The organism is Aestuariirhabdus haliotis (assembly GCF_023509475.1).
GTDB lineage: Bacteria > Pseudomonadota > Gammaproteobacteria > Pseudomonadales > Aestuariirhabdaceae > Aestuariirhabdus > Aestuariirhabdus haliotis.
Genome location: NZ_JAKSDZ010000025.1, coordinates 1 through 49,992 on the forward strand (window position 1 = coordinate 1; position 49,992 = coordinate 49,992).

The window sequence follows — 49,992 nt, forward strand, 5'->3', positions numbered from 1 at the left end:
TCAACACCGAGAGAAACCATTTTAGGACCGCCCTACGGGGCTTTCAGGCGAACCCAGACTCTTTGTTACGCCTTTTTGAAAGGTCTAGACCTTACGGCAAAGACGTGCCGCGATTCTGGATTCGCCTGAAAGCCAGAGTTCATCTGAATTAATCAGAGGTGCCTTAAGCAGGCTTACGCCAATCTGAAAACCGCTTTGGATGCGGTCAACGCCAAACCCGAGCAGGTGACAAAGATCACGACCTATGTAGTCGATTACCACCCGGATCGACTAACGACTATGACTGAGCACCTGAGATCATTATTCGGAGATACCCTACCCGCTCAAACTCTGGTGCCGGTACCCAGATTAGCGTTGGATGGCATGTTGTTTGAAGTCGATGCCGTGGCGGTGCTGGACTAGACAACCCTGAATATCACAACGGCGCATCGATCGCCGCTGTGATATTACATGTCGACTACCAATACAGGTTAGCCGCGATACCAACCAACCTGGGAGCACCCACCTCATAAGCTCGAGTGTTGTTGGGCAGCTGAGTCGTAAACTCATTCAACTTGTAGTCACGGTCCAATAGATTGTCCGCAAACACATAGGCGCTCCAGTCAGCGGCTTCATAGCCCAGTTTAACGTTCACCAGACTGTAGGAATCACGCTCGATTTCGTTATCCGCCTGAACGTAGGCATCGCCAACATAACTGATGTTACCGGTGGCAAAAATGCCCATATAATTGCGATAGGTGGCGCCGAAATTGGCGGTAAGATCCGGAGCACCGGCAAACTCATTACCTTCATTCTCCGGGGTAGATTCAAAGTCATCGAATTCAGTTTCGACATAACCCAGAGAGGCCGTAAAAGAAATTTCCGGGGTGGCTTGCAGGGTACTTTCAATTTCGCCGCCCCAAAGATGGGCCTCTCCCGCATTTTGAATTTCAGTATCGTAAGGGTTACCCGCAGACAATTGGACATCAACCTGCATGTCTTTCCAGTCAACATAAAAAAGGTTGGCGTTCACAATTAAACGATCATCCCACCAGGCCGAACGCAATGAGAGTTCGTAGTTATCGGTGGTTTCTTCGTCATAGGAGGTGGCCGCTCCGGTCGCCAGATTGGTCGACACACCGCCCGAACGATAGCCCGTCTGAAAAGTGGCAGCAACACTCATATCCGCTGTGATGTCGTACTTTAACCCCACTTTGGGCAAGAAGACCAAAAAGTCATCTTCGTCTTTTCCGCTGCCATTTAGAAAGGCTAAAGCATCACCCCAGGTTGGAAACGGAGGGCCAGGTAATACCCCGCCGTAACCCGTACCATATTCAGAATGAACGACATTATTGGTGTTATCACTGCTGCGCTCTTCATAATCGACGCGTAATCCTGTCAACAGGGTCCAATCAGAGGCAAATTGGTAATCAGCATTGAAATAAGCGGCGTAATTTTCGAATTTTTCATCTGATGTACCCGAAGTTGTCAATAATGCTGATCCGGCAGGCAGTGGCCCCAAAATACTTTCAAAAGCAGAAGTGAAGTCAATACCGTCACTAGTGACATCACCATCGCTCTCCCCTTTGGCCACATAGATGCCGACCACCGCACTCAGATCGTCGCCTTCAAAGTTAACACGCAGATCCTGGGACAAAATGTACTCGTCCAGATCCTGTCCGATGGTACCGTCACCGGTTAGGGTCTGGAAACTATCGCCATCAGAATCGCGGAAAAAATTGGAGTTGCTGTAGCTGGTTACCGAGGTCAAACTGAAATCTGAATTCAGAGGAATGGTGCCTTCAAGAATATAGTTTCTGACATCGGTATCGCGCTTGCTGTCGTAGTTGTCGTAGGCTTTTCGCTTATAGGCATCAAATAAAATGTTATCGTCACCGTCTTCTTCGTAGTTAATATCGGTAACCGTAAACAACCATTCAGAGCCATTGTCTGCCTGATAGAGTAATTTACCCCGGAAGGTATCGGTCTTGACCGAACTCCATTCGTTATCGTCCAGCACCTGGTTGTCGATAAACCCGTCGCTCGCCTGACGATCCAACGCAATCCTGAAGGCCAAATTGTCGGTGATAGCGCCAGTCTGGGCCACTGCCAACTGATAAGTGCCGTATTCACCATAGGTCACTTTTGACTGACCACTGCTTTCGAATTCCGGATCTTTGGACTTGAGAATAACAGTACCCGCCAGTGCGTTTCGCCCCTGGTTGGTCGATTGTGGGCCACGCAAGACTTCCACCTGCTCCATATCCCAGGTAGAGATAACCCGAGCCTGTGCAGCGCGATTGGTCAATGTCGCCCCATCGGTTACCACGCTGATGGTTCTGCTGGCGGTTGAACCGCCGGCAGGCCCCAAACTGGACACCCCACGAATCGAATAGGAAAAGCTGCCATTACGAGTAAAGTTGGCGGTTTTATTGGTCAGGTCAAAAAAGTCCGTTAAATTTCCGTCCTCAAGATTTTCGCCGCTGTATACCGAAACCGATTCGACCGTGTCTTGTAAGGAACGCTCAATTTTCTGCCCCTTGATGACAATGGTTTCCTTATCTGTTGCGGCCTGTTCAGTCGATTTCTCCTGCGCCATCACCAGCCCTGTAGCCAAGGGCCCCGATAACAAAATGGCGGCATACAACTTATTCAACTTGAACATTTCCCCTCCCCCGAGGTTAGTATTTGAATGCGCGTACACTAACACAAAGGAGAATGAGAACAAGTCTTATTATTATTTAATATATATAGAATTGAGAAGAAGGCAGTGATATGAATACTCACTCTAAACCCAAGGAAATAGGTTTAGGATTCGATACATGAGGGTGCTAATAATTAGAGGTCAACCCTCTGAGACAACCCTTCGATCATGGCTTGCCAACGCTGGGTAAAACTGCCTTTGCGCAATTTGCCGAAATCATCGACATGCCAGATCAAAACGGATTTATCCAACCCCCGCAGCTGCTTATGCCCGGGTCTTTTACTGGTAAGACAGAGTCTGGGCACGCCTTCAACCGTAGCCTGATAGTTATCGACAATGGGCAGCAGTGTTGCCGCAGCCAGCCCATACAACTCCCCTTTGTCAGCAACCACCTGCATAACCTGAAAGTTCATCAATTTTTGACCCAGCGTTAACTGCATGCTGCGTAGCTGAGCGCCTATTTGCTGATAATTATTCTTCAAAATTTGAATCTGAGCAGCCTTACGCTCAGGGTTGAAATGACCCTGGCTTACAACCGACTCAAGATCACGCTGAATAATACCCAGCATCACCAGCGCATTGGCCGGGTTTAACCAAAAATATTCCAGATCGTCGGTACTCTGTCCCGAGGTAATTGCTACACGTTCACCACCCGGCACCAGCGCCTGGGCGGCATCAATATAGATCACACCGATATTGCGCAAGCGCAGTGCCGGATAGGGGTCAACATCAGGCCAGACGGAGGTCATACCGACAACAACATCTGCACGCGGATAATCATCGGGGCTTGTTCGATTTAACCAGCCCGGAATACGCTTTATCGAATAGTTATCAGGCGGTAGATAGCTGACATCAATCGCCGTATCACGGGTCAGCTCCTCCACCATGCTAAAAATAACAGGCACGGCCGTCACCAACAGCAAGTTGTCATCAACCGAACCGTTGGCACCACGAGCATAGCCTGATGCGCCAATCATTAAACTGACAATCATTGTTCGTACAAGGGTCGGCGTGGCAAAGCTCAAATATCGCGCAGATGGCATAACTCAGGCCTCAACCAGAACGGTAGAAAAAAACTGCCTATAGACAAGGCAGATAAGAAACCAACCGCATGCAAACAGAATAATGGCAGGGCCAGCGGATACCGGCCACTGACCATACATCGGAACCAACACACCCAGAACCGCTGCGGTTGTGGAGAAAAATACGGAAAGAATGATTAGCTGCTTAAGGTCAGAGGCCACCAGTCGCGCACTCGCGGCGGGAATTAATAACAAAGCTCCAACCAAAATAGCGCCAATAATTTTGACGGAGGCAACCGTAATCAAAGCGATCATGGTGACAAAGGCGTAGTCATGAGCACGGGTATTCACGCCCTGGCTATGAGCCACTTCCGGCGATACCGCAACCAGAAAGGCAAAATTCCCATAGCGATAACAGAGTAACGCAACCAGAGTGCAGATAACCGCCAGCATGATCAGGTCTGTCACCGAAGCCACCAGAATTGAGCCAAACATCACCTGCTCGATCAGGTGCGCATTGATATGCTTGGCCACGTACAATAACAGGGCTGCACCCATCGCCAGAGCAAAGGAAAGGAAAACACCGATCAGCGCATCATAGTGAATGGTGGTTCTTCCCTTGATCCACTGCAGTAACAGTGCAAACAGCATCGAAAAACTGAACAAGCTGATAAGCGGCGCCTCAACCGGCTCACCCAACAGAATGCCAATACTGACGCCCGTCAACACACTGTGCCCCACCGCTTCGGATAAAAAAGCCAAACGCTTGACCACCACCAGGGTTCCCAATAAACCAAGCAAGGGGCCGATCATCAGGCTAGCCAACAAGGCATTGATTAAAAATTCATAAGCAAACATCGGCGGCAGAAAACCCTGTCCAACCCAGCTGGCAAATTGTAGATAAATAGATTCCATATTAGTTCTGTACTAAAACCGGTGAAGAAAGAGATCCATCGGCTACCTTCCCGGGTTCGCCTGATGCAGTGGAATACTCGGCCAAACACCCTTGATGCCCTGTTTGCTTCAACCCCTTGTCGATCAGAAACACCTGATCACAGTGCGTATCAACCAATTGCCAATCGTGTTCGACCATCACAATGGTTCCACCCGATTCCCTGTATTGCATCAGGATCGCAACGACCTCATCTTGCCCCTGCCTGTCGAGGCCAGTCATCGGCTCATCCAGTATGAGCAGATACGGCTGATGTAATAAAGCACAACAGAGCATCAATCGCTGCCGTTCGCCACCGGACAGATCGCCCAGTTTTCTTTCGAGTTTATTGTGCAAACCTACTTGATCCAGAGCCTGGATCACTAGGGGCGGCAAACGTCGCGAGAAAAACAGGGGCTTGTGTGATAGAGACATCAACACATAATCCCGAACAGAAACCGGCAGGCTGACATCAAAAGGCATCAGTTGGGGAACATAACCGATTCGACTTCTTTTGCGGCTACTCTTGGTAAACTTGCCCTTAATGCCCGCGCCTTTCGCCGACGCACTCTCACAGGCCAAAGACGGCCAGTGAATCCGAATGGAACCCGTATGGGGTTTTAACCCCAGCATCGTTTTTAATAAGGAACTTTTACCGCCACCATTTGGGCCAACAACACCATGCCATTGCCCGGCATTGAACTCACAGCTGATATCTTTGAGTAGAATATTCTGCCCCTGTTTCAAACTGACCCCTGCAAACACAATGCGCGGTCCGTATAAGAGGTCAGCAATCATGGGGAAACTTGCTCTGCTGCGAAATGTAAAGCTGTCACCAGCGTTTCCAGGTTGTGTTGCATATCCACTTCAACCAGATCTTCGCGATAATCACCATAGGTCATATGGGAAAAATGGAACAGCCGGGATCGGGTTTCTTTTTCGATCACATCAAGGTATCGGTTGGGCATATTCAACTCGGTAAACAGAATATGTACGTTAGCCGCCCGAATCTTGTTAATTGTTTCTTGCAGCTGGGAAGCATTGGGCGAAACACCATGAGCGGGCTCAACGACTGCCGACACCGTCATACCAAATTCTTGCAGTAGATAGCCATACGCATTATGGGTACTGGCAATACGAATTTGGCTCAAATTGATGCGACTGATATCAGCCATAGCGGCTTGTTTAATGACCCGCAACTTCTTGGCATAGGCAAAAGCATTGCGCAGGAAAAACTGAGCATTTTCCGGATCCAGCTTTCCCAGTTCACGCGCAATAGTGTAAACCTGTCGAATCGCGGCATCGATCGCGACAAAGGTATGGGGATTGTGTTTTTTACCATTGGCCTTACTGATCAACGGAACAGCCTGATTCGCATAAAGCAATGTCAGATTTGGCAGCTTCAGCTTTTTAACCGCTTCCATGGCAAATTCATCGTGCCCTATGCCGTTAACCACAAGCACATCCATCGAATTCAACCGGCTCAAGTCGGCTGGCGATAGCTGGTAGGCATGGGGATTAAAGCCTGCTTCGATCAAGGGGGTCACTACCGCTTTATCTTGCACGATGTTTTTGACATAGCTGTAATACGGATGCAACGTGATACCGATCGTCAATTCTGCTCGCGCAGCACCAGTTACCAACAACAGCAGTAAGGGAGTCAATCGCAGCCAGCGCATGACATCAAGACACTTCATGATGATCCTTTTGATGGTGATTGCTGTTTGGCAGCTGGTGCCATTCTCCAGCAGAGCAGGCACTTTGTTGCTCGGTGCTGTGTTCAGTGCCGGGCTCAATGCTTGGGCTGTCGCGCCAGTTCAGTTGATAGGCTGGCTCCGCGCCGGCCTTGGCGATCAGCAAACGAATTTGATAGAAGCTGTCACCAGCCTGCAAGGTCGCCAGATAACAGGGTCCGTTTTGCTGCCAGCTTATTTCTTGCGAACCAGCCATAGGGCGAGTAAAAAAAGGCTCAATCCCCCGCTGGGATAGCCCATCCAATAGTGGCAATTGTCCTTCTATTTCTCGCAGCAACAACAGCTCTTCCGCCGCATTCCCCAAGGCTGTGAGGGGCTGACGAAGCTCATCGGGCACAACCGAATAAACAGCCGACTGGGAGGGATATAACCATCGCAACAGCACAACGGCCAGGACGACAATGAGGGTCATCGAGAAAAAAACCAGCCGATCCTCGGTTTTTCCGTTCCAGGGAACCACGACTTCGATAACCGCATCGTTAACGTTCTTTTGCTTGGCACCCACAGGTTATATCTCAACAACTTCTTCGTTTGATATTTCCAAAACGTGGCCAGGCCCTGCATCCATAATAATAAAGAATCCACCTTCTGGACGCTCAAACCGAAACACAGATGCCTCATCGGTCTTTCCAGATAAAATGATTTCGTCATCTTCAGAAATCACTTCCATCAGCACATTCGGGGCTTTAGATCGATCAGAAAAACTCGCCTCACAGACAATCATTTCAATCGCATTCGAATGAGCTTCATAGCGGCAGTCAAGAATGGGGTAATGAGCATAAAGATTTGAACTCCCCATCACTAAAAGCAGTGCGGTTACCGCCTTTCTTACCAGAGAAATCATCACATTCTTCCTTTTTCAGATGATTCAGAAAGATCAGCATTGCTGGCCAAGCCATTCGTTAGCTCAGCGCTTTTTCGAAGATCCAGCGTTGCTTGCCCATCGGGCATCAGAGGCCATGAGGTACGATAAAAATTGCCATCCCAATCCTCGATGGTCAGCCACAATCGCGCTTCTTGTTTCAGGCTTTTTGGAACCGGCAGATTGGCATGCAAGAAACCTATTGATCCGTGAACTACACTGCCCGGCGCCCTATTGGTACGAGGTTTTCGGGTATTGAGGTACATAAATTTGATCGCCTCAGGATCACCAGACTTGATAAACGCAGATAAGGTAGTCGCTCGACCTGGCTGGATAGGGTCCAGATCCTTTTCCAACAAACCCAGTGTCGCATTCAGGGAAATTGTCCAGGCGCCAATGTCTTGCGAAATGTATTGGTAACCGGAACCCGAAGTACCTTCGCTCTGTATTTTGAAGCCAATATTGATGCCAATCGCGATCACAGCCAGAAAAGCCCAATTAAGGTACTTAAACCCTCCCATAGGACCACCCCAGGGTCGTAGTACAAACCAGGTTTTTTTCAGCTTTCGCTTGATGTCAGTATCAGGCAGGGTTTTCTGCACAGCATTGCGTGTACGCTGATAAAAAATAATCATGCCCGATATGGATAACCCGGCCATCGCCAGGCCAAAAACAAACCACACAATTTTGACCAGCAGATCACCAATCCCATCATAGCCCCAGGTGCCGTAATGCAGGGGGACCATGGCCCAGTCGACGCGCTGCAGTGCCGACAAATTTTCCGCCAGACGCTCACCAATGATCTCGCCGGTAAACGGGTTAACAAAGTAACTACTGGTCCACTTGGGGGTGAGCAGATCGTGCTTGGTACCCCGCACCGTGTAGGCCATGCCGTTGTGTTCAGGGGGCACCAGAAAATGAATTTTGAACTCCGGATCGTGGGCCTTGACGGCATCAACAATCGCCTGCGAACTCAATGGCTCAGGAACTCCCCGCCCCAGACGAGCCAAATCATCACGGGTTAATCCCGGATCAATCACCTTGGAGGGAATAAATTGTGGCGCCAGATCATATTTCACCAGAGGGTTCTGATAAAACCACCAACTGCCGCTAACACCGATAATCAGGACAAACCAAAGTGACCACAAACCAATAAATTTGTGCAGATCACCAAGAAATACGCGAGGTTTAGCGCGCCATCGCGGCAGCGTAAAAAAACCGCGCCAAAAACGCCGATACGAAATCAATCCGGTAATCAACCCAATCAGGCAGAGCACGCCGAAAACATTGACCATGGCCCTGCCAATCAACGGCATAAAGAGATTTCGGTGCAAAATCGAAAAGAACTCGCCGACGGTCAGAAACTCGGTAACCCCATTGACATCCCCCGTGTACGGGTCGGCCCAAACCTTTTTGAAGCCGCCTTCGGGCAAGGTCATCATGGCATGAGCGGCGGTGTATTTACGGTCTGCAGCGGTTGAATACCCGGTGAGGCCTACCCCCGGAAAGGCTGCTTGCATGCGATCAAATACTTCGCCTTCGTTGAGTTTGTCGCCGACCGCTGTAGCACGCATTTCTGAATAGATCAGCCAGTCCAGCTCTTCGGCAAACACCGCGATGGCACCTGTCACCAAAACCACACTGAACAGTAGCGACAGCTTGAGCCCGATAAAGCTGTGTACCAGATAAGATGCTCGGTGAGCCGTCAATCGCTTTTTGGCAGGTTTCACGGCCGTGTTCTTACCCATACCTTCGGTAGCCTTATCGCTCTTGCCATCCCGATCGGCAAAGCAGTCGGCTTCGAGGGAAGTCGTACTTCGATACCCCACTTTCGCACCTTAGATTCGAATGAATATGTAATTTTTTGACGGGAAAACTGACGCCAACCGCCGAAGATTAATCCTTGGCTGCTGATGATTTCTGGCGACCCACCCCAAGAATTTCGCCACTGTACAACAAAGATAGGAATGAATACAATAATCATTCTCATTGATGACCGAGACACAAACCGCTAATGTTCTGTACAGATCTCCACAAAACGCCATCATTATCTCGCTCGAAATCCAGCCCGGAAAGCTCAGCCTTGAGGCAGAAAAGCATGGCCAAGATTGGCGTTCTGCTTCTGGCAGGACTCGGTTGCAGTCTTTTTGGCCAAACAGCCCTGGCCGCCCCCAACAGCCTCGACAAAAGCCTGAGTGTTACCGCACAAAGCCACAGTGGAGCGGCAAAATCCCAAGTCAAAATTGACAAAATATCGACCAAAACAGAGCAAATGGTCGATCAGCACCTTGCCAACGTGCAACAAGCGGATTTAACCGAAGCCTATAACCGCCAGCTCAGCCGCCTTATCGATGCTCAACATCAGGAAGAAAAAGATCTGTTGGCTCAAATAGAGTCCATCGATAAGACAGAACAATTTATGCTGCCCATGCTCAAGACGATGACGGATCAGCTCAACGTGCTGGTCAACAATGACCTGCCCTTCCTCCAGGGCGAGCGTCAACAGCGCCTGGAAAAATTGGCGCGCTTGCTCGATCGAGCTGACGTCAGTGTCGCAGAAAAATACCGCCAGTTGCTCGAAGCCTATCTGGTTGAGATCGGTTATGGGCGCACCATAGAAGCTTATAGCGATTCTCTGGTTATCGACGGCCAGAAAAATCACGTCAACTTCTTTCGTATGGGGCGTACAGCACTCTATTACCAGTCATTGAATGGGCAAGCGGGGGGGCTCTGGATGCCCGAGGAAAACACCTGGCGAGCGCTCGATAGTGAGCAAAATCTGGCTCTGAGCAAAGCGATCCAGATTGCTCAGCAACGGCGAGTACCCGAACTGTTGTCACTCCCCCTCCCTCCCCTTGCCAGTCACGCTGAACAACCATAAGGCTACACTCATGTTCACTTTCAACGCATCGACGCTTCTTCGCCTTGGCGCCCCTGTGCTACTTAGCCTGGCAGCCATTAACAGTACCCAAGCCACTACTTTTAATGACGCTGGACTGTTGCGTACTGCTGAAACCATCAGTCAACAGGATGCGACGATAAACCAACAACGTGAGAAGCTTTTCGCGCTGGCTCAACAAGAGCAGGCACGCCTTCTCAACGCCAGTGAAAAACGGGTCAGCGAAGCCGAGGCTCTACAGGTTAAACTCAAGGCTCAATTTGAAGCGAACGAGCAACGGCTTGCGGAGCTGGAAACCCAGCTTAAGCAAAAGGCCGGTACCCTGGGTGAAGTCTTTGGTGTCACCAAAGAGCACACGCTGGAACTGATTCCCATGCTGCAAGACTCTTTGACCAGCGCGGATCATCCCGGGCGCGCGCAAACACTGTTGTTCGCCGAGTCGAAGCGCATTCCCACCATCAATGACTTTAAAACCCTGCAGGCACAGCTGGTTACCGAGATGAAGGCCACCGGGGAAAAAGCGCAATTTTCGACACCGGTAATTGGCGCCGACGGCTCCCAGCAACAACAAAACGTCATTCGCTTTGGGACTTTTTCCGCCATCGACGAAACGGGCAACTACCTGGCCTGGGACATTCAGCAACAGGCCTTGAAAGTACTACCGACCCAACCCCAAGGCAATTTCAGCACGACGCCGCAATCCCTAGCACGGCAACCCACCAATGTATTGCTGGACCCAACCCGTGGAGAGCTCTTTGCCCTGCTTGATCGCGTTCCCTCATTGCTGGAACGCATCAAACAGGGGGGAAGCATTGGCTGGTTAATTATTGCCATCGGCGTGCTGGGCTTACTGGTGGCGCTCTACCAGATCTGTCGTTTACTACTGACCGAAATTGCGGTTGAACGGCAACTCAACCGGCTTGCCACCCCCCTCGAAAACAATCCTCTGGGGCGCATCCTGATCGCCGCCGAAAACGCCCGACGAGAAAACAACCAGAATGCATTGGAAATGCAAATGGATGAATCTCTACTGCAAGAACTGCCCAGACTGGAACGCGGTCAAAGCTTCCTGAAACTGCTGGCCGCCGTTGCTCCCTTGCTGGGCTTACTGGGTACCGTGGTCGGTATGATTGCCACCTTTCAAAGCATCACCTTGTTTGGCACCAGCGACCCCAAGCTGATGGCCAACGGTATCTCTCAGGCGCTGATGACAACGGTTCTTGGGCTTGTGGTGGCCGTTCCCGTGCTGTTTAGCCACAGTCTGTTAGCCGCCCGTGGACGCCGCCTGATGCAGTTATTGCAGGGCAAAAGTCTTGCGGCCATGGCGTTGTATGCTCAGCCCGCATCCGTTCACAACAAGCAGAGTGATCTCCATGCTGCCTGACTGGAACCCCTGGTGGTTTGAACTGGAACAGTTCTTTCACACCGGAGGCTGGGTGCTCTATGGCATTCTTCTCGCGTGTTTTTTGATGCTGTTATTAATCCTCGAACGGGTACTGTTTCGCTTTAAGGATTATCAACCTTTGAAACTGCGATTAAATCAGCACCTTGAGAGTGATCTCGATTGGCGCCTGAAAATCAGCCAGATAGTCGACCTGAACATCGCCCTGAATACCTCCTTACCGCTGATTAAAACCTTGATCGCCCTGTGCCCATTGATCGGCCTCACCGGTACGGTAACCGGAATGATCCAGGTATTTGAGAGCCTTGCAATACACGGCACAGGCAACCCCAGATTGATGGCTGCCGGGGTGGCGAGTGCCACCTTCCCGACCATGGCAGGCATCGCTATCTCCGTTATGGGGCTGCTGTTCTACGGCCGTTTGAAGCGCTGGTCCGATAAAGAGCAACTAGCCCTGCTTAATATCAAGACCGGTTTGCAGCTTAACCACACTTAGAATTAATCGGAACCACAATGCGTCAAAGAATACTCCTGGGTGAACAGGCTGAAGAAGCCGAAGTCAATATGACCCCGATGCTGGACGTCGTATTCATTATGTTGATCTTCTTTATTGTTTCGACCTCATTTGTTGTTGAAGCCGGTGTCGATGTTCACCGTCCCACGGCAGAAACCAGCGAAGCACAAAAGAAAACCGCCGTGATCATCGCCCTGACGGCTGAGGAAGAGATCTGGCTCGACCGAAAGCCCATCGATATACGAATGGTGCGACCCGCACTCGAGCGTATGAAAGTCGAACAGGCGGACATTAGCGCGATGGTTCAAGCAGACGAAGAATCCAGCACCGGCAAACTGGTAGCTCTGATCGATCAACTGCGCCTGGCCGAAATCCCCTATTCTGTTTCTACGGTAAAACCCTAGTCACGATGCGTCCTTTACCCGCTTTACCCATCAGCCGACACGCCACCTTTGTACGCTGCTTGCTCGCCATACCGCTGGCCCTGCTGCTGTGCCTGTTGGTGTTTAAAATATTGGCATCACTGACCGATGTTCGTGATCATGCATTCGACAAGCAAAGTGGTTCTCCCGCACTCAACTTTTTGCTGGTTGCCAAAGAAAGCGCACCCGAGTATCGCAACCGGCAGATACCGGAACCCGAGGAGATCATCCAGCAACCCAGCGATTTTAATCCAGCTGACCCCACTACCACCAAGGCGGTCGATCTCGATATCCAGGCGCCCACATTGTCAGTGCCAACGATCGATTTTGCAGTCAATGTTCAGCTAAGCAGCAGCCTGGCCAACCAAGGGCCTCCTCAGATCGCCGACAACCTGAACCTGACACCCTTTCAGAATAACCCTGGCATCGTAAAACGCATCGATCCGCGCTATCCCTCCAAGGCCTTACGACGAAAAATTGAAGGCCGTGTAACCGCAGAGTTTATTGTTGGCACAAAGGGTTACGCCCAAGACGACAGCATTAAGATCATTGACGAAGAACCTGCAGCGCTCTTTTCTTCTTCGGTAATACGCTCCATCAAACGATCGAAGTTTGAAACCATGACGAAAAACGGTCAAACCGTCGCCTACCGCACCCAGAAAACCTACCTTTTTCAGCTCCCCAAAAAATGAATAAAATCAATATTATCTTCACCCTTGTCTTTGGTTTGAGTATTTCATTCAGCACGGCTGTAACTGCATCGCAACTCTCACCCGGGGCTTATCAACAGCTCACCAAAGTCGAAAAGTTAATCGCCGAATCCTCCTGGAAAGAGGCAAAAAAACTCTTGTCTGAGCTGGATAAAAACACCAAAAACTCGTACCTATTGGCATTAACAGCTCAATATCATGGGCAAATTTCCCTGCAACAAGACAACCATAAACACGCGCTACAACATTTTATTAGAGCTTATCAATCCGGCGAATTAAGCAAAGAGGCCAACAGCCAACTATTGCATGCAATTGGACAACTCCATTGCAGTGTTGAAGAGTGGCTGCCCTGCCGACAAAAGTTAATCACCTGGGCACATCAGCACCCAGAACGTGTCAGCAGTAACGACCGCATCATTATCGCGCAATCCTTTTCTGCCACCGAGAATTGGCTTGAAGCGATTGACTATTCGAGTCAGGCCATTGCAAGCCACTCGGCGCCGCCCCTCAACTGGCACCGTTTACGTGTTGCCGCCAGTGCCAACCTAAAGCGCTGGAAGCAGGCGATCACCTTTCAAAAACAGCTGTTACACAGTTTCCCTGACGATCCCAGTGACTGGCGTCGCCTGGGGGCATTTCAACTTATGGTCGGTGATGAAAAAGCGGCGTTAAGCAGTTTACGCATTCCCTTTGCCAAAGGCTGGCTGACAAAGACCAGGGACTACAAACAGATCACCCAGCTTTTCTATAATCAGGGCATCCCCTTTAAGGCCGCCGAGGTCTTGAGCCTGGGTATTAAGAAAGAGCATGTTCCTGGAAACAGTAAAAATTTAAAACTGCTTGCGAGTCTTTGGTTGCAGGCCAACGAACCTGAGCGTGCGATCAAAGCCTATCAAGCATTACTCAGGGTCGAGCCTAAGCCTGAATGGCAGTCACAGCTTGCACGCCTCTATTATCAAAATGGCCAATGGCGCTTGGCCGCAGCGAGCTTGCTTGAAGCCTCCCAAAAAAATTCAGACGCGCAGCTTCGGCTTATGAGAGCTATTAGCCTGACACATTTGAAAGAATTTACGGCAGCCAAAGCGATTTTCCGTTCCTTGAATAACAGTGAAGCTACCAAAGATCGAGCCAAAAACTGGCTTTCTTACATAGATCGTATTAGCGCAAACCAGTAACCGACAATAACCATCCTGCTGCATTCAATGCTGCCCATTTTCTTACCTCCCTTCCAGGTTTTGGAACCAAGTAGCCTTTTCGAACATAGGCCGCCCGTCCTGATAAAACACGGCCAACGCCTTTTCTAACAACCGTTGCAAACGCTGCCAACAGCCAGAAAATCTGGCTGCTGAGGCTTTTCAGTACAACTCCACTCGTTTCAAAATTTAGGACTATCATTACAGTGCATACAGGAGGAGGTAAATATGACAACCAAACTCATTGTTGGACTGGATGGAAGCGAGCCTGGAGAACGAGCCCTGGCACACGCAAAGAAGCTATCAACACTGATCGGTGACTGTGCCATTGAGGTGGTTTATATCATCGAATGGTCCCCCTACAGTTTTCAAACACCCGAAGAAAATGCCAAACGCCATAAGCGCAGAGAACAGGAGATCAAAACAGCAACAGAACGGGTTATATCGCCCGCATTATCGGCCCTCAAGTCAGAAGGCTATACTGCCACCGGAAGAGTCTTGCATGGTGATGCAGCGGAACTATTAGACTCAGAAGCCGTTAAAGAGAAAGCCGAACAGATCATTGTCGCTCGATCGACAGATACAAGACTGGCCGCAAAACTATTTGGCAGCGTAACCGCAAAACTGGTCATGAACGCCAGTGTCCCCGTCACTGTCGTAAATTGAGGATTACTTATGCAATCTACAAAAATAATATATTGCGCAATCATCTCCCTCCTGACCGTCGTTCAAAGTCCACTCGTCTTGGCTCAAGGTAGTATCGATCAGACGGTGAATGAAGGATTTTCATGGGCAACGGGGTGGTTTGTAAGCCTGATTTTTGCGCCACTCCCCGGTACCAGCTTCCCCTGGATCGTGCTCTGGCTGGTCACAGGGGCCACCATCTTCACACTCTATTTCGGGTTCATTCAATTCCGCGCTATCAAGCACTCGATATCCTTGGTTAAAGGCGATTACGCCGACCCGCAGGACGCGGGAGAAGTTTCCCACTTTCAGGCCCTGGCCACGGCACTGTCAGGCACTGTCGGTTTAGGTAATATTGCCGGTGTCGCGGTCGCTGTTGGCATTGGCGGTCCTGGAGCGACCTTCTGGATGATTCTTGCCGGTCTGATGGGAATGGCGTCGAAATTCACCGAATGTACCCTGGGTGTTAAATATCGGAATGAATACCCCGATGGGACGGTGTCTGGTGGTCCCATGTATTATATTTCCAAAGGTTTCAAGGAAAAAGGTATTCCCGGAGGTAAACCTCTAGCAGCCCTGTTTGCCGTCTTTTGTATCCTGGGTTCCTTTGGTGGTGGCAATATGTTCCAGGCGAACCAGGCCCACGCGCAAATCAGCAGCATTGTAGGCAGTTACCCCGGCTGGATCACCGGTGTTATTTTTGCGCTTATCGTTTTTGCGGTCATCGTTGGCGGTATCAAATCCATCGCCAGAGTCACTGAAAAAGTGGTTCCCTTTATGGGGGTTCTATACGTGACTGCAGCACTGATCATCATATTGATGAATATCGATAAAGTAGGTTGGGCTTTTGAACAGATTTTTGTCGGTGCCTTCACTGGGCTAGGGATTGCCGGCGGTCTGGTTGGCGCACTCATTCAGGGTTTTAAGCGTGCAGCTTTCTCAAACGAAGCCGGCGTAGGCTCTGCCGCCATTGCCCACTCAGCAGTACGAACCAAAGAACCCATTACCGAGGGTTTGGTGTCTCTGCTTGAGCCGTTTATTGATACTGTGGTGATTTGCACGATGACCGCTCTGGTGATTATTATCACCGGCCAGCTCACTTCAGATCCTGCTACCGGGCTCTATCTGGTTGGCGACAACGGACATATCATAACCGCCGACGGCTCTTCTGGGGTTGCACTCACCTCGGCTGCGTTTGCATCGGCACTGAGCTGGTTTCCCTATGTACTAGCGGTCGCTGTTGTACTGTTTGCCTTCTCCACCATGATCAGCTGGTCGTATTATGGATTAAAAGCCTGGACCTACCTGTTTGGGGAAGGTAAAAACACGGAGTTAGTGTTTAAGTTACTGTTCTGTGTTTTTGTGGTTATCGGCGCCGCAGCCAACCTTGGCCCAGTTATTGATTTCTCGGATGCCGCTATATTCGCTATGGCCGTAGTCAATATCATCGGTCTCTACTTTTTGATGTCGCTGGTTAAGGACGACTTACACTCGTACTTGTCCCGCTTAAAAAGCGGTGAAATCAAACGATTCAAGCACTGATCTAATCCCATACCATCGCAGAACTTGTGGCGGTATGGGCTTTATCATTCAAGTCCGCTTAAAAAGCGTCGAGAGCTAGATGATTTGTTAAATAGAGGTGCTGTTCGGGAGGGATTATTCGTCGCCAGCGCCTCACCCCTTCGGGGCCGCCGTCGTACCTCCGGCGTTATCTCGCTGCGCTCGGTTCGAACCGGTGGGTTCTTATCAACGCCCTCATCGCTGCCGTTGATCCATAAAAAAGCCCGCTAAAAAGCGTCGAGATATAGATGATTTGATAAGTACTGGTGCTGTTCGGTCGGGATTATTCGTCGCCAGCGCCTCACCCCTTCGGGGCCGCCGTAGAATCTCCGGCGTTGTCTCGCTGCGCTCGGTTCGAACCGGAGGGTTCTTATCAACGCCCTCATCGCTGCCGTTGATCCATAAAAAAGCCCGCTAAAAAGCGTCGAGAGGTAGATGATTTGATAAGTACTGGTGCTGTTCGGGAGGGATTATTCGTCGCCAGCGCCTCACCCCTTCGGGGCCGCCGTCGTACCTCCGGCGTTGCCTCGCTGCGCTCGGTTCGAACCGGAGGGTTCTTATCAACGCCCGCATCGCTGTCGTTGACCCATAAAAAAAGCCCGCTAAAAAGCGGGCTTTTTTTATGGGTTATGGCGGTGAGGGAGGGATTCGAACCCTCGATACCTTGCGGTATACACACTTTCCAGGCGTGCTCCTTCGGCCACTCGGACACCTCACCAACAGGCCGATGCTGGAACAATGATAGATGCTCCGACAACAGCGGGCGCTACTCTATAACAACTCCCATGCAAAGGCAAACCGACAGGAATACAAAGCTTGGAGCTGGGTATTTTTTAACCAAAGACACCTGCAAAGCTGTTACCAATGTATCAACATAATCCCTTGGTTAAGACAGCTGGGAAAAATACTCGGGCACCAAATCGCTGGCCAGGCCGTTACGTTGCTCGCTAAAGCCACTGGCCACCTTGGAGGGCTCCAGGTTCAGTTCTACCGTATGAGCACCATGGCGCTGAGCCTCGTCGAAGAAACCGGCGGCCGGATACACATGGCCCGAGGTGCCAATGGCAACGAACAGGTCACATTGCGCCAGTGCTTCGTAGATCCGATCCATATACAACGGAACTTCATTAAACCAGACGATATGAGGCCGCAGACTGCCCTGCTCTTCGCAGCAGTCACAACGATCCTCCATGGTCAGTGGCCCCAGTTGCTCACGTATTGTGCCAGAGCGCTGACAACGGGCTTTGAGCAGCTCACCGTGCATATGCAACAGGGACTGACTGCCTGCGCGCTCATGAAGGTTATCGACGTTTTGCGTCACCAGAAGGAAATCACCCTTAAAGCGGGCCTCAAATTCTGCCAGCGCCTGGTGGGCAGCGTTGGGATGAACATCACCTGACACCAGTTGCTCGCGACGATCGTTATAAAACTGCTGAACCAAACGGGGATTAGCGGCAAAACCTTCCGGAGTCGCAACGTCTTCGATACGGTGATTTTCCCAAAGCCCGTCGGATGCCCTAAAGGTTCGAATGCCCGACTCGGCGGAAATCCCCGCACCCGTCAGAACAACAACCGATTTAAACCGTGTGTTCATAGCTGTTCCCGTTGCGGGTATTCACCCAATTGTGGAAAAAACGGTGTCGAGCATTCGCTACTGCTGATAATTCACCGTGTAACGAAGCTCACTTTCACCGGGAGGCATCTTAAAACGTATCAGGTTTGCAGTAGGTTGCTCTGCATCTTTACCCACAATCAATGCCCGTAGATTATGATCCCGATGCTGCACGTGCAGCCAGACCGCATCGGCCTTGCTATTGAACAGCTTCAATCGCCATTCGACCTGCCCCAGATTACGGTCCAGACGCTGTTGTTGCACCATTTCACGCTCGATCAGAATATCCGAAGCTTCGGCGGCACGTAGCAGTACGCTCTGTTGTTCCCCCCTGGATTCCAGCTGGCCGGAAAGAATCCATTGTAACTGGCCCTTGGCATCTTTATCGAACATACGCAGCTCACCCGCGGGAAGATTTCTGTCGGCCGTAAACTGATACATTTTCCTCGGGTGTTCAGCACGACCCGGTGCGCGCATGCCCATCACATCCAGTTGATAATGATCGGTATATTTCAGATCGTTAAAACTGAGCAGGGTAAACTGCTGCTCCGAGTAGGCGGGCAAATCCAGAGGTTGCTCTACCGGATAAAACTTTAGCTCGCCAATGGCTTCCGGTGCTGCTGATCCGCCACCATCCGCCATGGCAGATTCAGCCATCATCATACGCTTTGGCATACGCGATTGACCTGCACCCGTATCGCCGCTGGCCAGCACCAGTTTTACTCCGGGATAGTCAGTATTCGTCTGGTTGGTCAAGACACTCACCGCCCGACCAGAAATGCGTTGGCGTTTATGATCGACATGCAACTGGTATTGCAGGTGGTAACCAATGCCACGACTGAAATAGCGCAAGCTCAGTCCGTCGCCGCTCTTTGCCTGGCGAAGACGAGCACTCAGCTGAGGAAGAAAACTGCGTTCAGCAAAGTGTTCATCCCGGGTCGCAACCCTCAAACCATTCGGGTCATGCAGATCGACCATGCGCTGAGAACCATTCTCCAGCGTGGCAATGCCGATGCTGCCTTGCCAATCACTCAATACGGCTTTATGCGCGGGTGCTTGCATATCGCCATTCTGGTAAAGCAGCACTGGCTGGCCCAGCAGGCCACGATAAAAATTTTCATTATTCAGGGGTTGGCGCTGCAACTGGATCTGGTCCGCCTGCCCATTCTCACTGCGAATTTGCAAGGTCTCAAACAGCAATTGATCGCTAACGGGTTTAATCGCAATCCGGTGATCACCTTTGGTTAAATCAACTCCGTAGGATTGCTCTATCCAGGCCTGTCCAGGATACAAGGTCATGCGAGTACTGTGCAGGTTTTGTTCGTTCAGGGTTTGGGGTTGTGGTGCCGCAGCAAATAAGGGAGCGGTAACCACGCTTCCCATCAACAACAACGCAGGCAATCCTGTTTTTTTCATACCAATGCATCCCGGGCAGCGCCCTTTTGTACTTGTTGCATATGACGGTGAGCTCGAAACTTCGCCGTCAAACTTTCGATCACGATTAACTGAGCAGGTATCACTAACAATATAAGGAAGGTACCAAAGGCTAATCCAAACACGATGGAGGTTGCCATAGGGATCAGGAACTGAGCCTGCAAAGAGGTTTCAAACAAAATGGGAGTAAGGCCTGCAATGGTGGTCAGGGAGGTTAACAGGACAGCACGTAATCGTTTACAGGCCGCCTCAACAATTGCCTCGGTAATGGTCCACCCCTTCTCTCGTAGCTCATGGTAAAAACTGATCAATACGATGGAATCATTTATCACGATACCGGTCAGGCCAAACACCCCGAATAGTGACAGAATCGTCATATCCAGTCCCATAATCAAATGTCCAAAAATAGCCCCGGTAATACCAAAAGGAATCGCCAGCATGACCGCAATCGGCCAGGAGTAAGAAGAAAAAACCCAGGCCAAAATAATATAGATAAGCAATAACGCCAGCACCAGACCACTCAGCATATCGGCAATGGTTTCCTGCTGTTCGGCGCTGCGTCCTTCAAATTCGATGCGAACACCAAAACGGTCCACCAACTGGGGAAAAGTCCCCTCTTTCATTTGAGCGATAATTTCATCGGCATTTCCGGTATTTTCGTCAACATCGGCGGTCACCAATACCGCAAGCTCACCATCCACCCGGTTTAAATTATCAATTCCCTGACGGCTACTGAACTCCACTACATTATCGAGAAGTTCGGTGCTACCGTTGGGCAAGATAAAGGGCATCTGTCGCAATCGGTTCAGATAGTCCCGGTCAGCATCGGGCAACACCACTCGAACTTCAACCTCGGCATTGGCGTCATGAAAAACCTGCACCAACTGACCATCGAGGGCCGAACGCAATTGACGTCCTACCGCCTGCAACGTCAAACCCAGGGTTTGAGCCGCCGGCTTCAGGCGATAGATAATTTGCTCGCGACCATAGGGAAGGTCATCATCCACATTGCTCACTCCTTGAAAGGCCGTTAAGTCCTTTTGCAGAGCCAGAGATGCCTCCTTGAGACCAACCACATCGCCCCCCACCAACTTGATCTCGATGGGTTTACCCGGCGGACCGGCTTGCTGCTGGGCGATGGAAAATTTTTCAATTCCCGGAGGCAGCTCTATGCGTGACCGCCAGTCGTCAATGATTTGTTGATTGGTGAAATCGCGGTCATCGGCCGATACTATCTCCACTTTGAGAGCACCAAACTCATCGCCTTTTTCGAACAGGCCAGTAAAGTCATCCACCAGACCCTGCTTGTGCATTGAGATCGCATGGACGACCAGATCTCCTCCCAGCGCGTCATCGGTTTCATAGAGTTTGATTTCGAGATAATCCAGAAATCGATTGACCTCCTCTTCGGATGTACCGATGCTGAATTGAACCCGGGCATTAACAACAGTGCTATCAATGGTGGGGAAAAAGGTAAACTTGATCCAGCCGGTAGACAACAACGAAAGACTCAAGACAAAGAGTGCAAAGGCCGTCGTAATCGTGGTGGCCCGGTGCGCAATAAAACGACGTACCCAACCACGAAAACGCTCTTCACGAAACTGATCGAAGCGACCATCGAATCGCTGCCGCCATCGGCTTGGTGCCTTTTCATTTTTCAGGCTGTGGCGCAGGTGACCCGGCAGGATCAGGAAACACTCCACCAGTGACGCAATAATGACGCAGATAACCACCGTAGGAATATCGATCAGGATATTGCCGATATTGCCGCCAATCATCAGCAGGGGCAGAAACGCAGCGATGGTCGTCATCGACGATGCCACCACTGGCGCCAACATGCGCCGTGCACCACTGATTGAGGCATGCAGAGGCGTGTCCCCCTCCTGCAAACGCGCCAGCGTATTTTCCCCGACTACAATCGCATCATCAACGATAATGCCGAGCGTCATAATCAAACCAAACAGGCTGATCAGGTTGACACTGCCACCGTTCAAGTAGAGCACAGCCAGTGCGGCTAAAAACGAAACCGGTATGCCAACGGTGACCCACCAGGCCACCCTGACATTGAGAAACAGAAACAAAATGCCAATCACCAGAATCAAGCCACCCAGACCATTTTTCAGCAACAGGTCAATGCGATCTTTCAGATAGGTCCAACTTTCATCATAAACGATCAGCTGGATGTTCTCGGGAAGCTCCAGGCGTTTCCGCTCCAGCCATTCATTCATCAAACGGGCCGATTCCAGGGTGTCATCCCGCTTGGCTCGCATTAACGACATCTGAATGGCGGGCTTGCCTTGGTAAGTGATATAGCTTTCACCATCCTGGGGACGACGTTCAATCTGTGCCACATCCCCCAGGCGTACCAAAGCCCCATTTTCTTGAACGAGCAAGGGTAAGGATTCGAAACCACCGACACTGCGCTCCTGCCCCAGGCTTCGCACCATACGCGAGCCTTCCTTACGTCCTGCCGTGCCTGCAGGCAGGTCTCGACTGCGTTGACGAACCAGGTCGGCGACCTCTTCCAGGGTTAACCCCAGATCATGCAATTGCTGTGGCGCAACCTGTATGGCGATCTCCTCTTCCGGCATACCGGTAAAGTTGACCTTGCGCACTCCCAGCGCCAGCAACTCCCGTTCCAGCCGATACACCAGTGGTACCAATTCCGACTGGGTGTCAGTGCCGGTGACCAGAATTTTGGCAACTGACTCATAGCGGGTAATTTTTTGCACCACCGGCTCTTCGGAATCTTCCGGCAGATTGGTCACAGAATCGATGGCCTGTTTGACATCATCGAGCACCAGACCAATTTCGCTATCCTTATCCACCTCCAGATAAAACGTGCTGACTCCCGAACTGGATTTGGCAAAACTTTTATCTACGCCACTGACGCCTTTTAACTCCCGTTCAATCGGTATGGTGATGGCGCGTTCGATATCCTCTGCACTGGCCCCTCGCCAGACAACATTAACGGTAATCAGGTCGATCTCGAAGTCGGGGAAAAACTGGGTATTGAGTCGCTGCAAAGCCCAGAGTCCTGCCAGAATCATCAATCCCATCAGCAGGTTTGACGCAACCCTGTGACTGGCAAAGACCGATAAAAAACCGGAGGGTACGTTGTCTTCATTTTTTCGACTCATGGCTGCTGTCCATCAATATCAGACGCAGCCGTCAACACTTTCATGCCGCTAATGGCACCCGGCAACTGAGTGACCATTAGGTTTTCGCCATTAGACAATGCTGGCGACTTCAACAATATCCACTGCCCCTCGGAGTCCTGCCATTCGCCAACTTTGGTAATTTCTACAGACTGCAATTGATCATTAACAATACGATAAATACGTCGATCACCATAAATAGCCTGCGCCGGTACAGCGATCAGATTATCTTCGGCCGGCAGATTAATATCGATCACCACCGTACGGCCGATTTCCATAAAATTGCGGTCTCCGGCTGAGATAGAAAACAGGGCATCGACCCCTCCCCGGCCAGCATCAACGGCGGCTGCAAGACGATCCAGTTGAACAGCCCAGGTCTCGCCATCAACGGCGACCTGCCCGGTTATTTTTTGTCCCTGACGCAAACTTACCCTTAAACGAGTCAGGTAACGCGCTGGTATCTGGGCCCGTATTTCCAACTGACTGACATCGAACAGGGCCACCAGCGCATCACCGGATTTGACCCGAGCGCCCCTGGCGGCGGGCACCGATAACACCCTCGCATCGAAGGGTGCTTTCACCCGAGCACGCGACAGGTCGAGCGCAGCCTTTTCCACGGCGGCGGTATAACGCGCTCCCTGTGCTTGCAATCGTGCCAGGCGGTTAGCATGGTCAGCCAGATTCAACTCTATACGGGTAACCGCGAGCGCTTGCACAGCTTCGCTCCGTAGCGCTTCATCGAGCTGGGTTTTAGAGCTGAGATTTTTATTTTGCAGGGAGCGTTGTCGCTCGACACTGCGTTGGGCTATTGCCAGCAACAGCCGCTCGCGCTGCAAAGACTCCTGTTCGGAATCATGACGAGTGTATTCCGCGTTGATACGCGCTTCGACATCCTGCAACTCGGCCCGGGACTGTTTCAATGCCAGTTCCGCATCCCTGGGATCCAGCGCAACCAGCAGGTCTCCTTTAGTGACTCTGCTGCCTTCTCGGGCAGGAACCACTCCAATAAAGGCAGTAATGGGCGCGGTTAAGGTGACCCGGCTGGGTGATTCAATACGTCCGTAGAGCTGTAGTCGGGGCCGATAGCTACCAAGCTTGACCACCTGGGTGGCCACCAGAGGCAACGGGGCGGCTCCTGTTTGTCGCTCCGTTCGGCTTGCGCCCATGTTTAATGCCACAACCACCAACGCCGTCAACACAACCACTAACAACGGCACACCCCAACGACGCATGCGTGAAACCGGAGTCCCTGTAATCTCGCTCATTCCTTTCCTTCCAGTAATAGAAGCTACAATTCTTATGGCCAAACCATCATACGCAAAGATCGACTCTAGAAAAGGTCTAGTCCGAGGTTTGAGCCACCCTCGCAGACAATTAGTTTTTATCTATTAAAGATCAATATTTATTTAATTTCACCAATACCCTTATAACCTTCATTATTAAGTCAACACAAACCAATACCCAAGAGGCATAACAATGCAGAGCAACCGCGAAGGACAAAAAATACCTCAGGCGACCTTTAACATCCGCGAAGATAATGAGTGGAAGCAGCTCAGCACCGACCAGTTGTTCAGGGGTAAGAATGTCATCCTGTTTGCTTTGCCCGGTGCCTTTACCCCCACCTGCAGCTCTACCCACTTGCCCCGCTACAACGAACTGGCCGAGGTTTTCGCCGCCAATGGAATTGACGAGATCCTCTGCCTTTCGGTCAATGACACCTTTGTCATGAATGAATGGCAAGCGATTCAACATGCCGAAAATATCCGATTCATACCCGATGGCAACGGCGAATTCAGCGAGGGTATGGGCATGCTGGTCAATAAGAACGAACTGGGCTTCGGCCAGCGCAGCTGGCGTTATTCGATGCTGGTACGGGATGGGGTCATCGAAAAGATGTTTATAGAGCCTGATCAACCGGGCGACCCTTTCGAAGTATCCGATGCCGACACCATGCTTGAATATTTGAATCCAAATGCCCAGGCACCCGAGTTTGTAACCCTGTTTACCAAACCCGGCTGCCCTCACTGCGCTCGAGCCAAAGCATTGCTGGAAGATAAAGGTTATCGCTACGAGCAAATAGAGTTGGGTGGCCAAATCACGACTCGCTCATTACGCGCCGCCACCGGCGCCGGTACCGTGCCCCAGATCTTTATCGGCGGCAAACTGATTGGCAGCGCCGATGAGCTTGAAGCGCATTTGGCGTGATTGATGCCTATTTTAGCCCGATGCAAGCCTGCACCGACCTAAGACCTTCAATCTGTCGATGGTCTAGACTGAAGGAAGGTGCAGTGCGAACCGCCTTCGCCCTGTGCGAATGCCTTTAACTGTAAGGAATATCGATTATGACAAGGCCTTCTGTACGAGTCGCCGACTACATGACCAAAAACCATAAGCCAATCGCTTGCGGAACCGATCTTGGCGTGGTGGTCGAGCGCCTGACGAAAGAACACATTACCGGCTTGCCCGTGGTTGACGACCAACACCAGGTGGTTGGCTGGGTATCGGAACAGGATTGCATTCGGGCGGTCGTCAATGAATCCTATTACTGCGACCAGAAAGCCCGGGTGAACGAAGTCATGCGCACCGAAGTGCTCTCCGTTTCGCCCGAGGACGATATCGTCGATATCGCGAGCCTGATGCTGGAACAAAAACCCAAGGTCTATCCAGTGGTTCGGGACGGTGAACTGCAGGGGCTGATCACAAGGGCAGACATCCTGCGTGCCCTCAACGAAAATGGCAAAGGTTGCTGGCATCTGTCCTGATACTTGCTGAACATTTACCCATTTTAATAAGGCCGGCTATTGCCGGCCTTATTATTACTGCAATGCGATGCTTAGACCCTGTTATTCATAGGGGTTGGGAATCTCCAGATCGACCGGTTTGCTGTAGCCCGGCACATGCAGCGCCTTACTCGAAAACTCAATATCCTCGGCGCCCAGCACCCCTTCACCAAATTGGTAGATAGGACTGAGTTCACCCTTGGAGCAGCGAACATCGTACTCGGCCTGACGCTCCCGGGTTTGTTCATTGAGCGCGGCATGGCGCTTGATCGCCTCCTTACCGTGACGTTTCAGAAGAATCTCCTGGGTGGCATGAGGAGCCAAAATAGCGCCGGTGGCATTGTTACCGCCAAAACCTTTGGAGTTCAGGAACGCCACATCAAGACCTTGCGTATCCACCGATTCGTGCTGCATCAGGAAACGCAGCTGGTCCTGGTACACGTCATCCGCAATGTGATCGATGGTCGATATACCGGGGATGACGCCGTATTGCCAGGTACCCAGAGTAGCGGCGAGTTGGTCACCGGCCGCCGCTGACAGGGAATGGCCGACATAGGACTTGATCGCCGTTACCGGCAGATTGCTGATACCGAAGACCTGGGCCGCTTCGTTTAAAATATGTGATTCGGTAATACGGTTTTGCGGCGTACCCGTGCCATGAGCCTGAACAAAGCTGCGCTGCAGCCCCTGCTCACCAACGATGGAACGGGCAACCGCCATCGCCTTGCCTACCGTAATATAGTTACCCAGCCCGGGGCCGGAGATCGATTTCTTGAAGCCATCGGCATTCACAAACACATCCGCAACCGCCCCGTAGATATTCGCCCCGAGTTCCAACGCCAACTCGTCATCGCAAATAACAAAAAACTGCGCTGATTCCGCCAGAGTAAAGCCACAGTTACCAGAAAACGGACGGCATGCCCGGCGATGATCCGCACCCTCTTCGACAGAGCGGCCATCCAGTTCACGCAGCTCCTCGTCGGTGGCCAGCGCTCCCATGTTGCCATAGCCTTCAAATACCTCCGGGACCAGGGGTGCTTCGGAATTGCCGACCAGTACGATTCTTCGACGCCCGCTGCGAATATCATCCTTGGCCTGATTGAGGTTGTAGAGAAAGGTGGCGCAGGCTCCCATATTCGTGCCGGTAGCGCCAACACTGCCCAACACGTAGGCATTGATAAAATCGGCCGGCATTTCGGCCAACCCTAACGGACATTGCTTGGACGTCACACGCTTGCCCAACAGGCGAGCCTGCAACATCCCCCCGACGCCGTTGTAATCCAGTTGTGCCATACCACTGCCGGCATAAACGGCAATTTGATCCGGGGCCACGCATTGCTTAACCCGATCCCAATCAAAACCCAGGGAAGAGATAGCGTCGGACGCGCCGTAGACGCTCATCTGCAACCCGCGAGGATGATTACGTGACTGATACAATTTGGACGGATCAAAGCCGCTGGGTAATTGTCCTGCGGCATTGATGGTGGACTGACGGGTAATCGGGACCAGCAAGGGCTGGTTGGCCTCAAGATCAATGCGCATACGCTGGTCATCGTGCTCGGTTACCGTCCAATGCTCGGGTATAGGACTACCAACCCGCTTCTTATTCACCAACAGGGAAGAACCCTGATCGGCGCCGAAAGCCTTGTGCAAAGGGATAGCCTGGGGATCGAACAGATTGTTCTCCAGCTTGCGCACCAGCGAGCCCTTTAGAAGATCGTCCGACTCAACATCCGAGCGCCCCATCACCTGTGCCAATGCACGCTTGGTCGCTTCGGCATCTGCCAGCGATAACTGATCGATGACCAAACGACGGTAAGCGTGGTGGCAAGAGGTACGACCGGCAGGACCTATGCCTCCCATACCAATGATAACGGGCAATTTAACCAAGGTATTCTCCTTAAGCGGGTGTGCAGAAAGCATCCAATTTCGACTGATCCCAGTGTAATTCTGCGCCAGCACAAGAGATTGTACTATTCAGCCATTTTATAGTACTTATAGGCCATCAAAGCCAACTGGATCACAGGATCGCTCGATGCCAAACGTTGCCATTGTTGCTGTACAGCAGATGCTGGGTACCAGTATCTCCTTGCCCATGGAGATGTTGCATGCGGCAGACAGTTACCGTCACCTGTCCCGCAGCCAACATGATCCGCTGTCGGTCCACGTCGTCAGCATGGAAGATGCCCCCATCGACATGGCTGGCGGGCTGCGCATCTTGCCCGATACCCTGCTCCATCAGGCGACGATTTATGATCTGGTTATGGTGCCCGGCCTCTGGCGTAACCCGGTACCCATTTTGCGCGAGAGCCAGCCTTTGATCGATTGGTTGGCGCTGCAACATCAAGAGGGGGCCACCCTATGCGCAGCGGGTACCGGTGTTTGCCTGCTGGCAGAAAGCGGCCTGCTCGATGGCAAGGCGGCCACTACCCACTGGTATTATTTTGAACGCTTTGCCCGCCGTTACCCAAAGGTGCATCTGCAAAAAGATCACTTTATCACCGAAGACGACCAGCTCTATTGCGCTGGCAGCGTTAACTCGGTAGCTGACCTGATGGTGCATATCATCGAGCTCTTGTACAACAAAGACATCGCCTCGCGGGTCGAGCAGCAGTTCTCCCGTGAAATTCGTAAATCCTACGACCAGATTCATTACTCCCTGCACGATGCTCGCAATCATCCTGACGAGCCAATCATTCAGGTTCAGCAATGGCTACAAGAACACTATTCACAAGAGATCAGCAGCGCCCAAATGGCCGCCCGGGCCGATATGAGCCTGCGTACCTTCAACCGCCGTTTTCGAGCCGCTACCGGGCTCAGTGCCCGGCAATATTTGCTCAGGTTGCGTATTGAGTCGGCGAAAGAACTGCTCAGGCAAAGTGACCTGGACATTCATGCGATATCGGGAACCTGCGGTTTTAACGACGATGCCTACTTCGCCCGCAGTTTTAAACGTCAGGAGCGAGTCACCCCCAGCGAATTTCGCCGTACGGTTCGCAGCAAACTATTTTCACTCTAGTCCGGCTTTCACGGCAGCATGAATCTTTCTCAACTCCGCCCTCAGTGTCCCTTCAAAAAAGATCTCGACTGGAGTACCTTAGGCGCTATAAACGTGCTGCCTGCGAATATCTCTTAACCCTTTCACCCCTACCTGTGACAGCTGATCCCCGCTTGAAACAGGAATCGACACTGAGCGGGTTTAATGAACAGAAGAAACAGCAACCGCATGATGCCCCAGGCCGGAATCCAAGCATCCCTATGACACACCACTTCCCTTTTAGCGCCATTATTGGCCAGGACAGGCTCAAATTGGCATTGCTGTTATGCAGTGTCGATCCCCGAATTGGTGGCGTATTAATTTCCGGGCCACGGGGTAGTGCCAAAAGTACCCTGGCTCGAGGCCTGGCTGATTTGTTAAATGACGAACAGCATTTCGTTAATTTACCCCTGGGCGCCAGCGAAGAACAGTTGACTGGTTCGCTAGACCTGCAACAGGTGCTCGATGACAATCGGGTCGCGTTTCAGCCGGGGTTATTGAGCAAGGCCGATGGTGGCGTGCTTTACGTTGACGAAGTCAACCTGCTTCCCGATCATCTGGTGGATTTATTGCTGGATGCGGCCGCTTCGGGGGTTAATCATGTTGAGCGTGACGGTATATCCCATCAACACAGCGCCCGATTCACCCTGATTGGCACAATGAATCCTGACGAGGGCGAACTTCGCCCACAACTACTGGACCGTTTCGGCCTGAGTGTATGTCTCGACAATCAGTACGACAGCGCCACCCGCACAAAAATTGTCCAGCAACGATTGGCCTTTGATGATGCGCCCGAGCAATTCTTGCAACAGCAACACAATGCACAACAGGCTTTGATCGAACGCATCAGGCAAGCCAAACAACAACTCAGCAGCATTGTTATTCCTGAGCCAGTACAACAAGAGATTGCCCGCCTTTGCACCGAAGCCCAGGTCGAAGGTTTACGAGCTGATCTCACTTTTTACCGTACCGCGCGCGCCTGTGCCGCTTGGCAAGGTGATACCGAAGTAACCCAACAACATATCGAAGTGGTCTCCTCACTGGTTCTACTGCACAGGCAACAGTCTGATCAGCCACTAACACCAAAAGAGGCCGCGCAAACGCCACCACAAAAGCCAGAATCCCCAGGTGATCCGTCGACTACTCCGCCAACCTCATCAAAGCATGACTCCACCAAGCCAACGGGCACAGGTGCTGAAGCAAATGAAAGCGGCGAACAAACCGATGGCGACTGGGGACAACTTCCAGCGCAACAGGTAGCTGTTGGCTATCGACGAAAACTGGATCCCGTGGCGGTAAAAAAAAAGTCCTGAATCCAGCCAACAATGCCGCGACCAGCGTTGACGGCACCATCCTCGGCCCTTTTTCTGACCACGGCATTGCTGGTACCCCATCAGCCCAACGCGCGCTTAATGAACCGCAACAGTCTCGCATCGATTGGCCGGCCACCCTGCGTCATCCTGACAACAGGCAGCGGCGTCCCCTAAACAACCTGCAAAAAAAATCGCTACGGAGTCGACGGCCTCGACTTAATCTTATTCTTATTGATGGCTCCGGCTCTACCCTGTTGGCGCACAACCTTGAACAAGCACTGGGCTTGGTCGAGGGTCTGAACAACAAGCTGTACCAAAAACGCGAACGGGTCGCGATCATTCAGTTTGCTAACCAACAGGTATCCACGCTACTGGAACCAACCCGCGCCCCCAAGAAAATACGCCCACTGCTGCGTAAGCTTTCGGCCGGCGGCGGCACTCCGCTCAGGCAAGCCGTATTGCAAGGGCTGTCACTACTCGACAACGAAGCCAGAAAAAAACCACAAGAACACCAACACCTTTACCTGATAACCGATGGGCGCAGCCGTGATGCTTTGCACGATTTGAATTGCAAGGTGGAGGTTACCCTGATTGACACTGAGTGCGGCCCCGTTCGGCTGAACAATGCCAGGGTACTGGCCCAACAGCTGAACGCCCATTATTTTTCCATCGAACAACTGAAACACTGGAGCGAACCATGAGCGATGAACTGGAACAAAAACACCAGAAAAAAATGGCCAAATTAAAAGAGGTGGTAGACGCTCGCATCGAACAGGCGCAAGAGGAACGAGGCGTTCTGATCGCGTTGAAAGGTAATGGTAAAGGCAAAAGCAGCTCGGCTTTCGGCACTATGGCCAGAGCGCTGGGCCATAAACAAAAGTGTGGAGTAGTGCAATTTATCAAGGGCCGAATAGAAACCGGCGAGCAATTATTCTTTGGTAACCATCCTGGAGTTGATTTCCATGTAATGGGTACCGGATTTACCTGGGAAACACAGAATCGTTCTCAGGATATTGAAGCCGCCGAAAACGCCTGGAAGATTGCTGAAAGCATGCTTCAGGATGCCAGCTATCAATTATTGGTGTTTGATGAACTCACTTACCTTTTCAAATACAAATACCTGGATGTTAACCGCGTAGTAACAGCGCTGCAGGCACGACCCAAACACATGAATGTTATGATTACCGGACGCACTCTGGCACGAGAAATTGCCGACATCGCAGACACCATCAGCACGGTTCAGGACGATAAACACGCGTTCCGTGCCGGTGTTAAAGCTCAACCCGGTATCGAGTGGTAATACGCAGCGGTTGATAAGCGCTGCCTTTTACCTGCCTTAACGGGCATGGCCATCAGTCTGCCGAGAAAAAACGACCGATGGCCTCGGGAGCAGATTCAAAATAGAGGTGCAGATAAGACGCCCTGACCCCTTGCTGCTGATAAAACCATTCCCCCGGCTGACCGTTCTTTTGTCGTACGGCCTGTTGCCAACGAGACAAAGACTGATCATCCATTGATGAGTGGTGAAAAGTATGGCCGCGTACACGGCCTTCGGGCCAATCAATATACTGCAGACCTAACCCCTGCAAACGTTTTTCCAGGCGAGCATCCGTATCGAGCACACCGCACATTTCGGCGGTTGTGTCTTCACAACCGAGCGTTCGTGTCAGATAGAGCATGCCACCGCACTCGGCCAATACCGGCTTACCAGAGGCACAAAAATCTCTCACCGAACGCAACATGGTGCCATTAGCGCCGAGGGTTTCAAGGTGTAACTCGGGATAACCTCCAGGTAACCAGAGTGCGTCGACTTCCGGCAGTTCGGTATCCGCCAAGGGAGAAAATTCGATCAGTTCCGCCCCCATGGCTTCAAGGCAACGCCGGTTGGCGGGATAGATAAAGCTAAAGGCAGCATCGCATGCCAGAGCGATCCGAACGCCTTCGAGTCGCTTTTCACAGCGCCAGCGCTGCTCTGGCGCCGCAAAGCTGACCGGTTCTGGCAAACTGGTAATACCCGCCTCTTCGAGCACCGCCGCCCCCTGCTCAAGCATCTGCTCCAGCTCCTCGACCTCCGAAGCCTGTACCAGGCCCAAATGTCGAGACGGAAGTTGCATGCGTTCATCACGGGGAATACCGCCAAAATAACGCATGCCTTCGGGCAAGCTGCTCTCCAGCATCTGGTTGTGATTAGCACTACCCACCCGGTTGGCCAGCACACCAGCAAACGGCAAATCTTGCTGATAATTCGCCAAGCCGTAGGCCAGCGCACCAAAGGTCTGGGCCATGGAACGGGCATCGATAACCGCCAGCACGGGCACGCCAAACTCCCTGGCCAGATCCGCGCTCGATGGTGTGCCATCGTACAACCCCATGCCACATTCAATAATGATCAAATCGCTCTGCTGTGCGGCTGAAAACAACAACTCTCGACAACGCTCGGGACCTACCATCCAAAGATCCAGACTTTCCACCGGGTTTCGTGACGCCTGCTCATGAATCATTGGATCCAGATAATCAGGCCCAGCCTTAAATACTCTCACCTTCCGACCCAGGTTCGCATGCAAACGGGCCAAAGCGGCGGTAATCGTTGTCTTGCCCTGATTGGATGCAGGCGCGGCGATCAAGATAGCGGGACAGGTAACTGACATAGGAATTCCGATGACTAAATTGGCAAACCCTGTTGGGCTTGGATGGTAAAGCCGCGAACATAACAGGCGGCTATAGGTACAGGCAAGCCGGTTTCAGAGTTTCAATTCCCATTCGCCTGAGGCTTGTTTGCAGGTCGTCACTTCAGTATCGACCAGCTTATTGCCCTGACGCTCGGCCTCAATCTTAACCAGTCGACACTCAGTTTCCTCATCTGGGACCTTGCTGACCAATGTCAGCTGGCCCTGCAGGCCCGAATCCTCATTTTGCCAGATTTGCACATCCCCCACCTTATCCTTGGTAAGCAACTTCTTACCCGCTTCATTCAGAGCCAGAATATCCTCACGAGTCAAATCATCGGTACCCAAAACTTGATTACTGAGCCCTTTGGCCACGGTAATAGGTGCCGTAAGCAGTCCGGTAAAAAAACCTGAAACGACAGCCTGAGAAGCATTTTTCCCGACATCTTCAGCACCGGACACAATCGAATCGGCACGGTCCAGCATACCGGGGATAGCTTGCCTGGTTTTTTCAATCTCGAGCATTATTGGCGGGATCGCTTCTCGCACCGCTTTGACTTCCGCCAGAATATCCGGAATCTGCCCACGAATGGCTTCGGATTCTGCAATAACCGAAGCCGTACTGCCCCGTATTTGCGCAGACTCGTCAAGAATGTCCGGCATTAGCCGGCGCACCTCTGCGACCTCTTCCGTCACCTTATGCAGGGTGCTTTCAAGATTCATTAGCTGTGAGCCAAAGTAAAATATGGAACTCGCCAACAAAGCGATACTAGCTGCCAATACTAATGTGGCGATAACCCCCATGGGGCGCTTGGATGATGCCATTAGTCCCTTCCTTATAATCTCAAAACAAGCAAAGCTGGAGCATTGTCAGGCTCCTATGCGCTAACGCATTAACCCTCGAAACACTGTAGACTCCCTTATATCACACAACCATAGGCACGACGCGACTCCTGTTAAAGTGTCGTAGTAATCACCAGAGAGACTATGCGGGAAGAAACCCCTGAAGCAAAACGTCCGCTAAGGAGTGGTTATACCACCGGTGCATGCGCCACGGTAACCGCGCTGGCCGCCGCGAGTGCACAACTGGGGGTTATTGTTGGCCATGAGCTTGAGATCAGGCTACCCAGAGGAGAGCAGGTTCGTCTGCCATTGACTCGTCAAAAAATACTCAGCGACGGACGTATGGAGGCCGCCACCATAAAAGATGCCGGGGATGATCCTGACGTAACCCATGGCGCAACCATCTACACCCGTGTACGCCTGACTGAACAGCCGGATATCAAACTACTGGCGGGTGAAGGTGTCGGCATGGTTACCCGACCGGGACTGCCGATTGCTGCCGGAGAACCCGCCATTAATCCAGTCCCCCGGCGCATGATCCACGAACACCTGCGCCAGCTGTCGGAGCAACAGGGCTACCAGGGAGGCTTCGAAGTCGAGATCAATGTGGAAAACGGAGCCCATCTGGCGACCAAAACCATGAACCCCCGGCTCGGCATTGTCGGGGGTCTCTCTATTCTTGGCACAACCGGTATCGTAAGGCCCTTTTCCTGTTCTGCTTATATCGCCAGCATTCATCAGGGTATGGATGTTGCCGCCAGCAATGGTTATGACCACATTGCCATCTGCACAGGCAGCAATAGCGAGCGCGGCATTCAACATCAGCTGGATCTGGACGAGATCGCTCTGGTTGAAATCGGTGACTTCGTTGGGGCTGCCCTGAAACATCTGCATCGTACGCCACTCAAGCGACTCAGTATCGCCGGAGGGTTCGGTAAACTCAGCAAGCTGGCCGAGGGGCATCTCGACCTGCACAGTCGGCGCAGCAGCATCGACCTGCACCGTATTGCCGAACATGCAGGCACTATTGGCGGGTCAAAACAACTGCAAAACGACATTTGCAACGCCAATAGCAGCCTGCATGCCTTGCAGCTTTGCCAACAGCACAACCTGCCGATCGCCGAGCGAATTTGTGACGTCGCTTGCCAGCAAGCGCTTCGTATCAGCCGCAGTACGGTAGCCATCGATGTCTGGGCTTTTGACCGCAACGGCGAACTACTGGGCAGCGCAACGAAATGAAAATTTTATTGCTCGGTGGTATTAACGAAGCCAAAAAGCTAGCCGGTCAATTACACCGACTGGGTCATCAGGTCACCTATTCCGTTGCCGGTCTGGTGCGACAGCCGTTTCTCGAGTGCCCGGTGATCAGTGGTGGCTTCTCCCAGTATTGCAAGAACGAACAACCTTCCAGTGACTCTTCTGGCATCGAGGGTTTAATAAGCTGGTTAGGCCAACAGGCTATCGAGCTGGTCATCGATGCCACCCACCCCTACGCCGAGCAGATCAGCAAGCATGCGGTTATCGCCTCAGACAGGCTTGGTCTGCCCTGCTGGCGCTACCAACGCCCCGCCTGGCAAAGCAGTTATGAAATGCCTTTTGACGAAGTCGCCAACTGGCATTCGCTCAGCTTCACGCTGCCTCACTACCGTCGACCACTGTTTGCCGTAGGCCAGATTCCACCAAAGCGATTGGATATAGCCGAACACCAACAATGGCTGGTACGCAGCGCCGTTCCGATTTCGCACCGACACCCCCGGTTAACGACGATTACTGCGATTGGCCCTTTCTCGATCGCCCATGAAGAACAGATGCTTCGATTACATCGAGCCGACCTGCTGATCGCCAAAAACAGCGGAGGCTCGACCATGAATAACAAACTGGCCGCCGCCAACCGGCTCAATATTCCGGTCACGCTGTTACAAAGGCCCCGTTTGAAGAGTGCCGATCGTGAATTTTCTGATCTCGAATCATTGATCAGCGCCTTGCCCAACCGAGTTTGCTAGAACAGTCACTAGAATCTGATTCAAGCTGCTATGAAAAATGATCCATCATGTAGCAACAGCCCACTGTTTGCGGCATCAAGAAGTGCTAAAATAGCCGCCTAACCGTTCATTAAACAGTCATCCACTGTCGACCCTCAGGCCAAAACATGCAGCCTTCCGGCTGGTCGTCAGCAACCAAGTGAATCCTATGACCCAATCGACCAAACCCGCCCTGCTTGTTGTAGGCCATGGCTCGCGTGATGTAGAAGCGATCGAAGAGTTCCAGCAGCTCACCCGGCACCTTCAGAAGAGCTACCCCGAAAGGCTCTGTGCGACCGGTTTTCTGGAATTTGCCCGGCCACTGATCAGTGACGGGATTGAACAACTGCGCCAACAGGGGGCACAGAAAATCACAGCCATTCCGGGTATGTTAATGGCCGCCGGCCATGCCAAAAACGATATTCCCAGCGAGCTGAATACCCTGCAAGCCGAGCACGATAATCTGGAAATTACCTATGGCCGCGACCTCGGTGTGCACCCCAAAATGATTCAGGCGGCCCAGTCCCGCATTGAAGAAGTCGAACATCAGTTCGGTGACAACTACGATCGCAAAGACACCCTGCTGGTAGTGATCGGACGAGGGGCCTCGGATGCGGATGCCAACTCCAATATTTCCAAAATTACCCGGGTACTCGAAGAAGGCATGGGTTTTGGTTGGGCGGTTACCGGCTACAGCGGTGTCACCTCCCCCCTGATTGGTGATGCTCTGGCTCGCAGTCATCGACTGGGCTTCAAGCAAGTTATTGTGTTCCCCTATTTTCTCTTTACCGGCCGCCTGGTAAAAATGATCTACCGAGTCACCGATGAATACCAGCAACAACACCCGGACATCAAAGTTGTTAAGGCACCCTACTTGAACGACCACCCACTGGTGCTGGAAACCTTTATCGAGCGTATGCAGGAAACAGAACAGGGTACCGGCAATATGAATTGCCAGATGTGCCAATATCGGGTACAGATTATCGGTTCCGAGCACAAAGTCGGTCAGCCCCAGGAAGGACACCACCACCATGTCCGTGGTGCTGGCACCGACCATGACCACCACCATGATCATAGCCACCACCATCATAGTCACGACCACTGATCCGGACAGTGGCGAGATATTAATACTGAAATACCTATAGCCAATGGCGACAGCAATCCCATGTACGACTATTTAAAAGATCCCATCGCTATCGAACGTGAATCCTTTCGTCAAATTCGCGAGCTGAGTGATCTGTCCGGATTTTCCGAGGATGAGTCACAAGTAGCCATGCGGTTGGTCCACACCTGCGGCGACCCTGCTGTACTGGATAGCTTTCGAATTTCCAGTCAAGCCACTGAAAAAGGTCTACAGGCGCTGGCTGGTAACGCGCCTATATTGTGCGATGTTGAAATGGTGCGCCACGGCTTAACTCGACGTTATATTAACAATCCTACCCATTGTTTTCTCAATCTGGATGGTATCGGAGAACGCGCCAAAGCCCTTGGCGAAACCCGAACCATGGCGGCTCTGGAGCATTGGGTCCGCTTGATGGACGGTGCGATTGTGGTGATTGGCAATGCCCCTACGGCCCTGTTTCGATTACTGGAGATGCTCGCCGCCGGTGAAGCCAAACCCGCACTGATTATTGGCATGCCCGTCGGCTTTGTTGGCGCCAGCGAATCCAAACAGGCGTTGTGGGAAGCGCAGCACTGGCTTGATATTGGCACCATCACATTATTGGGCCGCCGAGGCGGTAGCGCGCTGGCCGTATCGGCCCTCAACGCACTGGCCAGAATCCAGGTCGGAGAGCGTTACTGATGACTGTCAGCAGGACAATCGACTGGACCGGCCCACCACTAACGGTGATCGGTATTGGTGCCGAAGCCTCCACGCAGATGACACCCGAAGCCGAGCATGCTCTCCACAATGCAGAGCTGGTGATCGGCTCTCAGCGCCATCTGGATAGCGCTGGTCCATTAAGTCCAAACACCCAAACTCTTCACTACCCATCGCCGCTTAGTGAACTACACAATGTACTCGATCAACATAAGCAACAAAGCGTCGTATTGCTGGCCTCAGGAGACCCATTGCTGTTTGGCATCGGAGGTTTTCTTTCACGAATATTGAACAGCCGGCAGCTGCGCTTTATCCCCGCCTTATCAAGCATCCAGCTGGCCTTCGCACGTCTGGGTATTTCCTGGCAGACAGCATCGGTGGTCAGCCTGCATGGCCGGCCATTACAACGGCTGCGCAGCGCACTGGCTAACCGCCGTACACTGGCACTGTTAACCGACCATCAAAGTCAGCCACAAGATATTGCCCGGGAATTACATGCGGCGAACCTTCGACAATCTACCCTCTGGGTTTGTGAAGCACTGGGGAGCGAACAAGAGCGTGTGCGGCAGTTCAGTATTCCGGAGTTGTTGGATAAAAACCTCAACACCTCTTTCCACCCCTTGCATGTCACTCTGGTAAAAACCCTGGGTATGGGCAACGTTCAACCGGAATTTCCCGGTATTGATGACCGCCAGTTTGCCACCGGCGAAGCTCCGGGTCAGGGCATGATCAGTAAACGCGAGGTGCGATTAAGCGCATTAAGCCTGCTACAACCTTGCGCTCAGGATATTGGTTGGGATGTCGGTGCCGGTTGCGGCGCCCTGGCGGTCGAATGGGCACGCTGGAATCCTTTAGGGCAAGTCTATGCGATAGAAAAGCATCCAATAAGGGCCGAGTTCATAGAACAGAATCGTGACCAGTTTGGGGTGGATGCCAACCTTCGAGTGGTCCAGGGCCCTGCACCCAATGCCCTGCATTCGTTGCCGAATCCCGATGCGGTATTTATCGGCGGCAGCGACGGGCAGCTCGATCATTTATTGCATTATTGCTGGCAACAGCTGCAACCAGGCGGACGTCTGGTGGCCAGCGCCGTCACCGAACAAAGCCGTGCCACATTACTTGCCTTTTCCACCACGGATGCCATGAACGGCATTGATTGCCACTGGACCCAAATTCAGGTTTCTCGGGGTGACACACTGGGTAATCAGCTGTTACTCAGGCCCAAAGCCCAAGTGTTATTACTACAGGTGCGCAAACCCTTTTATGGCACCGAAGGCACCGGGCATGACTAAGGTTCGAGGAACCTTTTGGGGTGTAGGCGTGGGCCCGGGTGCTCCCGACTTGCTCACTTTGCGAGCCGTTCGAGCCATCGCTTCGGCCGACCTGCTGATATATATTCAGAACCCGCGAGGCTTCTCACTGGGCCGTCATATTGCACGGGAAGCATTGGCGTTACCGGAACGGAACCCGAATCAAGCCGAGTTGCCGATCGTCCTTAACATGAGTAAGGATCGCACTCTGATTAACGAGCAATACGATCAAGCAGCGGACACCATCAGCCAGCACCTTAGCCAAAACCTGACGGCGGTGTTTCTTTGTGAGGGAGACCCCCTGTTTTTTGGCTCTTTTATCTATTTGCAAAACCGCCTGCAAAAAAAGCACCGTTGTCGTGTTGTACCCGGTATCACATCGATCAACGCTGCCAGTGCGGAAACCGGAATCCCCCTAACCTTAATCGATGAAAGCCTGGCTGTGCTCAGCTCACGCTCCAGTGATAATGAGATTGAACAGGCTCTGCAACAATTTCATAGCCTGGCCCTGTTAAAAGCCGGCCCCCATCTTCCCCGGCTACTTGAGCTTCTGGAAAAAAAGGGTCGCTTAGCTGATGGCGTCTATCTGGAACGTATTGGCCATGACGACCAACATATCGAATACGACCTGACAAAACTGCAGGGCCACATCGGCCCCTACTTCTCTCTTCTACTAGTGACTCGGCAGGAGCGTCCACTGCGATGAAAGGGTCAATCTGCATCTTCAGTTTAACCGATAAAGGGCTTCAGCTGGGCGAACGCCTGGCGCAACAGTTATCGGGCGCCCGACACCTGCATCGGCCGGAAAATTTCACACAACAGGTGCAAACATGCTTTCAACAGGGTGATCGCCTGATACTGGTTTGCGCTACGGGCATTGCGGTTCGCACCCTGGCTCCTGTGCTTGACAACAAACACGATGACCCGGCTGTGCTGGTCATGGACGAAACGGCGCGTTGGGTGATTCCCCTGTTGTCCGGCCATGAAGGCGGTGCTAACGAATGGGGTCGTCAGATAGCAGAAATACTCGGGGCACAATTGGTATGCACCACAGCCAACAGCTATCAGCACCCAAAATACGTATTAGGCATTGGCTGTGACCGAGGTTGCCCAGAAGCAATGATTGAAACGCTGGTTCAGGAGACTCTCTCATCACATCAAATTCAACTCTCTGATGTGAGCTCAGTAGCCAGCATTGATCTAAAAGCCGATGAGGTGGGTTTACTGTCCTTCTGCCACAACCATCAATTGCCCTTCGTCCACTTCTCTTCGCCGCAGTTACGCACCGTAGAGGATCAGTTAAGCGAACGCTCCGAAATCGTTTTTCGTGAGGTCGGATGTTACGGCGTTGCCGAAGCCGCCGCGTTATTACAAGCGAGTCGGTTAACTGGTCGCTCATCCGAACTGTTTATCACCAAGCAAAAAAACCAACGAGCCACCTGCGCCCTGGCGCGCAGTTATGAAATATAAATGGGTTGATACCAAGTGCGAACATTCTCGCAAAGCTCTAGCGCCCAAACTAACACAAACCATAAACGCACCTTTTTACCCTATAAACGGCCGACACAACACCTATGACCAACCCTGTAACAACAATTGGCTCCTCCAAGGAATCTTCCTCGACCGAAAAACCCTCACGACTCTACCTGGTAGGTATCGGTCCAGGTGATCACGCTTACCTGGCACCGGCGGCAAAACAAGCTCTGGCCGATGCCAGTGATTGGGTTGCCTACCAACTGTATCTGGATCTGCTGGCTGAGCTGGGAACCGACAAGAAACACCATGACCTTCCACTCGGCGCCGAAATCGAACGGGCTCGATTAGCGCTCGAGCTGACATTACGAGGTAACACCACGGCATTAATTTCCAGTGGTGATATCGGTATCTATGCCATGGCTACGCTGGTATTTGAACTGCTCGATTCGGAATTTTGCCCGCAGGCACAGCGGATAGAAATTGAAGTGGTTCCCGGTATATCTGCGGTACAAATGGCCGCCGCACGCGCGGGTGCACCTTTGGGCCATGACTTTTGCACCATCTCGCTGTCCGACCTGTTGACCCCCTGGGAAACCATAGAAACCCGTTTGCATGCCGCAGGTCAGGGTGATTTTGTTACGGCTTTTTATAATCCGGTCTCCCGTCAACGGGACTGGCAATTGGCCCATGCGCAAAGTGTTTTGCTCCAATACCGCCCAACCAACACCCCGGTGGTCATTGCTCGCAATCTGGGTCGTGACGACGAAACCGTTACCATCACAACGTTGCAGGAGCTCGACCCCTCCCGAGTTGATATGTTGACACTGGTACTGGTCGGTAATAGCGAAAGCCGGTTATTAGAGGGTGGCCGCTGGGTTTACACCCCGAGGGGCTACCGTAAAAAATTGTCAGCAAATACGGCCAGTAGCAAGCAAACGGAAAACCAAGAGGAGAACTGTTTGTGAGTGTCTATTTTATTGGCGCGGGCCCCGGCGATCCCGAACTGATCACAATAAAAGCTCAACGTCTGATCCAGCAATGTCCGGTTATTCTCTATGCCGGCTCATTAGTTCCGGTAGAAATTCTTCGTGAAGTGCGAACCGATGCCACCGTCATCGACACGGCGCCCCTGAACCTGGACGAAATCATCGATTTGATTGAAAACGCCCACCAACGAGGCCATGATGTCGCCCGAGTTCATTCCGGTGACCCTTCGATCTATGGCGCCATAGGTGAGCAAATTCGCCGTTTGCAGGGTATGAAGATTCCCTACGAGATCGTACCCGGGGTCACTTCCACCAGTGCCTCTGCAGCAGCACTGGGTAATGAGCTAACCCTGTCGGGCGTTTCCCAGACGGTGATTCTGACTCGTTATGCCGGCAAAACACCGATGCCGGAGCAAGAATCCCTTAGCGAACTGGCTCGCCATCGCGCCACATTGGCCATTCACCTTGGCATAACCCGAATCCACAAGATTGTCGACGAGCTACTACCTCATTACGGTCAAGACTGCCCGGTGGCGGTGTGCTATCGAACTGGCTGGCCCGAACAACAGTTGATTCGTGGCACCCTGGCTGACATCGTTGCCAAAGTGCGCAACGCAGGTATCAGCCGTACCGCTCTGATTCTGGTTGGAAATGTGTTAAATCCTCACCAATTCGACGATTCCTGGCTTTACAGCGAGCAACAGGCCCACGTTTACCGACCCAAGGTAAAACCAGCGACACCAAGACAGGTAAAGCGTGACGCAACAACAAACAGCCTCAACACAGACACTACCAACACAACTACCACCGGTCCGACCGGATCCACTCCCTCTTCCTTACCAACAGATACCCAATAAGATTATGAACCTGAACAAAATACCCGCCACCATCGTTACCGGTTTTCTCGGCAGCGGTAAAACGACCCTGCTCTCCAACATTCTGCGCCAGGCCAATGGCAAACGCATTGCGGTTATCGTCAATGAATTCGGCGCACTCGACATTGATGCTGACCTGTTACGGAACTGTCCGCTCGATTGCGACGACGAGCAAGAAGCAAACAATGCTAGCGATAATGGTGTATATGAGCTCGCCAACGGCTGCATTTGCTGCACGGTTGAGGAGGAATTTCTTCCTGTTATGGAAACCCTGGTGGAACGACGCGACCAGATTGATCATATTCTGATTGAAACCAGCGGACTGGCACTGCCCAAGCCCCTGGTGCAGGCTTTCAACTGGCCACAGATAAAAATGCATTGCACGGTCGATGCGGTCATCACCCTAATCGATGGCCCTGCCTTGGTCGACGGCCGTATTGCCGACGACCCTGATCGAGTTAACGCCCTGCGTCTGGCGGATGAAAACCTCGATCACGACCCCAGTTTACAGGAGCTGCTGGATGACCAGTTGCATTCCGCGGACCTGGTACTGATCAGCAAGCAAGATCTGTTACAACCCAACCAGCTTGAGTCGTTGCAACAGGCGTTGAACGCTCGTATTGGCGACGGCGTACGTTGTCATCCGATGCAAAACGGTGAAGTGGAACAGTCGCTGATTCTTGGGCTGGAATCCCAATCGGAAGCACAGATCGAACACAAACATACTCATCACGATCACCATCATGCAGAGGGCCAGGATCACCAGCATGCTCATGATCATTTCGACTCCATCAGCCTGTCCCTGGGTGAGGTCAACAGTGACCGCTTGCTGGAAGAGCTGGAAGCTTTGGTTTCAGCATACCCGATCTACAGAGCCAAAGGCTTTCTTGCCCTTCCCGGTAAACCCATGCGGCAGGTGATACAAGGCGTCGGCCAACGCTTCGACCGCTATTTTGATCGTCCCTGGCAGTCGGATGAAGAACGTCGTAGCCGTATTGTTCTTATCGGGAAAGGTCTGGATACGAAACAGATTGAGCAACGTTTGCAGGCATTAGAGGCCTGACATGCACCTGCTGGCGGCCAAACCGGGAGGGTTTTCCGACGATGAAGGCATCATAGATCTGCAACAGGATCCGGCCGAGCTGGTGATTCTGTCCGCCCAGGATAGCTCACTGGCTCTTTTAGCCGAGACAGCAGAAAGGTTACCCGAATCCTATCCGGAATTGCGTCTCGCCAACCTCAGCTACCTGTCCAAGCCTGCGGCCTATGACCTCTATTCGCACCGGGTGATCGAGCAGGCTCGCGTGGTCGTAGTGTCTTTGCTGGGCGGTCGAGGCTACTGGCATTACCAGCTCGAACAACTCGAACAACGCGTCGCCGAAACCGGCTTGACCCTGATCGCTGTGCCGGGTGACGACCAAGCCGACCCGGATCTGGAACGCGTCTCTAATGTGTCTTCCGATCTGTATCACAATGTCTGGCGCTTTCTTCGCGAAGGTGGCCCGGAAAACAGCGATAATTTTTACAAACTGTTGGGTGACAAGTTTTTCGACCTGCCACTGAGCTGGAATCCGCCCAGGATATTGCCTAGAGGGTTGATTTATCACCCGGCGCAGCTTCATGCCACGTTAAAAGACTGGCAAGCCCAATGGATCCCCGATCAACCCATCGTATTACTGCTTTTTTATCGCTCCCATATCCAAAGCGGAAATACCCAGGCCTTCGATCAGCTGATAGAAGAAATATGCTCACAATCGTTAAACCCTCTGCCGCTCGCGGTGGCGTCGCTCAAAGAAGACGAGTGCCTGGCACTGGTGAACCACCTTTGTCAGCAGAATGAAATCGCGGTAATTATCAACACCACCGGCTTCTCCTTGAATAATCAGGGCAACGCAGCACTAAGCTCACAGCCGATGACAGAGACAGTGGCTATCGAGAGCGATGCGCCAATATTGCAGGCTATTCTTGCCGGCAATAGTGAAGAGGACTGGCAACAACAAAGTCAGGGCTTACGCCCCACAGACATCGCCATGAACATCGCATTACCGGAGATGGACGGCCGTATCATCACCCGGGCGATCAGCTTTAAAGAGATTGCACCACGCAACCAGCGCTGTCAGATTGATCCGGTGCATTATCGACTGCACCTGGAACGCGCGGCTTTTGTAGTCAATCTGGCGCAGCGTTGGGCACGGCTGGCACAAACCCCAAACAGCAATAAGCGCATTGCCTTGGTGCTGGCCAATTACCCCACCAAAGATGGCCGCATCGGCAACGGCGTGGGATTGGATACACCCAACTCTACCATAAACATTCTTCACGCCATGCGAGACCATAGCTACAACGTCGACAACATTCCCGACGATGGCACCGCCCTGGTTGAGACATTACTGCAATGGGTCACCAACGATACCGACAGATTAGCCCTGCGCCCCTGTCAGCAGAGTCTCAGTATCGAGCGCTATAAAACCTGTTTCTCCCAATTACCAGCATCCTGCCAAGAGGCGGTGACGGAACGCTGGGGGAACCCTGAGCAGGACCCAAAGGCCCGTCAGGGACGAATTATGGTCGCCGGCATCAGACTCGGTGCGACTTTTGTCGGTATCCAACCCGCTCGTGGTTATCAAATGGATATCGCAGCCAATTACCATGATCCCGACCTGGTACCGCCCCACAGCTACCTGGCCTTCTATTTCTGGCTGCGCCATGAGTACGGCATCGACGCCATTGCCCATATCGGTAAACACGGAAACCTGGAATGGCTTCCCGGCAAGGGCACCGCCCTGTCTGGTCAGTGCTGGCCGGATATCGCGTTGGGTCCACTGCCCCATATCTACCCTTTTATCGTCAATGACCCCGGTGAGGGGGCCCAAGCCAAACGCCGGACGCAAGCGGTTATCATCGACCACCTGATGCCCCCATTGGCGCGAGCCGACAGCTACGGCGATATGGCAGAACTCGAATTGCTGGTCGATGAGCTCTACCAGGCCATGGGCGTCGATAGTGCTCGGGAAAAGCACCTGCGCAACAAGATTGTGGACAAGCTGTGCAGTTCCCATGTGCTGGAGGAGCTGCCCTGCAGCCAACAACAGGCCCAGCACTCGACGAATACTACACAGGGCATTAGCGAAGAGCAGATCCTTAATGAGCTGGATGCTTATTTGTGCGACCTGAAGGAAGCACAAATTCGTAACGGACTGCATCTGTTTGGCTACGGAACCGAGGGTTTGCAACGCAGCGAAACCCTGGTTGCCCTCACCCGGCTGCCCCGTGGCGACAGCCCTGAGGATCAAAGTCTGCTTGTCTGTCTGGCCGATGACCTTAAACTAGGCGATAGCCAACCTGGCTTTGATCCCCTGTCTCCGCTTGCTGCCACGCCTTGGCATGGAAGCAGGCCGGAGCGGCTAGCGATCATCAGTGGTGATGCCTGGCGCACCGAGGCTGACACAAGGGAACGGCTCGAACAGCTTGCACTTGAGCTTATCGAACGACATTTTGGCCAACCAGCCCTGCCGCTAACAAAACTGGCAGAGGAAAACCTTCCTCTTACAGCGCAGCTGTTCCAGCACATTCAACAGGCAATTCTGCCGGCCTTCGACGGCAGTCCCGATAATGAACTGCGTCAGTTTATCAACGCTCTCGATGGGAAATTTGTACCTCCCGGCCCCAGCGGCGCCCCCAGCCGAGGCCGTCTCGATGTGCTCCCCACGGGCCGCAATTTTTATTCCGTTGATAGTCGTTCCATACCGACTCCTGCAGCCTGGGAACTGGCCCAACGCAGCGCTGACCAGCTGCTGATGCGCCACCTGCAAGACCATGGTGAGTATCCTAAAACCATCGGCTTGTCGGTATGGGGCACAGCCACCATGCGCACCGGCGGTGATGACATCGCCCAGGCCATGGCGTTGATGGGCGTACGCCCTCGCTGGGCTGCAGGGTCGAACCGCTTGAACGGTTTTGAAATCATTCCAGCCTTTCACCTCGGGCGCCCTCGCATCGACGTCACCCTGCGGATTTCGGGTTTCTTTCGTGACGCCTTCCCGAATGTGATTCGTCTGTTTGACGCTGCCGTACAGGCCCTGGCCGAGCATGAGGAATCCGGAGACAATAACCCAATCCGGCAACAAAGCCTTCAGGAAGAAGCCATGCTGTGCCAGCAAGGACTCACCCCGGATCAAGCCAGACAACAAAGCCGCTGGCGCATATTTGGCTCCAAGCCCGGCGCCTATGGTGCTGGCCTACAGGGGCTGATTGACGAGCGTTGCTGGGAAAGCGAGAGCGATCTGGCCAGTGCCTATATCAACTGGGGAGGTTATGCCTACGGTCAAAGTGACAGCGGCACCCAGGCATTTGCCGCCTTTGAGCATCGCCTGTCGGGGCTGCAGGTCGTGATGCACAACCAGGACAATCGCGAGCATGACCTGCTGGATTCTGATGATTATTATCAGTTCCAGGGTGGCATGAGTAACGCCGTTCGGGTGCTCTCCCCTGAAGCGCCAGCTATCTATCACAATGATCATTCCAATCCGGCTCAGCCCGTGACCCGAACTCTCAATGAGGAGCTAAACCGGGTGATCCGCTCCCGGGTACTGAACCCTAAATGGATTGAGGCGATGCGTCAGCACGGTTACAAAGGCGGCTTCGAGATGGCTGCGACGATAGACTATCTATTTGCCTACGACGCCACGACCGATCTGATCGCAGATTACCAATACGCCGAGGTTACCAAGCGTTTGCTATTGGATGCAGACAACCGGGCATTTCTTGAGCAATACAACCCGAATGCGTTAAAAGAGATGGGAGAACGTATGTTGGAGGCGGTGCAACGTGGATTGTGGCAGGAGCCTGGCGACCATCAGCAGGCCTTGATCGATCTGCTACTGGAGCTGGATCAATCGGAAGAGCTATCGCTTGGGACCCAGCCACACAAGCCACACCAGGATAACAGCGCCACTTAGAGCCATTCCAGCTGCTGATTACAGAGCACCGCGTCATAATCCTGAAGACCGTTTAAGACCTGCTCCATACGCTGCATGACTTGAGCTCGAGTCGACCCCAGAATCAAGACGGTCCATTGCGCCTGTTGATGGAGGTCTGCCTTATCCGATTCGGCGACCGCTAACTGGGACTGCTTACCCACACGATCACGCAGACCTCCTAATCGCTGGCGTTTTTCCTTTAGCGAACGACAGCCAGGTAAGTGAAAATCAAGAACCAGAACGGCAATTTGCACGATCCCCCTCCAGACTCTCCCTATTTGGCTCTCGGTCATAGCCGTCATTTCCCATCTTTAGACCCTTGACTGTATGTCTATTGGCAAGCCCTGCTGACGCAAGCGGTCGCGCAGTAATGCGATCTCCGGTTGGTTCAGAAACTCCCCCACCGGGGTCATTTTATCCATGGCGCGAAGATAGAGACGGTCGCTGCCCAAAGGATGGGAAGCCTGCTCCACGCATACCCGGGTCCATTGCCGTGGTAGATCTAATGCCTCTTCCGCATACAGGTGCCCCTTCTCCACCACTAACTGGGACTTACCTATTCGAATTAACTGCTGGCGTGTACTGGCGCGGCTGGCCAAAAAGAAGCATACCGCTAATGCCACAATCTCCAGACCGACAAAAAGCAACACCCAGGGCGCACCGAGCATCATAAACCCGAAAGCAATGAATAGCCCTGCGACACTGATACCAGCCAGCACGCAAAGGTTGATCCGCCAACTGGCGGACTGGTTAGCCCTTAGCAGTATCTGAACTTCATTGGTTGGGGTGACCTGTGTGGCAACCATAGCTGGACTCCGAAGAGTGGGTTCACCGTCTTAGTATAGATGCCATTTTTGATCACAATCTGCCCCTATCTTGCCCGATTTATGCCATGGGTGAGCCCTAATGCCTTGGTTTAATAAACCTGAACTTAATCAACAGCGGCCCACAACCCGGGCCAATCAAGCAAGGGGAAACACCATGAAAAAAGCCATCGTACTAAGTAGCCTGCTGCTGACCGCCACCCTTCCGTCATTGACAATGGCTGAGGAAAGCAGCCGTGAGGGAATCATTGGAATAGGTAGCGGAGCCCTTATTGGCGGCCTGGTTGCCGGCCCGTTTGGAGTCGTCATTGGCTCAGGAATAGGCCATGCGCTGGGAGAAAGCGTTAATGAAGCGGAACAGGCCGAAACCAAAGAGATCTTGCTAGGAGAAGCGCAAGCCGAGTTACAAGCACTTCGACAGCAGCTTGCCGACAGTCAACAGAAGAACCGTACGCTGGAAATCGCAAACGCCACCTATGAAAGCCGACTGCAATTCGAAGGCTTGCAACTGGAAGTTATGTTCCAAACTGCTGCAACTGACATCTTACCGGCTACTCGCCAACGGCTGTCCGAGCTAGCCCAGTTTCTGAAAGACAACCCGGCGGTGAATGTTCAACTGGATGGTTATGCCGATGAACGTGGGGGTGAGGCTTATAACCACTCGTTATCGCTTCAACGCACCAACAGTATTGAGGACTACCTGATCGACCATGGTATAGACCCGGCGCGCATTCATAGCCGCGCTCATGGCAAGCAACTGTCACAAAGTTCCGGCGGTAATCCGGACCTGCAAGCCCTGGATCGTCGCGTAAGCATTGAACTCAGTGTTACGCCTCAAGGGTCGCCGGTTGCCAGCCGTAAATAGGCGCAAGACCTCATTCACAAATCATCAGCAACAAGGAGGACCCTAAATCCTGCCTTAGCCCTTGGCGCCAAACGGACTTGGCGCCTTTTTTATGTACAGGATGTACGGTATAGCACGATAGCCAGGGATGGCGGTAGTGCCCAACAGGCGTCATAAGACGCCTCCCCTCTTATTCCGGACAATGATCGCAACTTTACACACAGACAATCCATTAACCCGGAAACGAGTATCCTGACCAAACATTAATCCCACGAATAACCTTACCTCGATTGAGATCTCAGGCTAGGCTAGGATCATCATATCGACACAACATCCATTTCCACGCTTGGACCAAGGACCAGACATATGCCCTCACAGCAACGCGCCTATCTCTATGGCTTGGGTGCTGTTCTTTTGTGGTCAACGGTGGCGACCGCTTTTAAATTGAGTCTACGTTATCTCGACACTCTGCAATTATTGTTTTACGCCTGTATTAGCTCCATTGTGCTGATACTGGGAATTCTGGGTCTGCAGAAAAAATTATGCTACATCTGGCCTCAGGCAAAAGCAGGTTACAAAACCTATTTACTGCTCGGTTTCCTTAACCCATTTGCCTACTACCTGATTCTTTTTCAGGCCTACGATCTGTTACCTGCCCAACAAGCCCAACCGTTGAATTATACCTGGGGAATCACTCTGGCCTTGCTGTCGATCCCCCTGCTCGGTCAACGAATCAGTCGTTGGGAAATTTTTGCGTGCCTTATCAGTTATCTGGGTGTAGTTATTATTGCGACAAAAGGTGATCTGGCGGGATTGCACTTTGAAAACCCTTTAGGCGTTAGCCTGGCACTGATTAGCACTATCATCTGGGCGCTTTACTGGATACTCAACACAAAAAGCCCACATGATCCAACTATCGGCCTATTGCTATGTTTCTGTTTCAGCTTGCCATTTATCACAATAACGGTCCTGACTTTTTCAAGCCTTATCGTTGCCGATTGGCGCGGACTGGCAGGCGCTTTCTATGTTGGTGCTTTTGAAATGGGATTTGCGTTCGTGTTATGGATTGGCGCTATGAAAACTGCTACCAACACTGCCAAAATAAGCAATCTGATCTTTCTATCCCCCTTCCTGTCACTCTACTTTATTGCGACTTTTGTAGGCGAGCAGATCCACAATGCAACTTATATTGGTTTAGGGTTTATATTGGCGGGCGTTTTCCTGCAATCGCAGTTGGGTAAACAATCACCCAAGAAAATACACCGCAATAATTAAGGCACCTTTGATTAATTCGGATAGATCTCTGCGGATCCTAAAATGGTTTTTATCAAGGCGAAGCTCGCCGTTCATGTCGAGACCTGAACAAGGGCTTCAAC

At 52.2% G+C, this 49,992-nt stretch carries 45 protein-coding genes, 1 tRNA gene and 3 other RNA genes; 28 read left to right on the forward strand and 21 right to left on the reverse strand.

Going from position 1 to position 49,992, the window contains the following annotated elements; all coding sequences use genetic code 11:
- Window positions 1-147: 147 nt before the first annotated feature.
- Entirely contained in the window at window positions 148-402 is a 255-nt protein-coding gene (locus MIB40_RS13410; protein ID WP_319941673.1) for a RidA family protein, read from the forward strand.
- Between the two features lie 55 nt (window positions 403-457).
- Here the strand turns inward: MIB40_RS13410 and MIB40_RS13415 are convergent, their stop codons facing one another.
- The 8 genes from MIB40_RS13415 to MIB40_RS13450 all read right to left on the reverse strand — a co-directional run bounded on the left by MIB40_RS13415 (window position 458) and on the right by MIB40_RS13450 (window position 9,081).
- Window positions 458-2,644: a TonB-dependent receptor gene (locus tag MIB40_RS13415; protein WP_249695141.1), complete on the reverse strand. Its 2,187-nt coding sequence runs from the start codon at window positions 2,642-2,644 to the stop codon at window positions 458-460.
- Between the two features lie 173 nt (window positions 2,645-2,817).
- Complete coding sequence (locus MIB40_RS13420; RefSeq protein ID WP_249695143.1) at window positions 2,818-3,726, reverse strand: metal ABC transporter substrate-binding protein; 909 nt, start codon at window positions 3,724-3,726, stop codon at window positions 2,818-2,820.
- 3 nt (window positions 3,727-3,729) lie between these two features.
- A complete protein-coding gene (locus MIB40_RS13425) occupies window positions 3,730-4,620 on the reverse strand; it encodes a metal ABC transporter permease (protein ID WP_249695144.1) in 891 nt (296 codons plus the stop codon).
- Between the two features lies 1 nt (window position 4,621).
- Window positions 4,622-5,434: a metal ABC transporter ATP-binding protein gene (locus MIB40_RS13430; RefSeq protein WP_249695146.1), complete on the reverse strand. Its 813-nt coding sequence runs from the start codon at window positions 5,432-5,434 to the stop codon at window positions 4,622-4,624.
- Complete coding sequence (locus tag MIB40_RS13435; protein WP_249695148.1) at window positions 5,431-6,333, reverse strand: metal ABC transporter solute-binding protein, Zn/Mn family; 903 nt, start codon at window positions 6,331-6,333, stop codon at window positions 5,431-5,433. The genes MIB40_RS13430 and MIB40_RS13435 overlap by 4 nt, the downstream gene beginning before the upstream one ends.
- The gene (locus MIB40_RS13440; RefSeq protein ID WP_249695150.1) at window positions 6,320-6,895 is read right to left on the reverse strand and encodes a hypothetical protein; all 576 of its coding nucleotides are present in this window, start codon (window positions 6,893-6,895) and stop codon (window positions 6,320-6,322) included. Before MIB40_RS13440 ends, MIB40_RS13435 begins: the two co-directional genes overlap by 14 nt.
- Before the next feature lie 3 nt (window positions 6,896-6,898).
- Complete coding sequence (locus tag MIB40_RS13445; protein ID WP_249695152.1) at window positions 6,899-7,234, reverse strand: hypothetical protein; 336 nt, start codon at window positions 7,232-7,234, stop codon at window positions 6,899-6,901.
- A complete protein-coding gene (locus MIB40_RS13450) occupies window positions 7,234-9,081 on the reverse strand; it encodes a PepSY-associated TM helix domain-containing protein (RefSeq protein ID WP_249695154.1) in 1,848 nt (615 codons plus the stop codon). Before MIB40_RS13450 ends, MIB40_RS13445 begins: the two co-directional genes overlap by 1 nt.
- Before the next feature lie 269 nt (window positions 9,082-9,350).
- Between MIB40_RS13450 and MIB40_RS13455 the strand changes: the two genes are divergently transcribed.
- From MIB40_RS13455 to MIB40_RS13490, 8 genes are all read left to right on the forward strand, one after another.
- Window positions 9,351-10,133: a DUF3450 domain-containing protein gene (locus tag MIB40_RS13455; protein ID WP_249695156.1), complete on the forward strand. Its 783-nt coding sequence runs from the start codon at window positions 9,351-9,353 to the stop codon at window positions 10,131-10,133.
- Window positions 10,134-10,143: 10 nt separating this feature from the next.
- Entirely contained in the window at window positions 10,144-11,535 is a 1,392-nt protein-coding gene (locus tag MIB40_RS13460; protein ID WP_249695158.1) for a MotA/TolQ/ExbB proton channel family protein, read from the forward strand.
- Window positions 11,525-12,049, forward strand: a complete 525-nt coding sequence (locus MIB40_RS13465; protein WP_249695160.1) for a MotA/TolQ/ExbB proton channel family protein — start codon at window positions 11,525-11,527, stop codon at window positions 12,047-12,049. Before MIB40_RS13460 ends, MIB40_RS13465 begins: the two co-directional genes overlap by 11 nt.
- Window positions 12,050-12,066: 17 nt before the next feature.
- Complete coding sequence (locus MIB40_RS13470) at window positions 12,067-12,471, forward strand: ExbD/TolR family protein (protein ID WP_249695162.1); 405 nt, start codon at window positions 12,067-12,069, stop codon at window positions 12,469-12,471.
- A 5-nt stretch (window positions 12,472-12,476) separates the two neighbouring features.
- Window positions 12,477-13,181 carry an energy transducer TonB gene (locus tag MIB40_RS13475; protein WP_249695164.1) on the forward strand — a complete coding sequence of 235 codons (705 nt, stop codon included), beginning with the start codon at window positions 12,477-12,479 and terminating at the stop codon, window positions 13,179-13,181.
- Window positions 13,178-14,374, forward strand: a complete 1,197-nt coding sequence (locus tag MIB40_RS13480; protein ID WP_249695166.1) for a tetratricopeptide repeat protein — start codon at window positions 13,178-13,180, stop codon at window positions 14,372-14,374. The genes MIB40_RS13475 and MIB40_RS13480 overlap by 4 nt, the downstream gene beginning before the upstream one ends.
- Before the next feature lie 246 nt (window positions 14,375-14,620).
- Window positions 14,621-15,058: a universal stress protein gene (locus MIB40_RS13485; RefSeq protein ID WP_249695175.1), complete on the forward strand. Its 438-nt coding sequence runs from the start codon at window positions 14,621-14,623 to the stop codon at window positions 15,056-15,058.
- Between the two features lie 105 nt (window positions 15,059-15,163).
- Window positions 15,164-16,618 carry an alanine/glycine:cation symporter family protein gene (locus MIB40_RS13490; protein WP_249695177.1) on the forward strand — a complete coding sequence of 485 codons (1,455 nt, stop codon included), beginning with the start codon at window positions 15,164-15,166 and terminating at the stop codon, window positions 16,616-16,618.
- A 97-nt stretch (window positions 16,619-16,715) separates the two neighbouring features.
- On the opposite strand, the gene MIB40_RS13495 is transcribed toward MIB40_RS13490, so the two are convergent.
- From MIB40_RS13495 to MIB40_RS13530, 8 genes are all read right to left on the reverse strand, one after another.
- Window positions 16,716-16,847, reverse strand: a non-coding RNA gene (locus MIB40_RS13495) — RtT sRNA.
- A gap of 59 nt (window positions 16,848-16,906) precedes the next feature.
- A non-coding RNA gene (locus MIB40_RS13500) (RtT sRNA) lies at window positions 16,907-17,031 on the reverse strand.
- Between the two features lie 58 nt (window positions 17,032-17,089).
- Window positions 17,090-17,221, reverse strand: a non-coding RNA gene (locus MIB40_RS13505) — RtT sRNA.
- A gap of 45 nt (window positions 17,222-17,266) precedes the next feature.
- A tRNA-Ser gene (locus tag MIB40_RS13510) sits at window positions 17,267-17,354 on the reverse strand.
- Between the two features lie 168 nt (window positions 17,355-17,522).
- A complete protein-coding gene (gene cobB / locus MIB40_RS13515) occupies window positions 17,523-18,230 on the reverse strand; it encodes a Sir2 family NAD+-dependent deacetylase (RefSeq protein WP_249695178.1) in 708 nt (235 codons plus the stop codon).
- A gap of 57 nt (window positions 18,231-18,287) precedes the next feature.
- The gene (locus MIB40_RS13520; protein ID WP_249695180.1) at window positions 18,288-19,664 is read right to left on the reverse strand and encodes a DUF4140 domain-containing protein; all 1,377 of its coding nucleotides are present in this window, start codon (window positions 19,662-19,664) and stop codon (window positions 18,288-18,290) included.
- On the reverse strand, window positions 19,661-22,822 hold the full coding sequence (locus tag MIB40_RS13525) for an efflux RND transporter permease subunit (RefSeq protein ID WP_249695189.1): 3,162 nt from the start codon (window positions 22,820-22,822) through the stop codon (window positions 19,661-19,663). Before MIB40_RS13525 ends, MIB40_RS13520 begins: the two co-directional genes overlap by 4 nt.
- On the reverse strand, window positions 22,819-24,105 hold the full coding sequence (locus MIB40_RS13530; protein ID WP_249695191.1) for an efflux RND transporter periplasmic adaptor subunit: 1,287 nt from the start codon (window positions 24,103-24,105) through the stop codon (window positions 22,819-22,821). The genes MIB40_RS13525 and MIB40_RS13530 overlap by 4 nt, the downstream gene beginning before the upstream one ends.
- Window positions 24,106-24,316: 211 nt before the next feature.
- Between MIB40_RS13530 and MIB40_RS13535 the strand changes: the two genes are divergently transcribed.
- Together MIB40_RS13535 and MIB40_RS13540 are read left to right on the forward strand one after the other, a co-directional pair.
- Window positions 24,317-25,045 carry a glutathione peroxidase gene (locus tag MIB40_RS13535; RefSeq protein WP_249695194.1) on the forward strand — a complete coding sequence of 243 codons (729 nt, stop codon included), beginning with the start codon at window positions 24,317-24,319 and terminating at the stop codon, window positions 25,043-25,045.
- Between the two features lie 137 nt (window positions 25,046-25,182).
- Complete coding sequence (locus MIB40_RS13540; protein ID WP_249695196.1) at window positions 25,183-25,602, forward strand: CBS domain-containing protein; 420 nt, start codon at window positions 25,183-25,185, stop codon at window positions 25,600-25,602.
- Window positions 25,603-25,683: 81 nt separating this feature from the next.
- On the opposite strand, the gene MIB40_RS13545 is transcribed toward MIB40_RS13540, so the two are convergent.
- A complete protein-coding gene (locus tag MIB40_RS13545; RefSeq protein ID WP_249695198.1) occupies window positions 25,684-27,510 on the reverse strand; it encodes a beta-ketoacyl synthase in 1,827 nt (608 codons plus the stop codon).
- A gap of 145 nt (window positions 27,511-27,655) precedes the next feature.
- Here MIB40_RS13545 and MIB40_RS13550 point away from each other — a divergent pair, with 145 nt between their 5' ends.
- From MIB40_RS13550 to cobO, 4 genes are all read left to right on the forward strand, one after another.
- Window positions 27,656-28,639 (forward strand): GlxA family transcriptional regulator, encoded by a 984-nt coding sequence (locus tag MIB40_RS13550; RefSeq protein ID WP_249695199.1) that lies wholly within the window; start codon window positions 27,656-27,658, stop codon window positions 28,637-28,639.
- 239 nt (window positions 28,640-28,878) lie between these two features.
- A complete protein-coding gene (locus tag MIB40_RS13555; protein WP_249695201.1) occupies window positions 28,879-29,970 on the forward strand; it encodes an ATP-binding protein in 1,092 nt (363 codons plus the stop codon).
- A gap of 230 nt (window positions 29,971-30,200) precedes the next feature.
- Window positions 30,201-30,671 carry a VWA domain-containing protein gene (locus tag MIB40_RS13560; RefSeq protein WP_319941674.1) on the forward strand — a complete coding sequence of 157 codons (471 nt, stop codon included), beginning with the start codon at window positions 30,201-30,203 and terminating at the stop codon, window positions 30,669-30,671.
- Window positions 30,668-31,270: a cob(I)yrinic acid a,c-diamide adenosyltransferase gene (gene cobO, locus MIB40_RS13565; RefSeq protein WP_249695205.1), complete on the forward strand. Its 603-nt coding sequence runs from the start codon at window positions 30,668-30,670 to the stop codon at window positions 31,268-31,270. The genes MIB40_RS13560 and cobO overlap by 4 nt, the downstream gene beginning before the upstream one ends.
- Window positions 31,271-31,322: 52 nt before the next feature.
- On the opposite strand, the gene MIB40_RS13570 is transcribed toward cobO, so the two are convergent.
- Window positions 31,323-32,618, reverse strand: a complete 1,296-nt coding sequence (locus MIB40_RS13570; RefSeq protein WP_249695207.1) for a cobyrinate a,c-diamide synthase — start codon at window positions 32,616-32,618, stop codon at window positions 31,323-31,325.
- A gap of 93 nt (window positions 32,619-32,711) precedes the next feature.
- Window positions 32,712-33,461: a hypothetical protein gene (locus MIB40_RS13575; protein ID WP_249695209.1), complete on the reverse strand. Its 750-nt coding sequence runs from the start codon at window positions 33,459-33,461 to the stop codon at window positions 32,712-32,714.
- Window positions 33,462-33,623: 162 nt separating this feature from the next.
- Between MIB40_RS13575 and MIB40_RS13580 the strand changes: the two genes are divergently transcribed.
- The 11 genes from MIB40_RS13580 (at window position 33,624) to cobN (ending at window position 46,927) form a co-directional block, all read left to right on the forward strand.
- Window positions 33,624-34,718: a cobalt-precorrin-5B (C(1))-methyltransferase gene (locus MIB40_RS13580; RefSeq protein ID WP_249695211.1), complete on the forward strand. Its 1,095-nt coding sequence runs from the start codon at window positions 33,624-33,626 to the stop codon at window positions 34,716-34,718.
- A complete protein-coding gene (locus MIB40_RS13585; RefSeq protein ID WP_249695214.1) occupies window positions 34,715-35,482 on the forward strand; it encodes a precorrin-6A/cobalt-precorrin-6A reductase in 768 nt (255 codons plus the stop codon). Before MIB40_RS13580 ends, MIB40_RS13585 begins: the two co-directional genes overlap by 4 nt.
- Window positions 35,483-35,669: 187 nt before the next feature.
- Window positions 35,670-36,605 (forward strand): sirohydrochlorin chelatase, encoded by a 936-nt coding sequence (locus MIB40_RS13590; RefSeq protein WP_249695216.1) that lies wholly within the window; start codon window positions 35,670-35,672, stop codon window positions 36,603-36,605.
- A 60-nt stretch (window positions 36,606-36,665) separates the two neighbouring features.
- Window positions 36,666-37,304: a precorrin-8X methylmutase gene (locus MIB40_RS13595; RefSeq protein WP_249695218.1), complete on the forward strand. Its 639-nt coding sequence runs from the start codon at window positions 36,666-36,668 to the stop codon at window positions 37,302-37,304.
- Window positions 37,304-38,614: a precorrin-6y C5,15-methyltransferase (decarboxylating) subunit CbiE gene (gene cbiE, locus MIB40_RS13600; protein ID WP_249695220.1), complete on the forward strand. Its 1,311-nt coding sequence runs from the start codon at window positions 37,304-37,306 to the stop codon at window positions 38,612-38,614. The genes MIB40_RS13595 and cbiE overlap by 1 nt, the downstream gene beginning before the upstream one ends.
- Window positions 38,607-39,338 carry a precorrin-2 C(20)-methyltransferase gene (gene cobI, locus MIB40_RS13605; RefSeq protein WP_249695221.1) on the forward strand — a complete coding sequence of 244 codons (732 nt, stop codon included), beginning with the start codon at window positions 38,607-38,609 and terminating at the stop codon, window positions 39,336-39,338. The genes cbiE and cobI overlap by 8 nt, the downstream gene beginning before the upstream one ends.
- A complete protein-coding gene (locus tag MIB40_RS13610) occupies window positions 39,335-40,102 on the forward strand; it encodes a cobalt-precorrin 5A hydrolase (RefSeq protein WP_249695234.1) in 768 nt (255 codons plus the stop codon). Before cobI ends, MIB40_RS13610 begins: the two co-directional genes overlap by 4 nt.
- A gap of 104 nt (window positions 40,103-40,206) precedes the next feature.
- Window positions 40,207-41,073 (forward strand): precorrin-3B C(17)-methyltransferase, encoded by an 867-nt coding sequence (gene cobJ / locus MIB40_RS13615; protein WP_249695237.1) that lies wholly within the window; start codon window positions 40,207-40,209, stop codon window positions 41,071-41,073.
- Entirely contained in the window at window positions 41,070-41,951 is an 882-nt protein-coding gene (gene cobM / locus MIB40_RS13620; protein ID WP_249695240.1) for a precorrin-4 C(11)-methyltransferase, read from the forward strand. The genes cobJ and cobM overlap by 4 nt, the downstream gene beginning before the upstream one ends.
- Window positions 41,952-41,955: 4 nt before the next feature.
- Window positions 41,956-43,032 carry a cobalamin biosynthesis protein CobW gene (cobW, locus tag MIB40_RS13625; protein WP_249695243.1) on the forward strand — a complete coding sequence of 359 codons (1,077 nt, stop codon included), beginning with the start codon at window positions 41,956-41,958 and terminating at the stop codon, window positions 43,030-43,032.
- Window position 43,033: 1 nt separating this feature from the next.
- Window positions 43,034-46,927, forward strand: coding sequence for a cobaltochelatase subunit CobN (cobN, locus tag MIB40_RS13630; protein WP_249695245.1), 3,894 nt, complete (start codon window positions 43,034-43,036; stop codon window positions 46,925-46,927).
- Here the strand turns inward: cobN and MIB40_RS13635 are convergent.
- Window positions 46,924-47,202 (reverse strand): DUF503 domain-containing protein, encoded by a 279-nt coding sequence (locus MIB40_RS13635; protein WP_249695249.1) that lies wholly within the window; start codon window positions 47,200-47,202, stop codon window positions 46,924-46,926. The two genes, cobN and MIB40_RS13635, sit on opposite strands and share 4 nt — an antisense overlap.
- Window positions 47,203-47,259: 57 nt before the next feature.
- Entirely contained in the window at window positions 47,260-47,754 is a 495-nt protein-coding gene (locus tag MIB40_RS13640; RefSeq protein WP_249695252.1) for a DUF2244 domain-containing protein, read from the reverse strand.
- Between the two features lie 175 nt (window positions 47,755-47,929).
- On the opposite strand from MIB40_RS13640, the gene MIB40_RS13645 reads away from it, so the two are divergent.
- Complete coding sequence (locus MIB40_RS13645; protein WP_249695254.1) at window positions 47,930-48,637, forward strand: OmpA family protein; 708 nt, start codon at window positions 47,930-47,932, stop codon at window positions 48,635-48,637.
- A 345-nt stretch (window positions 48,638-48,982) separates the two neighbouring features.
- Window positions 48,983-49,891 carry a DMT family transporter gene (locus MIB40_RS13650; RefSeq protein WP_249695256.1) on the forward strand — a complete coding sequence of 303 codons (909 nt, stop codon included), beginning with the start codon at window positions 48,983-48,985 and terminating at the stop codon, window positions 49,889-49,891.
- Window positions 49,892-49,992 lie beyond the last annotated feature (101 nt).

Excerpts from the sequence above, each read along its gene's own strand:
- MIB40_RS13415 (WP_249695141.1), bottom strand. The coding sequence starts at position 2,644 with ATGTTCAAGTTGAATAAGTTGTATGCCGCCATTTTGTTATCGGGGCCC.
- MIB40_RS13420 (WP_249695143.1), bottom strand. The coding sequence starts at position 3,726 with ATGCCATCTGCGCGATATTTGAGCTTTGCCACGCCGACCCTTGTACGA.
- MIB40_RS13425 (WP_249695144.1), bottom strand. The coding sequence starts at position 4,620 with ATGGAATCTATTTATCTACAATTTGCCAGCTGGGTTGGACAGGGTTTT.
- MIB40_RS13430 (WP_249695146.1), bottom strand. The coding sequence starts at position 5,434 with ATGATTGCTGACCTCTTATACGGACCGCGCATTGTGTTTGCAGGGGTC.
- MIB40_RS13435 (WP_249695148.1), bottom strand. The coding sequence starts at position 6,333 with ATGAAGTGTCTTGATGTCATGCGCTGGCTGCGATTGACTCCCTTACTG.
- MIB40_RS13445 (WP_249695152.1), bottom strand. The coding sequence starts at position 7,234 with ATGATTTCTCTGGTAAGAAAGGCGGTAACCGCACTGCTTTTAGTGATG.
- MIB40_RS13455 (WP_249695156.1), top strand. The coding sequence starts at position 9,351 with ATGGCCAAGATTGGCGTTCTGCTTCTGGCAGGACTCGGTTGCAGTCTT.
- MIB40_RS13460 (WP_249695158.1), top strand. The coding sequence starts at position 10,144 with ATGTTCACTTTCAACGCATCGACGCTTCTTCGCCTTGGCGCCCCTGTG.
- MIB40_RS13465 (WP_249695160.1), top strand. The coding sequence starts at position 11,525 with ATGCTGCCTGACTGGAACCCCTGGTGGTTTGAACTGGAACAGTTCTTT.
- MIB40_RS13470 (WP_249695162.1), top strand. The coding sequence starts at position 12,067 with ATGCGTCAAAGAATACTCCTGGGTGAACAGGCTGAAGAAGCCGAAGTC.
- MIB40_RS13475 (WP_249695164.1), top strand. The coding sequence starts at position 12,477 with ATGCGTCCTTTACCCGCTTTACCCATCAGCCGACACGCCACCTTTGTA.
- MIB40_RS13480 (WP_249695166.1), top strand. The coding sequence starts at position 13,178 with ATGAATAAAATCAATATTATCTTCACCCTTGTCTTTGGTTTGAGTATT.
- MIB40_RS13485 (WP_249695175.1), top strand. The coding sequence starts at position 14,621 with ATGACAACCAAACTCATTGTTGGACTGGATGGAAGCGAGCCTGGAGAA.
- cobB (WP_249695178.1), bottom strand. The coding sequence starts at position 18,230 with ATGAACACACGGTTTAAATCGGTTGTTGTTCTGACGGGTGCGGGGATT.
- MIB40_RS13520 (WP_249695180.1), bottom strand. The coding sequence starts at position 19,664 with ATGAAAAAAACAGGATTGCCTGCGTTGTTGTTGATGGGAAGCGTGGTT.
- MIB40_RS13525 (WP_249695189.1), bottom strand. The coding sequence starts at position 22,822 with ATGAGTCGAAAAAATGAAGACAACGTACCCTCCGGTTTTTTATCGGTC.
- MIB40_RS13530 (WP_249695191.1), bottom strand. The coding sequence starts at position 24,105 with ATGAGCGAGATTACAGGGACTCCGGTTTCACGCATGCGTCGTTGGGGT.
- MIB40_RS13535 (WP_249695194.1), top strand. The coding sequence starts at position 24,317 with ATGCAGAGCAACCGCGAAGGACAAAAAATACCTCAGGCGACCTTTAAC.
- MIB40_RS13540 (WP_249695196.1), top strand. The coding sequence starts at position 25,183 with ATGACAAGGCCTTCTGTACGAGTCGCCGACTACATGACCAAAAACCAT.
- MIB40_RS13550 (WP_249695199.1), top strand. The coding sequence starts at position 27,656 with ATGCCAAACGTTGCCATTGTTGCTGTACAGCAGATGCTGGGTACCAGT.
- MIB40_RS13555 (WP_249695201.1), top strand. The coding sequence starts at position 28,879 with ATGACACACCACTTCCCTTTTAGCGCCATTATTGGCCAGGACAGGCTC.
- cobO (WP_249695205.1), top strand. The coding sequence starts at position 30,668 with ATGAGCGATGAACTGGAACAAAAACACCAGAAAAAAATGGCCAAATTA.
- MIB40_RS13570 (WP_249695207.1), bottom strand. The coding sequence starts at position 32,618 with ATGTCAGTTACCTGTCCCGCTATCTTGATCGCCGCGCCTGCATCCAAT.
- MIB40_RS13575 (WP_249695209.1), bottom strand. The coding sequence starts at position 33,461 with ATGGCATCATCCAAGCGCCCCATGGGGGTTATCGCCACATTAGTATTG.
- MIB40_RS13580 (WP_249695211.1), top strand. The coding sequence starts at position 33,624 with ATGCGGGAAGAAACCCCTGAAGCAAAACGTCCGCTAAGGAGTGGTTAT.
- MIB40_RS13585 (WP_249695214.1), top strand. The coding sequence starts at position 34,715 with ATGAAAATTTTATTGCTCGGTGGTATTAACGAAGCCAAAAAGCTAGCC.
- MIB40_RS13590 (WP_249695216.1), top strand. The coding sequence starts at position 35,670 with ATGACCCAATCGACCAAACCCGCCCTGCTTGTTGTAGGCCATGGCTCG.
- MIB40_RS13595 (WP_249695218.1), top strand. The coding sequence starts at position 36,666 with ATGTACGACTATTTAAAAGATCCCATCGCTATCGAACGTGAATCCTTT.
- cbiE (WP_249695220.1), top strand. The coding sequence starts at position 37,304 with ATGACTGTCAGCAGGACAATCGACTGGACCGGCCCACCACTAACGGTG.
- cobI (WP_249695221.1), top strand. The coding sequence starts at position 38,607 with ATGACTAAGGTTCGAGGAACCTTTTGGGGTGTAGGCGTGGGCCCGGGT.
- MIB40_RS13610 (WP_249695234.1), top strand. The coding sequence starts at position 39,335 with ATGAAAGGGTCAATCTGCATCTTCAGTTTAACCGATAAAGGGCTTCAG.
- cobJ (WP_249695237.1), top strand. The coding sequence starts at position 40,207 with ATGACCAACCCTGTAACAACAATTGGCTCCTCCAAGGAATCTTCCTCG.
- cobW (WP_249695243.1), top strand. The coding sequence starts at position 41,956 with ATGAACCTGAACAAAATACCCGCCACCATCGTTACCGGTTTTCTCGGC.
- cobN (WP_249695245.1), top strand. The coding sequence starts at position 43,034 with ATGCACCTGCTGGCGGCCAAACCGGGAGGGTTTTCCGACGATGAAGGC.
- MIB40_RS13640 (WP_249695252.1), bottom strand. The coding sequence starts at position 47,754 with ATGGTTGCCACACAGGTCACCCCAACCAATGAAGTTCAGATACTGCTA.
- MIB40_RS13645 (WP_249695254.1), top strand. The coding sequence starts at position 47,930 with ATGAAAAAAGCCATCGTACTAAGTAGCCTGCTGCTGACCGCCACCCTT.
- MIB40_RS13650 (WP_249695256.1), top strand. The coding sequence starts at position 48,983 with ATGCCCTCACAGCAACGCGCCTATCTCTATGGCTTGGGTGCTGTTCTT.